Below are 57,671 nucleotides of genomic sequence, written 5' to 3'. Positions count from 1 at the left end.
GAGGGACGCATCATGAGGTCGCTTATCCAGGCAGTTGCGAAAACGATCGCTCACCTTTTGGTCGCATGCTCAGCATCGCTGGCCGCGCCTGCTTTCGCAGGCGCCAACGTACCTGCATCCGACTGTCGCTCCGACAACGGTGCGACGGCAATGCAAAGCGGTCAAACGATGCCGTCGGCCCACAGCAGCGTGGTTCACAAGAACCATGGCGGCGTCAGCGGCAGCATGTCGGCCCGGTCGCAGCCCTGCAAGCGTGCCCCGGGGGGTGACTCCATCGATCCCATGTATCGCGGAGGTTGATGTGCCCAAGGCAGTACGCGAGAAACCTGGCACGCTGATCAACCCTCTCGTCAAAGCACGTTATGGCCGGGGCGTGGCGCAGATACGGCAGGACGGATACGCCATGAACTTTTCGCAGGAAATGGTCGATCTTTTTCGGAGAGTGACAGGCAGCGCTCCTGGAGATTGTGCGGAGATATATCGCCTCGTCCGGCATCGCGTTCGAAATTTCGGCTAGCTTGCATCGCGCTGAACGGTTCTTCGTCCATAGCGCGATGCCGGGCCAGTCCCGGTAAAGGTGATCGTGCTTTCGTGAGGAGGTCGTATGCGCAAGTTCAAACCCGTAGTTGCGCTCGCACTCGCCGCCGTGCTGCTGGGAGTCGGTCTGGCGAATTACGTCAGTCCGGCACACGCCTGGCCGCCGGAACCGATTTTCGTCCGTAGCGCCGAGCCGGGGCCTGTCCTGATAAAGGACGTTCTTGATTTTTTGGACATCGTCTATGGGCACCCGTATCGCCGCAGTGCCGAATAGACAACTATGAGGAGGTGCATCATGAAGTCGCTTATCCACTCAGTTGCACTGGCGGCCGCGATCGCCGCGCCGATTGCGTCTTTTGCACAATCGGAACAGTCAGTCACGCGTGACCAGGTCAGGGCAGAATTGCAACAGCTCGAGCACGCAGGCTACAGGCCGGCCAATTCGAGCGATACACAGTATCCGGCGAACATTCAGGCGGCCGAGGCGACGATCGCGGCACAGGACAGCCAGCAGGTGGGCAACAGTGACGTTGGTGGCGCGGCGACCAACGCCACTGCACAGGACAGCCAGCAGGCGGGCAACAATGACGTTGGCGGCACGACCGTTGGCACTTCAGCAACCGGCAGTGTCCAGCATGTGTCGAAGCCCTCGCCATCTTCGTGCGTCGGCCCCTCAAGTTACTGCAACCTTTTCTTCGGTAATTGACCGCTGATGGCCACCCCGACACCGCCCCGACGATCCAGGTAACGTGCCTGGATCGTCGGGGGCGTCCTAAACGGCGTCCGAACCTTCGAACCCTCCGCACCGAATAGCCAGTGACAAGATGAACCCGCGGCCGATAGGCATTGCCCGCTACACCGTATTGAGCTCGTTGACACCTTACGTTGCCGACGTATTGCTGCGCACTGACAACAACGTTGCGGGCGCGATGCTACTGATTCTCGGGGGGCGTAATGGCTGTATAGAGTCCGACAGCGTCCAGTTCGATTCGGCCCTGAACGGTCCACCAAAAGAGGACAGCCCATGGACATGAGCACCAGAGAAACGAGCCCGGAGGCACCGACGCAAACCGCTGCTTCTGATGCGCCGAAAGCGTCGACGCCGGCTGGTCTCGTCGCGCGATCTTTTGCAATCCTCCTTGGGTTTCAGTGTCTCGGCGAGTTGATCGCCTTCATCACGCGAGTCCCTGTTCCCGGACCGGTGCTTGGAATGGTGCTATTGCTTTGCCTGCTCTCGGTCAAGCCCTCCGTCGTGCCCGCCGTCGAACAGGTTTCTCGCGGACTGTTGAATCACCTTTCGCTGTTTTTTGTACCTGCCGGCGTGGGCGTCATGGTCTTCGCGGAGCAGCTGCAAAGCCAGTTGTTCGCGATCGCACTTGCGATCATCGTCAGCACGATTCTTTCAATGGCGGTTGCTGCGCTAGTGACAGGCATGTTGCTGATCAGGCTCGACAGAAAGCAATCACACCAGAAGGCTGCAGCGGCGCCACGCGCATAGGCAGATTCTGCCGCCGAAAGGAGAAGGAGCCATGTCAATCGGTGAACTGTCAGCGCCTGTCAATGCGATCGTGGCCGCGTCGCCTCTGTCGGCGCTGACGGCGACCGTTGGCGTCTACATCGTTGCGTGCCGCCTTCACACGCTGGCACGAAAGAATCCCCTGGCCAATCCCGTGGCAATCTCCGTGTTGCTCATGATCGCGATCCTATATTTGACAGGCACCTCCTACAGCATATATTTCGCGGGCGCGAAACTGATTCACTTTCTCCTGGGCCCGTCGGTCATTGCATTGGCTGTTCCGCTACACCATCAGATGCCCAGGCTCAGGCGAGCGTTCGTGCCGCTGCTTGGCGGGCTGATCGCTGGCTCGGCCACGGCTGTTGCGTCTGCGATTGCGATATGCGTCTGGCTACATTGTCCGTTTGTGACGGTCGCGTCGATGGCGCCGAAGTCAGTGACGACGGCTGTCGCGATGCTGATCTCGGCAAAAATTGGTGGTTTGCCTTCGCTCACCGCGGCGATCGTCATCCTGACCGGCATTACCGGTGCGACCCTGAGCAGCGCGGTCCTGGATACCGTTGGTGTGCGGCGTGACGACGTGCGCGGCTTTGCGATGGGTGTTGCTTCCCACGGCATCGGTACCGCGAGGGCGTTTCAGATCAGTGAAGAAGCTGGCGCCTACTCGGGACTGGGAATGGCGATGAACGGCACTTTGTCGGCGTTTGTCCTCCCGGTGCTTCTGCCCATCCTGAGTGGCTGGTTGATTTGACCGTGCTCACGAGGACGCTGTGCCGTAGCGACCTATGTTTGACCATCCCTCTGCGATCGCGGCTAGCGCGAATCGTCGCTACTGCGATGCCAACTCCATGGATTGCAGCACACATCCAATCCACGCGAGAGACACCCGGTTGCTCGTATGCGCTGCATTATTCTCCGGCGGCACCGCCATTTGCTTCGTTCCGGTAGACGTGTCTGTCCGCGGCCTTATCGTCGAACTAAGCGCGCGTAGCCAGCGTCGCGAAAAAGGGGTGTCCGTATTCCGCGGTTGATTCGTCATGGTGCGGCCAGTGAAAGCAGCGGGATGCACACTGACATGCTCATGCACGACGGTCGGTTAACTGAGTGGATGGGACGTTCGAGCGTCCACATGAAAGTGCGGGCCACCGTCCGTAGTCGGGCCGCACTCGGACGGATGATGGGGGTGGGACTCTCAGCCGCTACCGATGCTGGAAGTGCGGACATCGAACCCCGGATGATGCTCCCGGTTCGCTGACCGGCCTCAGGGCGATCGCCATGGCGCGCATCCGCAATCAACGTAGGCCAGTCGCACAACCTCCGTCGCCCAGTCGCAAAACTGTGGCGCCAGTCGCACTTACTCTGGCGCCCTACGTATGCAGCAGATGCTCGTGCCTCGCGTCAGACGCTTCTTCGTCACGCTTGCGCTCGAGCAATTCGAGCAGATGCAAATGCTGCTTGAAGCGTATTCAAAAAATGAGATGTCTCAAAACGATCATTAAGCCTTGTCAAAACCGGCTCGTCTCAAATTAAAACAATTGACCTTGTATGGTTTAAATGGAAAATTGATCAGGCTAAAAAATCCAGCCAGGTCATACGGGATCAATTTGAGTTCAACCTTGGAGCGAGTGGGAAGCGGTCTGACCGGACGCCAGGCCGCGCACCTTAAATTCATACGGCGTGAGGCGCATAGAGACAGCGAAAGCGGCAAGCCGTTACCGGGGCCGGAAGTATCCGTCGTGTCCTGGGAGGTCCGCGAGGAAATCTGCGAGCCTTACCGCATCAAGGCCGTGATTTCGGCTCCGCTCGCTATCCCTCGAAAGGAGGTGCTTGGTCAGTTCGCGCGATTTTCGATCGAGCCCGAGGACGGTCGCGCGCGCCGGGAATTTCGTGGGTTCGTGGCGCAGTGCGATTCGGTTTCCGAGTCGCGCGACGGCCATACCTATCGCGTCGTGATCCGGCAGCATCTGGCTGTACTCGACGGTCCCAGCAATTGCGCGACGTATCAGGGGCTTGCGTCGTGGCAGATCATCAAGGAGGTTCTGGACCGGCACGATCTGCGTCCGTGGATGCAGGTCGATTTCAGGCTGCGCCGCGAGCACCCGAAGCATGCCTTCCGCTTCCAGTACAACCTTGGCGACTGGGCGTACATCAGGCTCGAAATGGAGCAGGCCGGCCTGTACTGCTATACGACGACAGGTGCGCATGGCGAGGTACTGGTCATCGCCGACGACATCGACGGCTACACGCGTCCGCCCATTCCGGTACTGGATCGTCCCACCGCCGGCCTGTCCACGTTCGAGGAATCGATCTATTCCCTCGAGGCGCACACACGCACCATACCCAGATCGTACGTGGTCGCGGACTACAACCCTGAGAGCGCGTGGGACCGCATTCGCGATGAAAGCGGCGTCGTCGCGGACGACGACACCATGCTCGGCACGCCTTATGTGTGGGGCACGCACCACCAGGACGAGGCCGGCGCGAAACGCGAAGCGCAGTTGCGACACGAGGCTGCTCGCGCGCGGCAGGTACGGTACAAGGTCGAGTCAACGGTGCTCGCGGTGCGGCCCGGCTGCATAGTCAAGTCGGACAAGGCGCATGAAGATGCGATCGCGGGCATGCTCGTGACGAGGGTCGTGCATCGTGGCTCGCGCGCCGAAAGCTACATGAACACCTTTCGGGCGATTCCCGCGAACCGGCCCTATCGCATCACGATCGATGAGAGCCGGTGGCCGAAGATTCACGGCACGCTAGGTGCGACGATATCTTCGCCCGGCAAGTACAAAATCGCGTACCTCACTGAGAAGGGCGAATACATCGCGCGATTGCACTGCGATTTCGGCAACTGGCCTAGAGGCGCTGAGAGCGTGCCATTGCGGCTTGCCAAGCCGTTCGCCGGCAAAAACCATACTGGCCTTCACATGCCGGCGCTCGACGGCGACGAAGCGCTGATCGGCTTCAGGGAAGGTAACCCGAACAAGCCAATCATCGTCGGGTTCCTCCATAACAGCGAGCGTGTCGACCTTGTCAATTCGTCGCGCCGTCGCATGTCGCGCAATGAAATCCGCACGCAGTCAGGTAACAAGCTGTGGATGGACGATTGGGACGACCAGCAAGGTATCGAGCTTGGTACGGAACACTCTGGCCGCTCGCAATTGAACCTCGGCTATCTGGCTGATGGCGAACTCAAATCACGCGGCGCGGGTGCGGAACTGCGCGCGTCCGGTCACGCTGTTACGCGGGGCGGCGCGGGTGCGATGCTGACCGCCTACGACCGCCCCGGCGGCAACGGCAAGCAACTCAGCATGACCGAGACGGTTGCGCAGCTCGAGCAGATGCTGGCACTCGCGGAATCGCTCGCGCGGTCCGCCAAGGAGTCGAAGGCATCGCCCGCCGACATCGAGGCGCAGAAGGCCATCAGCGACTATCTGGACGAACTCAAAAAGCCCGGTGCCGTTATCACCGCGCCTGGACCTGTCGGTGTCTTGTCGGGCCACGGTGTGCAGTTTGCCGCCGATGGTTCGATCATCGCGACGGCGAAAAAGGGCGTTCACTTCAGCACGCTCAAGCGCTTCACCGTGGCCGCTCGCGATGTGATTTCGCTCTTCACGCAGAAAGGCATGAGTCTGATTGCGGCGGCGGGCAATGTCGTCGTGCAGGCTCAACGTGGGTCGATGCAGCTTGCCTCGCAGCAGGACATGACTGTGGAGACCGTGGACGGCGTATTGCATGTGAAGTCGTCGAAGGAGATCGTGCTGAACGTTGGCGGATCGTATCTGCGTATGACGCCCGGTGGGATCGAGATGGGTACGCGCGGGGGCGTGCTGTTCAAGACGAGTAGCCTCAAGAAGACGGGGGCGGCGCAGATGGATTTGGGCGGGGCGGCGTTTGCGCCGAAGTTTGCTCCGTACACGACTGAGTGTGAGGTGTGGCGGACGAACCCGAATCTGGTTCGGCCACCAGCTCCTTTAGCGCCCGCTGACCCGTCGCAATGGTCGACGCTGGCTAATACGGGAGCGGTGCCGCCTGCGCCTTCGTCCGGTGCAGGCGCTGTGCCCCCGTCACCAGTGGGTGATTTGTTTTCGCGGGTGTCACACCGCAGCCCGTTGCAGACAAACGACCCGGGTAATGCTCCTACCGGAAGCAACTCGACCAATCGCAATGAATATCCAGAGCCGATGAAGCTGGAGCAGCCTGCGCCATGCAATTGGAAAATGGATGACTTCAAGCTTGGTGCGAGCCTGACTCGGGAGACACCGACCTATCATAGATATGGCGATAGCAATGCTGCTCCATTGAAAGATGTCAATGGTGATGAAATTGAATGTGCAGGAGTGGCTCGTACTACTTGCCAATTTGAATTCGATTCAAGTGCGAAGATTCTGACAGCAAGAGTGGTTATCGCTCTAGTTCCGCGATTGTTGGTCAAAGTCAATCCCGCAACAAAAGAGCCGTTGCGCGCGGCAGATGGCAGGTATGTCACTGTAAACTACGAGACCTTCAAGAATGGCGCCAATTCAAAACGGACCTTTGCGCAGCATGGACTGATGTTAATTGACCGGAACGTCAAAGAGGTTGACGCCTCGAGCTTTAAAAGTCAGATTGAAAGTGCGTTGAACAAGGGTGGGTATAAGTTGATTCTTGACGCCTGCCAGAAAGGGGCTGCATGCGGCTGTCGGGTTTCTGTCAAATTCTGCGCAGATGTCAAGGTCGTGGAGCCAGCAGATGCGGCGCGGCTAGATGCAAATATCACCATAAATCTGTTTCCAAAGACTGATCGGGCCGACGGAGCGAACTGGCCCGAGGCAGATTTGGGTGTCGATAACTCTGGCAAGCTGACACCGATCGTTACGCAAATCAAGGCACATGAGACAGGTCACCTCTTTGCTTTCCCCGATGAGTATTGGATGGGTGGTGGGTTCGTTCACAGGCAGTATGTGAAGAACGACATGACGCTTGATTTTGCGTTAGGTGATCAGAATGCGAAATCCAACAGGACTTGGCAAATCGACTCTCAAAAGAATCTTATGGGATTCGGTGCTAACAACGCCTCCGCCACTGTGCAGCCATACTATCTGGAGTATCTTCGACAATGGTTTTCAATGCACACAAATAAACATTGGCGGGTCGGCTATGACGGCAACCGATGATCTGTTGGTGCGTTCCAAAGCCGCTCGCAAAGATTGCGTGCCATTGCGAATATTCTCGACGGTAGTCCTGCTTATCGCACTTGTTTTTTCATGGAATACGACGGCTATGGCAGACGAAAAGGGAAGTAGTTCTCCTGGCGGTAGAAAGTTTTCGCTGTTCTGGAGTGGCGGGCATGAGTGGGGTTCAAGAGAAATCAGTTTCGATGGCAAGCGAAGGTTCTATTACGCGTTCGGCGACTCTCTTAATAGTGGCTCTGAAACCGGTGTCGGTGCTTTTGAACTCAGTCTGCAAAACTCCGATCTTGCAGAGATGGAAGACGCGGTAAAGGTACTTTGCGACAAAGATATTCAGAAGGTCGTCTCTGAGACAACCGACCCGCCCTCGATTTTCTCTGTGGAGTGCGCGGAAAGTGGTAGGAACGTCCTCAAGAGAGGCTTGCTTGGACGGATTCCAGAAGACCTGAAGAACAAGCTGTACGAGATCACCGCGAGATATTCCGATCGAGCCTATGCAGAAGGGAAAAGAGTCACCAAGCTGGATTTCTCTCCATATAAGATCGACCATCAGAACGGAAGCTATATCGTTTCAGTTAAATTCGTTAACTCCGGTAGTCGATGGATCAGATTCACAACGCCAGACCAGTGGCCCGGAACTGCGGTAGGCGGTCGATTAGGAATCGGGGCTGTCAGCAAGCTTGGGAACAACGGCGCACAAGATGTGGCGGACAGTTGGGCATTTGCTTTAGGCGGCAAGACCTTGCTCAACAAGGGTGAGTTTCAAGACGGGGTTGTGACCTTGAAGCCCGGCGAAACAAAAATTCTTACATTTCAGACGACGCCGGACAACAAGGCTGCCAAAGGGGAGTACGAGTTTTCCGGAGTGGCGTTCATGAGTATCGATGTCGAAGGACGTCCCGCTGCTCTGAGTGGTCACGTTATTCTTGGTCCGATCAAGACTCGCATCACTATCGACCGCGACTACCCCGCGACACCGCAGGAGCGCGAGCAATGGGAAGCAACGCACCGCGCGGATATGTCTTTGCTGCCGATCATGCCAGGCGGAACATTCGCCGAGAACGGCCTCTATCGCGCAGTCCGCGTGGCATCCGGCTCCCGCTATCGCAGCCTTACCCTGAAGCCCTTCAAGGCCGGGGACATCGCCACGTCCGACAACGTCAAGATGCCGATGGAGCAGGGCAACGGCGTCGAAATCAACGGGCCGGTGCAGTGGGTGTGGGAAGGCAGCGCACCAACGCCTACCAGCCCATCATCGTTCGACTGTGAGGACGGCACCCAGCACTACTGCGCGCCGGGCGCAGCATGTCCGCGATCCGGACGATGGATTGCGCGCCTGCGCACCGGTCCGCTGCACCAGCGCTCAACCTACCGCTATGACATGAGCCGAATCGTCGCCCTGCGTCGCGGACAGCCGATGCCAGCAACGCGGGCCGATGCCGGCGACACCGATTGGGAATGGATTGGAGCCTGACATGGCAGAGCGCGCCTGCATATTGCAGCATGACCGGACGACGGCTAACGGAATCGTGCTCGATGGTCTCGACGACATCGGTCTCGGTGACCGCAAACTGAGCTACGTAGGGGCACGGGTTCAATGTCCCGCCTGTCATTCGATCGGTCGTGTCGAAGCTCACGGCGAACGTTCAGATCACAACCTGAGCGGCAAACGGCATGCGCTCGAAAACGATCTTTGCCGATGTCGCTGCAATCCCCCGCCACGACTCATTGCCTCGCAATGCGAGTGGACCGACGAGGCCTGACCGATGACCGTGCGCCAATGAAATTTCGCTGGGATCAGCCCATACCCGCTGAGTGGACGGCGAGCAAACCGCCGCCTGTGTGGACCTACCTTTTGCTGTTCGTGGTCGTCGAGTGTGTCGCTGTCGGTCTGACCGTGGCCACGTGGCCTCAGGGCAAGTCCGTCGTTTCCGCTGATTTCGCGCGGTACGTCCTGCTGGTGCCGCTCGCCGTCTGGCTGGCGTTCTGTATTGCATTGCACCGCGCGCTGTACGGAGGTTTCGCGTTCGAGGCTGCCGTAAAGAACAGTGCGCGCCGTAATCTTCTGAACCGTTGGCACCAACTCTCCCGCAGAGGTGTTGCGGTGCTCGACAGCGTGATTCTGACGCCCGAAGCCGACCTGGGCGAACGGATGTTGAGCCTCGAGGGTAAGCCGCCAGAGAATCCCGGAAAGGTGATGGCGCTCGGTGGACTCGACTCGGCCAATGGCTTGTCGCGCGTTCACGCCATGCTCGAACAACTCCTTATCCCATTGACGGGCAAACTCACGCGCGCGACGCGCAGCGGTTCGTTCGAAATCGTGATCCAGTGCGAGCGCGCGGAGTCGTCGGTGGACGTTCGGACGGTGTGGGAATGTCTGGATCTACCGGGGCGGCCTCGCATCCGCTGGATGAACAACGACGCAGCCCCCGCATTCGCCGATGCTTGGTTCGAGGATGATAGCTACGCGCCGTACGCATCCGCATCGTTGGTGATCGACAGGACGCCTCGTTATCGGCTGCTACTGGCGTGGCATCTGAATGACGATGGACCGGACGGCTCGCCACAGGCGTCGGAGTCGGCAGTGGCGCTGTTGTTCGGCTCGGCCGCTCTTCTTGACGACAAGCCGGGTATCAAGCAGCAGGCGTGGCTGTTGCGCCAGCGCATCTCGGATGCCGTCGAGGTCGATGAGTCGCTTGCGCTGCTGCTGCGCGCGCAACAGGTGCCGCATGACCGCATCCGCCATTTCTGGCATAGCCGGCTCAAGGGACTGTCGCAGCATGCAACAGTGGGAGCCGTCAGAGATACCGGGCTGAAGGTTGAGGAACATGCGCTCGATCCGGCGATTGGCCCGCAAGCTCCTGTAGCCCGGTGGATCGTGCAGGCGCTCGCAGCAAAGATGGCGCACTTCGGGCAGGGAGCTCAGCTTGTCGCGCTTGCGCACGGAAGCGGCGTAGCGCTGAATCTTGTAGCGAAGCAACCCTCAACGCTCGACGTGCCCTGGAAAGCGGAATATGGCTATAGCCTGTTTCCCGGCGCGGAACTCGCGACGTGCTTTCTGCTCTGGGTCGCTATGCTCTTGCTGTGCGTTGACGAGCAGTGGGGTACTGCCCAAACCGTTGCGACGAGCGTATGCATCTTTCTCGCCATTCTGTTTGCAGGCGCCCGTTTCATGTCGTGCCGCTTCTATGCGGGTGAGATTTGGCGCAAGTATGGCTGACGATTTGCAACGAGGCGCTACGGTTACAAGCACCGTAGCGCCTCGTGCGCCCCACGCTTTTGTTGGCTCAGCGGAGGTACTTCAATCGCGCAACTTCACCGCCGTCATGCGCGGCATCAGCAGGTGGATGATGCCCAGTGCAACCAGATACGCCGACGCACCGACCGTAAACAGCGCCCAATACTGCCCGGTGCGCTGCAAGGTCTCGCCGATCACGCCGGAAAAGAAGAACGAACCGACCATCCCCGCCACGCCGCCGATACCGACCACCGTGCCGACCAGCCGCTTCGGAAACACGTCGCCGACCGTCGTGACGAGGTTCGCCGACCAGCCCTGGTGCGCCGCCGCCGCGAGACCCACGGCGAACACCGCCCACCACAGGCTCTGGAAGTACGACAGAGTAGCGATCGGCACCACACACACCGCACAAATGAGCATCGTCAGCTTGCGCGCGAAATTTGGCCTGTTGGTGCGCGCCATCAAACGCGACGACAGCCAGCCACCCGCCACACTGCCGACCGATGACATCGTATAGATCGCGATCAGCGGCAGGCCCATGTTGCCGATGTCGATATGACGCGACTCGTTGAGCCACTTGGGCAGCCAGAACAAATAGAACCACCACACCGGATCGGTCAGCAGCTTGCCGAAGACGAACGCCCACGTTTCGCGGTACTTGAGCACCGACAGCCAGCTGACTTTCTGCTCGACGACCTCTTCGCGATCCGCATTGATGTAGTCGAGTTCTTCCTTCGAAACCGACGGATGCTCCGACGGTTGCCGATAAACCAGCAGCCACACCGCCAGCCAGATGAAGCCGGTCGCGCCGCCCGCGATGAAGGTCGCACGCCAGCCCCACATCACCGCAGCGATCGGAACGAAGGCCGGTGCGACGATGCCGCCGATCGTCGCGCCCATGTTCCAGAAGCCCGTCGCTAGCGCGCGTTCTTTCTTCGGAAACCACGTCGCGGTGGTGCGGATCGCAACCGGAAAATTCGCCGCTTCGCCGAAGCCGAGCAGACCGCGCACGGCCGCGAAACCCGGCACGGTCGATGCCACCGCGTGCAGCATCGCCGCGAGACTCCACAGCGCCATCGCGCTGCCGTACACCTTCTTCGTGCTGACACGATCCGCGATGCGGCCGAAGATCGCCAGACCCACCGCATAGGCGACCGTAAACACCATCACGGTCTGCGCGTACTGCACCTGGTTCCAGCCGATGTCTTTTTGCAGCAGCGGCGCGAGCAGGCCGAGCATCTGACGATCCATGTAGTTGATCGTCGTCGCGGCGAAGATCATCGCGCAGATGGTCCACCGGTATCGTCCGACGGCCGTGCGTGCGACGGCCGTCGTGGCGTCTATCGTTTTCATCGAGTCTCCTGAAGGTTTTTAGAATTGGTGTCTATGCCGTTGTTCGATGCGGTCAATGCGCGGAGGCGGGCAATCCTTCGCGCGGGCTCATGCGGGAGAAGAACACGACCCCGGCGGCCACCACCGACATCACCGCGAGTCCAGTAAGGCCGCCTTCGATCGAGCCGGTCTTCTGTTCGAGGAAGCCGAAGGTCGCAGGCGCGACGAAGCCGCCGAGGTTGCCGATCGAGTTGATCAGGGCCAGCACCGCGGCGGAAATCCGCGCATCGAGATAGCCCTGCGGGATTACCCAGAACAGCGACGAGGCCGCCTTGAAGCCGATCGCGGCAAAGCAGATCGCGACGAAGGAGAACACGGGGCCGCCCTGGCCGGCCGCATACATGCCGAGCGCGGCGATCAGCAGCACGCAGGCGACCCACGCCTGCTGGAACTTGAAGCGCGCCGCGAGCATCGCGAACAGATACATTGCCGCGATCGAGATCAGCCACGGAATCGAGTTGAACAGGCCGACCTGGAAATCGTTGAAATGACCCATCTTGCGGATGATGCTGGGCAGCCAGAAGGTCGCGCCGTAAATGGTCAGCGACACCGCGAAATAGATCAGGCAAAAGATCAGGATTTGCGGATCGCGCAGCAGCGCTCCGAGCGACGGCTTGACCGGATGCGCGGCGGCTCGCTGGCGTTGCTCTTCGTCGACTGTATCGAGAATCGCGTCCTGCTCGGCGCGGGTGAGCCAGGCGGCGTCGCGAGGCTTCGAGTCGAGCCACAGCAGGATGAAGCCCGCGAGCACGACCGAGAACATGCCTTCGATGATGAACATCCACTGCCAGCCGCGCAGCCCGGCGCCTTCGATCAGCATCAGCCCGCCGGAGATCGGCCCGGACAGCACCGACGCAAGCGCCGAGCCGCTAAGGAAGATCGCCATCGCCTTGCCGCGCTCGTTGCTCGGCAGCCATTGCGTGAAGTAGTAGATGACGCCGGGAAAGAAGCCCGCCTCGGCCGCGCCGAGCACGAGCCGCATCGCGTAGAACGACGTCTCGCCGCGCACGAACGCCATGCCTGCCGCGGCGAGCCCCCACGTGAGCATGATGCGTGCGAGCCACAGCTTCGCGCCGTAGCGCTGCAGCAGGACGTTCGACGGCACTTCGAAGATCGCGTAGCTGATGAAGAAGAGCCCCGCGCCGAGCCCATAGGCCGCCGCGCCGATGCCGAGATCGGCGCTCAGATGCTGGCGCACGAAACCAATGTTCACGCGGTCGATGTAGTTGACGATGAACATCACGACGAACAGCGGCAGCACGCGCCACTTGATCTTGCGTACCGCGCTGGCCAACGCGCCGGCGCGCTCGGGCCGCACCGTGTCGGCGATCGGGCTACTCATGGGGGTGTCTCCTTCGATGGCGACGCGCATTGCGCGTCGCGGGCTCTGTAGGCGCGGATTGGGAGCGAGAACTAAAAGCGAGAATTAAAAGCGCGGATTCTTGCCGGTGAAGCCCGGCTCGTACTTGCGCATCTGCGACAGGTCATCGCGATTGCGCACGCCGCACGACAGATACTGCGCATGCAGTTCGGCGAGGCGCTCGCGGTCGAGCTCGACGCCGAGGCCCGGTGTGGTAGGCACGCGCACCGAGCCGTTGTCGAACTTCACGCGGCCGCCCTCGATGACTTCTTCTTCCTGCCACGGGTAATGCGTATCGCACGCATAGGTCAGGTTGGGGATGCTGGCCGCGACGTGCGTCATCGCCATCAGGCTGATGCCGAGGTGCGAGTTCGAGTGCATCGACATGCCGAGATCCCACAGCTTGCACATGCGCGCGAGCGTCTGGGTAGCGCGCAGGCCGCCCCAGTAGTGGTGGTCCGACAGCAGGACCTTGACCGAACCCATCTCGGCGCCGCGCCGGAAATCGTCCATTGTCGTGATGACCATGTTGGTCGCGAGCGGCAGGCGCGTGTGCTTCGCCAGTTCGGCCATTCCTTCGAGACCCGGACACGGGTCTTCGTAGTACTCGAGCAGCTCGTCGAGTTCAGGGGCGGCGGCAATGCTCGTTTCGAGCGTCCAGTTGGCGTTCGGGTCGAGGCGCAGCGGCATGCCGGGGAATGCCTGATGCAGCGCGCGCATGCAGGCGATTTCATGCGCCGGTTCGAACACGCCGCCCTTCAGCTTGATGCTCTGGAAGCCATACAGCTCGATCATCCGACGCGCTTGCGCGACGATCTGCTCGGGGCTCAGGCCTTCGCCCCAGGCATCGGGCGCATAGGGCTTGTCAATGTGCTCGGCGTATTTGAAGAACAGATAGGCGCTGTAGGGCACGGCGTCGCGCACCTTGCCGCCGAGCAGGTCGACGATCGGCGCGCCGACGATTTGCCCTTGCAGGTCGAGCATCGCCACTTCGAGCGTGCTGATGACTTTCGGTGCGTTCTTCGCCGAGTGCGAGCCGGGCGCGAGTTCGAATTCGACCGCGCCGGGGCTCGCCTTGACCGTGGCCCGCACGCGCTCTTCCATGCGATTGAGGTCGAACGGCGACAGGCCGATCACCAGCGACTTCGCCTGCTCGAGCACGCGCAGCATCGGTTCGTCGCCATAGGTCTCGGAGATGCCGACGCGGCCGTCGCTCGTCTCCAGCTCGACGATGGCGCGCAGCGCCCAGGGTTCGTGGATTCCGGCGGCGTTGAGCAGCGGGCCGTCGCGGAAGGCGATCGGGGTGATGCGCACCTGCGTGATGGTGATGTCGCGAGTCATGATGGCAATCGGCATAAGAGGAGTTTGATGGGACGGATAGTAAAGCACTAATGTATTAGTGCGTCAGTGGGGTAAATACTCATGTCCACTTTGTGGCGAATTCCGCTTGCAAGCCCGCTGGAAGGGGCGGGCGTCGGCTATAGTACTAGTGCCTCAGCGGGCCGCCACGTGGGTCCGCCTGCTTCCATGCTTCAGTTTCTGCCATGAAAAACCACGCACACTCGTCGGCGGTCACCCGGCTCGACCGCTCCCGCCACGCCGCGCCGCAAGTCTTCGAACGACTGCGCGAAATGATCCTTTCCCTCGAGCTGACGCCGGGCACGGTGCTGTCGCGCACCGAGCTGGCGAACCGGTACGGGCTCAGCCAGACGCCTGTGCGCGACGCGCTGATGAAGCTCGGCGAGGAAGGTCTCGTCGACATCTATCCGCAGCACGCGACCGTCGTCAGCCAGATCAACGTGACCTCCGCGCTGCAGGCGCACTTCCTGCGCCGCTCGATCGAACTCGAAGTGGTGCGCGCGCTCGCGGAGCAGCGAGACGCCGCGCTGATCGCGCAACTGCGCGTCACGATCGCGCGGCAAACGGAATTGCTCGACCTGAAGAACTACGAACAGTTTTCGCTGCTCGATCAGGCGTTTCATCGGCAGATGTACGAGGCGGCGGGCGTGCCGCAGCTGTGGGATCTGGTGCGCAGGCTGAGCGGCCATATCGACCGGCTGCGGCGGCTGAATCTGCCGGTGGAGGGCAAGACGATGGCGGTGGTGCGCGATCACACGGAGATCGTCGACGCGATCGACAACGGCGATGTCGCGGCCGCGCAGGCGGCGCTGCGCAAGCATCTGTCGGGGACGCTGAGTCAGATCGATCAGATTCGCACGAGTCATCCGACTTTTTTGGCGGACGAGTGAGGGCTCGCTGAATCGCTGCTATGGCGCGATCACCGTCGTCCTGAATGGACCGCCGGTGGCGGCCGCATGCGATACCGCTTCGTTGGTGTCCGGATACATCCACTTGCCGCGCACTGTGACGACGACCCGTCGTTGAAACTCTCGATCTACACACCCGCGCGATCTGCGTTCCGCAACGCTATGCGGTCGACGTCAGGCCAATGAATCGGCGCGCGCCAATCTGACCGGCTCCTCGCGACGGCCCTAGGACCTTGGTCCGATTGACTCGGCATTCGTACGTGGCAACCTTGCGCGAAGTTGAGCGTTTGCGTTCGCGGGCGCCCGCTGGGCACTGAACCAGCGACAGCACGGGAAGGCAGACACCACGTCCATCAGATCGAGGGGGAAAGCCGATGCGAGCCCGCCGATATGTAGCGCTTTGCACCTTGCCGTTCATGATCGTCGGCTGTAACACGCCACCGATCGCGCCGGGCAAGCCAGTCGATATCCCGACTGCCCTGGAGCAGGTCCTCCAGGGCCTGTGCAATTTCCGCAAAGATCAAGCCGGCCGGAAACAGGATCTCGGCGCTGCAATCGACTCGGTCACCGTGGAGCTCGACCTGACCGTCGACGGGGCGAGAAATCCGCCGGTGGCGGTCGCACCGGATATCCAGTTCATTCCCACGGTCAGCTATGGTCAGATCATGACGGCAAACAGAGGGAGCAGACTCGTGCTCACCCTGAAAAAAACGGGCGGCGGCTTCCAGGGCGGAGACTGCGATATCACTGCGCCGGCCAAGTAGGGACCGCTGTCGCTCGGCAATAGCATGGCCTATGGCTTTGCGATAGCGGTCTTTGCCAATCCAGACATCGCGAATCGAACAACCGGACGGACGCTGTGTCAGCGCTGCACTTCAACCTTCGGCGATGCTCTCCCAGGCGCCCGATTGAGCCGAGCGGAACACCGCATCGATCACCCGCATGTTCGCGCGCGCATCTTCTAGCGCAATAGCTTGCGGGCCTCCAGTCAAGATCGCCTCCGCGAACGTGGCCGCGGCTACGCCGTATTGATCGCACACCGGAATTTCCAGCCAGCGATCAGTCGCGACACCGTCGCTATTGTGTTCACTGATCAACAGGCGCGTCGGTCGATCGTTTGGTGCGTTGAATGGAATCTCGACTTCGATCCGCCCCTTGGTACCGTGAAATTGCATCCGTTGATAGGGGTATGTTTGAGTCGAGTAAAAGAAACTCGCCTGCACGCCGTCGAAGTCCATCAGCACCGAGCCGAGCCGGTCCACTTTGAATGCCGGATCCTGCTCCAGCAGTGCCACCACGCGCCGTGGCTCACGGCCGATAGTGAAGCGCGAGGTCGTGATCGGATAGCAACCGATATCGAGCAGACCGCCGCCGCCTAGCTCGCTCTTGTTGCGGATATTGTGTTCGTTCGTGTTGTGATAGGTGAAACCGCCTGTCACTGCCCGCAATTCGCCGATCGCACCTTCGTCGATCAAGGACCGCACTTTCAACCATTGCGGATGCGTGCGAACCATGAAGGCTTCCTGGATGTACCGGCCATTCGTGTCGCGAGCGGCGATCAGTCGTTCAACCTGGTGAGCGTCCAGGCTGATCGGTTTCTCACACAGCACGTGCTTGCCCGCCTCGACCGCTTTGATCGTCCATTCCACGTGGAGATGATTGGGTAATGGAATATAGACCGCGTCGATTTCCGGGTCCGCGAGGAGCGCCTCGTAGCTGTCGTATGCGACAGCCAGACCATATCTGGCCGCGGCTTCCCGCGCCTTCTCCAGGGAGCGTGACGCGATGCCTTTCACCCGACACTTCGGCGCGTTGTGGATAGGCACGACCACCTTGTCGTTGATTTTTGCGGCGCCCAAAATTCCCCAGACTATTTGATCCTTTGCCATGACATTCCTTTTTCCGATTGCGTATCCGATGAGTCGTGCAGGCTGACGCATTCGCGTGAGCCGGCATGTCTCGGGAGTCCGCGAACGATCAGAGGCTCGCGATCGTATCAGTTTAATCTTCGCCCGGCGTTGCTAGACCTCGGTCCGCCTGAGCAGATAGTCGAGGCCGCCCACCCGATACCACCGGTATCCGAACGGCTCGAGAACCACTGCGTGGCAGCCGTCATCGTGAGCGTCGCTGTGGTCGTCGGACAGAAGATTGATCAGCGACCCTCGGCCCGGTTCGTTGGAGCTTAGACGGAATTCGACGGTACACGCGTCGGTGCGGAAGTTGTGCAGAAACAGCACGGAGTTGTTGCGCCAGTGATAAATGAGCGCGAGCACGTCGTCTCGCGAAGTGGGCAGCACTTCGAAGTCGCCCCAGCTGACTTCGGGCACTTCCCGGCGCATGCGAATCATCCGCTCCGTCCAGTTGAGAAACGAATTGGGATCGCGTCGCTGCTTCGCCACGTTGACCCGCTCGAAGCCGTAGGCCCCGCCGGAGATCACCGGAACGGGCGGCTTTGGATGGCTGGTGAAGCCGCCTTGCGGCTCGCCCGACCATTGCATCGGCGTGCGCGCGCACTGACGCTCGGGTCTGCGCAGGTCGTCGCCCATGCCGATTTCATCGCCATACCGGAACACGGGCGTACCCGGCAAACTCAGCATCAGGCTGTAGGCAAGTTCCAGACGGCGTCTGTCGCCCGACAGCATCGGCGCAAGTCTGCGACGGATGCCGCGCCCATACAGCTGCATGTCGGGGTCCGGGGCGAACGCGGCGAACACGGCGGCGCGCTGGGCGGGCGTCAGACGGCCCAGATCGAGTTCGTCGTGATTGCGCAGAAATACACCCCATTGCGCACTCGGCGGCCGTGGCTTCGTCGCCAGCAGCGCGTCCTTCAACGGCTTCGTGTTGCCCGTCGCGAGTGTGTAGAACGTGTTTTGATTGACCCGGAAGTTGAACATCATCGGCAGCCGCTCACCCGCGTCGCCGAAGTAGTGAAGATCCGTCTTGGGCAGCACGTTGGCTTCGGCCAGGATGATCGCGTCGCCCTCGCGCCACTGCAGAAACTCGCGAAAGGTTCGCAACATGTCATATTGCTCGACCGGGCGGCGCACTTTCGGGCCCTTCGTCGCGATGACGAAAGGCACCGCGTCCATGCGGAATCCGGACACCCCCAGCTGGATCCAGAAGCCCATGATCTTCAGCAGCTCCGCCTGCACGTGCGGATTCGACGTATTCAGGTCCGGTTGAAAATCATAGAAGCGATGGAAGTACCAGCGTTTCGCCCGCTTGTCGAAACTCCACGTCGACTTCTGCACGCCAGGAAACGCCACGCCGCGTTGCGCATCGGGCGGTTTCGTATCTGACCAGACATACCAGTCGCGATATTTCGAAGCGGGGTCGCTGCGTGCTTCCAGAAACCACGGATGCTGGTCGGACGTATGATTGACCACCAGATCGATGATGACGCGCAAGCCACGCTCGGCGCACGCATGCGTGAACTCGGAGAAGTCGCCGAGCGTGCCGTACTTCGGATCGACGTTGTAGTAGTCGCAGACATCGTAACCATTGTCGCGCCCGGGCGAAGGATGGAAGGGCATCAACCAGATCGTGGTCATGCCCAGCCCTTGCAGGTAATCGAGCCTGCGCATCAGACCCTGGAAGTCGCCGACGCCGTCGCCGTTCGCGTCCATGAAGGTGCCCACCGAAAGGCAATAAATGATCGCGTTCTTGTACCAGAGGTCATTGAGCATAGATTCCGCGCGTAGCGCCAAACAATCGATCGTGAAGAGGAACTGCAATGTCGGAACTGGCGTGGTGGCAACGCGGCGTGATCTACCAGATCTATCCGCGCTCGTTTCAGGACAGTAACGGCGATGGCATCGGCGATCTGCCCGGCATCAGCGCGCGCCTGGAATATGTCGCGGCGCTGGGCGCCGATGCGGTTTGGATCTCCCCCATCTACCCGTCGCCGATGGCCGACTTCGGCTATGACGTTGCGGACTACTGCAACATCGATCCGATGTTCGGCACGCTGGACGGTTTCAAGCAATTGATGGGCCACGCGCATCGGCTCGGTCTCAAGGTGCTGCTCGATTTCGTGCCGAATCATTCGTCGAACCGGCATTCGTGGTTCGAGGAAAGCCGCTCGTCACGCGACAATCCGAAGCGGGACTGGTATCTGTGGCGAGATCCCGCGCCCGATGGCGGTCCGCCGAACAACTGGTTGAGCCGTATGGGCGGCTCGGCGTGGGAATGGGACGAGGCGACGGGGCAGTACTACTATCACGCGTTTCTGCGCGAGCAGCCTGACCTGAACTGGAGGAACCCGCAAGTACGCCGCGCGATGGATCAGGTGCTGCGCTTCTGGCTCGATCTCGGCGTGGACGGCTTTCGCGTGGACGTGCTGTGGCTGTTGATCAAGGACGCGCAGTTTCGCGACAATCCGCCGAATCCCGGATATCGGCCCGGCGAGCCGGATCATCATCGGCTCTTGCAAAGTTACACGGAGGATCAGCCGGAAGTGCATGAAATCGTCCGCTCGATGCGAGCCACACTGGACGAGTACGGAGACCGCGTGTTGATCGGCGAGATCTACCTCGGTGTCTCGCAACTGGTGAAGTACTACGGCGTGAACGGCGATGGCGCGCACATGCCGTTCAATTTCCAGTTGCTCAACGCGAGATGGAATGCGCAGGAAATTGCCCGCATGATCCGGGATTACGACAACGCGTTGCCCGCATACGCATGGCCGAACTGGGTGCTGGGAAACCACGACAATCCGCGTGTTGCGTCGCGCGTGGGCACGACGCAGGCACGCGTGGCCGCTGTGCTTTTGTTGACGCTCCGAGGGACGCCGACGCTGTACTACGGCGATGAAATCGGCATGACGGATGGCTATATCCCGTCGGATCAGATTCAGGACCCGGCGGAGCTTCGGCAACCGGGCATTTGCCAGGGGCGCGATCCCGAGCGCACGCCTATGCAGTGGGATGGTTCGCTGCCGAATGCGGGCTTCACGGACGGCAAACCGTGGTTGCCTATTGCGACGGCGACGAGTGTGCGCGAACAGGACGGCGACATGTCGAGCATGTTGTCGCTGCATCGGCGGCTGTTGGCCTTGCGGCGCAGCAACGTCGCTCTCGTGCAAGGGACGATAGAGAACGTCGTTGCTTACGGCGACGTGCTGACCTATGAGCGGCGATACGGCGATCAAAGCCTCTTCATCGCCCTGAACATGGGCGTCGCAGATGCCACCGTGCAATCACGCCCGGGCAGGGTGGCGCTATCGACGGTGAGCACGCGCATCGGTGAGAACTTTGTCCAGGGTGCCAATCTGCTTGCCGCTAACGAGGCGGTCATCGTGATCGTTTGAGCATGCTTCTGGCGGCTTCACGCGGCGCTCATAGGTGCGGCGCCGGCACGATCATCCATCGATGAAACGGCGCTGCGAATGCGACTGGCGATTTGCGCGTCGAGCGGTGTGTACACGAGCATGCTCAGGTCCGGCCGACCATCGACGGCGAACAGCGAGTACTCCATTTCGATGCTCCCGAACACAGGATGCAGCAGCCGCTTCACGTGCTGTACTTCGCTGTGGCCGAAAACCTGGTTTTCGCGCCACATGCGTTCGAAGTCCGGGCTGGCGCGGCATAGATCGTCGACCAGATCGCCCACCTCGGAAGCGAGCCCCGCGCGCGCCACGTCCGCGCGGAACGTCCCCACGACGAAGCGCGCGACGCTCTCCCAGTCGTGCTGTTTTGCGCGGACGTCAGGGTCGCCGAACAGGAAGCGCAGGATGTTGCGCTGACCCGGCGGCAACGCGCTGTAGTCGGTCAGCACGACCGCTGCCGCGCGATTCCACGCGACTACATCCCAAGTCGCGGTCTTGATGATCGACGGGCTGGGGTCGAGCGAATCGAGCACGCGCTGCAAGCGCGGATCCACTGCGTCGGTGGACCGGTAGCGCACTTCCGGCGGTCGCCCGAGGCCCAGCATGAAAAGGTGTTCGCGCTCGGTATTCGTCAGCATCAGCGCCGCGCAGATGCGCTCCAGCACCGCGGCGGAAGGCGCGCCGCCGCGGCCCTGCTCGAGCCACGTGTACCACGTCGAGCTGATGTTCGCGCGCTGCGCTACTTCTTCCCGGCGCAGTCCGGGCGTACGCCTGCGGCCCGAGAAGCCGAAGCTGGCCGGATCGAGCCGCGTGCGGCGGCTGCGCAGAAAGTCGCCGAGGGATTGAGCGGGGGTGTTCACTACGATGATTAACCTGTTAGTCGCTTTACCGGGATAAGCTCACTACTTCAATAGCATATTGAATGATCGCATAGTGCGGGCGTGGCTATCCTGGAGACTTGACCATGCGAATCTTTCTGACGGGCGCAACCGGGTTTATCGGCTCGGCTTTGGTGCCCGAACTTATCGATGCCGGACATCGGGTAATTGGCATGACCCGGTCCGATCAGGGCGCGCAAGCGCTCAGCGCAGCCGGTGCGGACGTCCATCGCGGCACGCTCGAAGACACCGACAGCCTGCGCAGCGGAGCCGCGAAGGCGGACGCCGTCATCCACCTCGCGTTCGATCACGATTTCTCGCACTTCGTGGAGAACTGCGAGAAGGACAAGCGTGCGATCGCGGCACTTGGCTCGGCGCTGGCAGGCTCGGATCGGCCGCTTCTGATCACGTCCGGCACGGGCGTCGGCAGCCGCGATAACGGGCAACCGGCCATCGAGGACGTGTTCAACACCAGTCACCCGAACCCGCGCATCGGCTCCGAGCTGGCTGGCAATGCGCTGCTGGAGGACGGTGTCAACGTGTCGGTGATGCGGCTGCCGCAAGTGCATAACCCGTTCAGGCAGGGCCTCATCTCGCCGCTCATCCAGATCGCGCGGGACAAAGGCGTGGTCGCCTACGTGGAGCAGGGACGAAACCGCTGGCCGGCGGGGCATCTGTCGGATGTCGTGCGGCTGTACCGGCTTGCGATCGAGAAGGGCGAACGCGGCGCGCGCTATCACGCGGTCGGTGAAGAAGGCGTTAGCGCCCGCGAGATCGCCGAGGCGCTGGGGCGCGGCCTGAAGTTGCCTGTGGCCTCGATACCGCACGAGGAAGCGCCGGCGTACTTCGGATGGATGGCGATGTTCGCCGCGCTCGATATGCCGGCATCGAGCGCGCAGACGCGGGCGCATTTGGGCTGGCAACCGAGCGGCCCGACGCTGCTGGCCGATCTGAACGAAGCGCGCTACGTCGAGATGTCGGCGTAGCCTTCGGTCACTGTCATGACGAGACGTTCGAGAAGTCGCTCAGTAGTTTGAGGACAACCGAAACGGATTGACGGCCCACATTTCGCCGGCACGCAGGTGCTGCCCTCTAACGGCGAGCCATTGCGCAAGCGGCGTGAGACTGATGCCTGGCGGGACCGAGCCGCCGAACGACTCGGAGACGAACGGCGCGTCATCTTCCGGGCGACGAACGACCTGAACGATGTGCGTGATGCGGCGTGGGCGGGGATGATTTATCGCCCACGCGGGTTCTCCCATTTTCAGACCGATGGTCGCGCAACGCGGGAGGCTGAGGGCGGTGATCTCTTGCCCTTCGAGAATGAACCCGGTTCGGGTCTCGATTTCCTGAATGATCCGGTCCGACCAAACCTGCAAGGCCTGCACCGCGTCAGCACTGAATACTGCGCGCTCAGCAGCTTCGTTCTCCGCTTGCATCGCGCTCGTGAGAAGCAGACGGGTCCATCCCGAGCAGTCGATGACCGGAGGGTCGGCCGAAAGTCCATCCGACTTTGCGCCGCGCCGATATCCGACTCGCCCCGTGTAGAGCTGCACCAACCGCCACATCGTCATCTCGCCCGCGCTCAATGTCATGGCCCAGACCTTCTCGTTGTCAGCGAAAGGATTCTATTCGTGAATCGAGCCACCCGCCGATGTCGGTTCGTGCATCCCAGCAGGCGCCCCTAACAGCACGCCCTCGCCATCATAGATGTCTCACTACACCGCTCGCCAGCTTGCGCAGCTCGTCGAACTGCGTAACGAGTTCGACACACAGAATGAAGGCCAGCATCGCCGAAGGTCCGGGGTGGCGTTCGATCCATCGCAGCAACGGCGTCGCGTAGCGCGTGCGGATCGCATCTCGCGTCATGATCAACGTGATCGCGATTCCCACCGCGGCGCCCACCAGCAAATCGGTCGGGTAGTGAAAGCCGAGCCAGGCGCGCGGAAGGCAAATGAACAGCGCGGTATAGAGAATCGCCAGCGCACCAATGCCTCGCCACACGAGGAAGATGCCGGTGGCGACCGCCATCCACAGCATCGCGTGATCACTCGGGAAGGAGCTCCAGTTGGTCAGCACTGCGTCCTTGAGATCGCCGCTGGCAAAGCGCAGATGCAGGTCGGTGTCATAGACGGGACGCACTCTGAACGGCAACCAGTGAGTCAGCAGTCTTCCGACGAAGAGCGCCACGAGGCCGCTGACGATCGTGGCGAGAACCATTTCTCGCCGCCATTCGCGGTGCTCGTCTTCGTCGAACCACATCCACCACAGCACCGGGATGAGTACGAGGCCTTTGAAGGTGTACAGGTCGGCGACGGATTGTATGGATAGGGTCGCGAAATGACCGAAGTGCAGGTGGGACAGATACGTTTCGATGGACGAATCGAAGCTATTCATTATTTTCTAAGAAGAATTGAGCCGGTCGCGATGAGGCTCAGCATAATTCATCGCATGCACCGCATTTTTGGGCGCTTACTTTCACTGACATTTTTTACTGCGGAATTTCATCGCTAACTTTCAGTGACTCGGTGACCGTCAGCGCGATGGGATTTGTCAGTGAAAAGCGCCCGGTATCAGAAGCTATTTCCGTTACGGCGCATGCGGAACGCCTCGATCCTTCGAAGTCGTCGTGCCGTACGCTGATTCACCGCGCATGGCGCGGCGATACACTGTAGCCGGCGCTTTCAAGGAGGCCGTCATGAAGCTGGTCGACTGGAACATTCAGTGGGGCTGCGGCGTCGACGGCCATGTCGACCTCGGCCGGATCGTACGGGAAGCACGCGCGTTATGCGACTTCGACGTCCTGTGTCTGCAGGAAGTCACGCGCGGCTTCAACGAAGAAGCGGCGGCCGGCGGACTGAAAGGCGCGCCATCGTCCGATCAGTTCGCCGAACTTGCCGCTCTGCTGCCGCAGATGACCGTGCTCGATGCGATCGGCTCCGATCTGCCCTCGCTGGGCGCGAGCCGTCATCGGCGGCAGTTCGGCAATGCCATCGTGACCCGCTTACCGGTTCGTCAGGTGCTTCGCCATTCTCTGCCGTGGCCCGCCGACCCAGCCAGCCCGTCGATGCTGCGCGTCGCGCTCGAAGCGGTGCTGGAAGCCGACATCGGTCCGCTTCGCGTCATCTGTACGCACCTCGAGTTCTATTCGGAGAAACAGCGGCTCGCACAAGTGGCAAGACTGCGCGAGCTGCATCGCGAAGCGTGCGATCACGCGCGCGCTCCCGCGCGTGGTGAAAAGCCGGACAGCCCGTTTGCCGATACGGCGCGCCCGCTCAGCGCCATTGTCTGCGGAGATTTCAACAGCGCATTCGAAGACACCGCCTATGGCCGGATGCTCGAACCGATCGCCGACGCTTCGTCGTTCGTCGACGCGTGGACCTGCGCGCATTCCGGCGAGCCGCGTGCCGCGACGGTTGGCCTATACGATCACGAGCAATGGCCCGATGGACCATTCGCATGCGATTTCGTTTTCGTCACGCAGGACCTGAGCACACGCATTGCATCGTGCGATGTCGATCCGCACAGCCGCTCGTCCGATCATCAGCCGATGTGGCTGGAACTGCGCTGAAAGCGCTTGGGAATTACCGCTCTCTGATCTGCGCAGGAAAATCTGACCGCCGCAACTCTGCGGGAATGCTTAAGGATCTGTTAAGAGTTGTTCTGCGATGGTTGAACCTATCTCCAAGCCATGAAGATAGAGAACATCGCACATGAATAGCAGCCAGTCGCAAATTCGCGCGCACGCAGTCAGCAAAGTCCCGCAGATCACGCTGGGCTTCTGGATCATCAAGATCGCCGCCACGACGCTTGGCGAAACGGGCGGCGATTGGGTAACCATGTCGCTCAAATTGGGTTATCTGATCGGCACCGGAATATTTGCGGTGATTTTCATCGGGCTGGTCGCCGGGCAGATCAGGGCCGAGCGGTTCAATGCCGCGCTCTATTGGGCGACGATCGTTGCAACGACCACGCTCGGTACCACGTTGGCCGACTTCTTCGATCGCTCAGTGGGAGTCGGCTATCCGGGCGGTGTAGCCATCGTCTTCGCGCTTCTGCTGGCGAGCTTGGGCGTCTGGTACAAATCGGAAGGGACGGTGGCGGTGCAGAGCGTGACCACGCCCAAAGCCGAGTGGTTTTACTGGGTGACGATCCTCTTTTCGCAGACCCTGGGTACCGCGTTGGGCGATTGGGTGGCGGGATCGGACGAAGGCGGTCTGGGGCTCGGCTATGAGTACGGCGCGTTGATTTTCGGTGCGGGCCTGCTGATCGTCGGCGCGCTCTATTACTGGTCGCGCCTGTCGCGGACCGCCATTTTCTGGGCGGCGTTCATCCTGACGCGTCCGCTCGGCGCAACCTTGGGGGACTTGCTCGACAAGCCCATTTCTCAAGGCGGGCTCGAGATCAGCCGGCTCTATGCGTCGGTGGTTCTGGTTTCGTTCATGGCACTTTGCGTGGTCTTGTTACCGCAGCGCCCTGCCGGGCGAGCGATACGGTAGCGGGCGGCAAGTGGCTACGGAGCTTCGGGTTTAGCCATTGCATGCCCGCTTTTGCGGCGACCACGACGCGCAGATCGAACGGTCAAGCAGCGCCAATGCCGTCGCTGATTCCGCGCGGGTACGAACACCATCGGCAGCCAAACGGGCGACCTCCGCATGCTGGAGCGCCGCCCTCACGCCACTGAAGCCGAAGAAAAGAATAAAAGGCACGCCGCTCTGCGTACTCGAGACCCTTCCCACGGTGGGGCTTAATCGCCCTTTGCTCGCCAAAGCCGGATAGGCCGGAGCCGCCTCGCACGTGGCGCCATCACCTCCGAAAGCCATTCGAATCCCAACGTAAAGCTTTCAAAAGGCAAAAGCCTTTGCTACCATCGCGCCTCATGAATGCGAATCACTCGCATTTACAACCGAAGGGCGCTTGCTCGCTGGTAGACATGAAGAATCAAAAAAACACACGCCCAACAGGGCTCACGCTCCATCGTCCCATGCAGATTGCGGTTTGGCTGGCCTTCGCCGGCGCCGCGCAATCGGCCTTCGCGCAGAGCGCCGCCAGCGGGGAAGCCGCGGCGCCGGCCGCTGGTTCAAGTGTCACCACGTCGGCTACGCCGCCGGCTGGCGGCGGCGAGCAGGCGCTACCGGCCGTCAACGTCAACGCGGCTGCCCAGACGGATTCGCCGATGCACTTGAGCATACCCGTGGCGGTCGGTGCGCTCGGCACGCGTTCGCAGCTCGACACGCCGTTTTCGACCACTGTCGTGACCGGCGAAGAACTCGCCGACCGCCAGGCGAACAAGCTCGGCGAGGTGTTCGCGGTCGACTCATCGGTCACCGACAACAGCAACGCATATAGCGCGTGGGCCACGTACATCTCGATTCGCGGCCTGCCGATCGACTGGCAGAACGGCTTTCGTATCGACGGCAATCCGTTCATCTCGTACGGCATCACGATGCCTTATGAAAACCTCGAACGCGTCGAATTGCTGAAGGGCCTTGGCGGTTTCATGTACGGCTTCGTGCAGCCGGGCGGCGTTGTCAACTACGTGACGAAGAAGCCGGCGTACCAGCCGGTGACGAGCGTGTCGGCCGGCTACCGGATGGACAGCGTGTTCAGCCAGCACGTCGACCTGAGCCGGCGTTTCGGTCCGGACGACATGTTCGGCGCGCGCATCAACTACACGCACGAGGCGGGCAAGACTTACAACGCGGGCGACATCAATCGCAATTCGCTGGCGGTGTCGCTCGACGGCCGCCTCACACGCGACCTCGACGTCTACTTCGACGCGATCTACCAGCAAAGCCGCTCGAGCGGCCAGACCCCGGCGATCTACACGGGCAGCTATACGGGCACGAGCCTGCCCGCGACGATCAGCGGCGGCACCAATCTGCTCGGCGGCACCGATCAGCATCTGAACACGAATTTGCAGTTGTACACGGCGGGCGTCAGGTATCAGATCACGCCGGACTGGTCGTTCAACACGTCGGCGAGCTACAGCAAATCGGCGCGCGACCGCAACGAAAGCACCCTGACGCTGCTGAACCAGGCGGGCGACTACACCGACAGCCGCTGGAACGGCGATGAAGGCCACCAGGACATCTACTGGCAGGGCGTATTCGAAGGCAAGGTGAAGACCGGCGTCTTCACGCATCAACTGGCGCTCGGCGCGTCGTGGCAATACCAGACGAACGACTACAGCGCCGTTTCGTACTACTTCACGCTGGGCGCCGGCAACCTGTATCAGCCGAACCCGTGGCGCTATTATTCCGGCGCCGGTCTCGACAAATATCGCGCGAACGAGATCACGCAGAAGGCGCTGTTCGCGAGCGACACGATCCAGCTGACGGATCGCTGGTCGCTGCTCGCGGGCCTGCGCTACACGAACTACGATCAGCAGTCGTTCAACGTCAACGGCTCGCTCGCGTCGTCGTACGGGCAGAACGGCGTGCTGACGCCGACCGCCGCGCTGATGTACAAGCTCGAGCCGCACACCACGCTTTACGCGAGCTACGTGGAGTCGCTCGAGCAAGGCGCGATGGTGGCCGACATCTACGCGAACGGCGGCGCGCTGCTGCGGCCGCTGCGCTCGCGTCAGTACGAGATCGGCATCAAGAGCGAGCATGAGCGCTGGAGCGCGACCACCGCGCTGTTCCGCATCGAACGCGGGGCCGCGTACGCGAACAGCCAGAATGTCTACGTGCAGGACGGCAACTCGATCTACCAGGGTCTCGAAGCGGGCGGCAGCGTGCGCCTCGGCCGCAACTGGCAGGTGACCGGCAACCTGATGCTGCTCGACACCTGGTACGCGAAGGGACAGGCCTATAACGGCAACCGCGTGGCCGGAGCGCCGCAGTTCGTCGCCGCCGGCCGCGTGACCTACGACGTGCCCGCCGTGCCGGGCCTGCAGGTCGGCGCGGACGCGAAGTACACGGGCAGCACGAAGGTGCGTCCTGCCGGCAACCTGGAGACGAGCGGCTACGTGATCGTGAACGTCGGAGCGAACTATATGACGCGCATCGGTGGGCACGACGTGACGCTGCGTGCGGCGATCGACAACGTCACGAATCGCCGCTACTGGATGTTTCAGTACTCGGACTACATCGCGCCGGGCGATCCGCGCATGGTCAGCCTGAACGCGAAGATCGATTTCTGATTCGAGTTGCGCGGTTGCGTGGTTTCGCGGGCCGTGGCGGGCTCACTGCGCACCGCTGGCGCGCATGGCCCGGTATTCCCGCTGCACGATATCCATCAGTTCCGCGACCGAAGTCAGCGCGCTCTGTTGCTCATAGGTCACGCGGCCTCGCTGCATCAACATGATGCGATCCGCGATACCGAGCGTCTGCGCATAGTTGTGCATGATCATGATGATCGACAGGCCGCCCTTTTCCTTCAAGCGCATCAGCAGGTCGATGATGAGCCCGGCCTCGCGCGCGCCCATCGCGGCGAGCGGCTCGTCGAGCAGCAGGATCTTCGCGTTCGAATGCACGGCGCGCGCCACGGCGATCGCCTGGCGCTGGCCGCCCGATAGACGCTCGACGGGCAAATCCACCGAAGGCACGTGTACGCCGATGTCGTCGAGGCATTGCGCCGCGCGCTCGCGCATCTGCTTGTGGTCGAGCAGCCTGAACGGTCCGCGCCGCACGATTTCGCGGTTCAGGAACATGTTGTGATAAATGCTCAGCGAATTCGCGAGCGCAAGATCCTGGTACACGCATTCGATGCCGAGCGAACGCGCATGATCGACCGAGCGCAACAGCGTCTCCTCGCCGTCGATGTGGAGCGTGCCGCTCGTTTGCTGATGAAAGCCCGTGAGGATCTTCACGAGCGTGGACTTGCCCGCGCCGTTGTCGCCGAGTATGCCGAGAATCTCGCCCTTGCCGAGCGTGAGGGAGACGCCGTCGAGCGCCGTCACCGCGCCGAAGCGTTTGACGAGGCTGTCGCCGCGCAGCGCGAGCGGGGCGTTTGCCGCGCTGCTCGCCGCGGCCGTGGCATTCACGCCGACGGAGGAGGTTTGCGATTGGTCCATCAGCTTCCACCCTTGCGGCGAATGCGCCCGACGTGGATGTTGAAGATCATCGCCGCCAGAATCGCGGCGCCAAGAATGATGTTGAACGTAAACGCGTTGATGCCGATCAGCGTAAAGCCGTCGTTCAGAATGCCGAGCACCGCCGCGCCGATGAGCCCACCCACGATGGTGCCCGAGCCGCCCGTCAGCGGCGTGCCGCCGATCACGGCGGCGGCCACCGCGAGGAACATGATCTGGTTGCCGCCCGCTTGCGGGTCGATCGAGGTAATGCGAAAGGCTTCGAGCATACCGGTGAAACCTGCGAGCACCGCGGCAAGAATGAAGTTGCCGAGGCGCAGCCGCCTCACGTGAATGCCGGCCTCGCTCGCGCCGAGTGGATTCGCTCCCGCGGCCTGCGTATGCAGGCCCCAGCGCGTATGACGCAACAGCACGTGCATCGCGAATGCGATCACCAGGGTCCAGATGATCTCGCTGTAGCCCCACGCGCCCATGAACCCGGCGAACGTGGGCGACCCCGGCGTGGGGGCGGGGGTGCCGCGCGAGATCGTGAGCGTGATGCCGTTGATCAGAAAGAGTGTGCCGAGCGTCGTGACGAACGAGGGCAGCCGCAGCCACACCGTCACCGCGCCGTTCACGAAGCCGACCACTCCCGCCGCCACGAGCCCCGCGATCACGGCGAGCCACATAGGCGCGCCCGCGTCATTCGCGAACACCATCATGAATGGCGCGAACGCGAACACCATGCCCGCCGACAGATCGATGTCGCCGCCGATCATCAGCATGATTTCGCCGAACGCGATGATCGCCACCGGCGCGATGAACTGCGACAGGTTAACGAGGCTCGCGTTGGTGAGCAGGAAGTCGTGGTTCGCGAATTCGAAGTAGGCGGCCAGCAATACGGCCACGAGCAGGATGCGCAGCTCGGCCGCCCATTGGGACGCGAATGAAACGCCCGCGCGCCGGGGCGCGCGGACCGTTTCGGTGTTGCTGGTCTGGTTCACTGTATTCATCAGGCTTTGATTGCACCGGACCTCGGCACGATTTGCTGCTTATCGGTTTTACCTTCGAAGCGCGTCGAGGTATTGAGGTACGGCTCGACGTTTTCCTTGGTCACGAATTTCAGGCCGGTGTTGATTTCGGCTGGTCCGACGAGGCCGCCCGAGCTGAGGAACACGAACGCCTGCATCACCGTATAGAAACCCTGGACGTAGGGCTGCTGATCGATGGTGAAGTCGAGGAAGCCTTCGTGGATCAGCTGGATGGTGGTGGGCAGCAGGTCGAAGCCGCCGCCATGCACGCCCTTCGACGGCAGGTTCGATTCCTTCATCACCTGCGCGACGCCTTGCGTGCTGCCAGCATCCACCGCGAACATGCCCTTCAGGTCCTGGTGGCCCAGGTAGAACGATTTGATCTTCGACAGCTCCTCGTTGACGGTCGCGCCGGTGGCCACGGTCTGGATGTCGATCTTCTTGCCGGACTTCTTGATGGCATCGCTCGCACCGTCGAGACGCGGCTGGATGTTGAGCTGCCCAGGCGTGGCAATGAACAGCGCGACCATGCCGCTGTCGATCAGGCTCACGATGCGCTCGCCCATCTGGTAGCCCGACTGGTACAGGTCCTGGCCGATATAGGCGAGGCGCGGATTCTTCTTGCCGCGCGGCGCGTCGGCGTTATAGGAGAACACCGGAATGCCGGCGTCGAGCGCGGCCTGGATCGGCTTGTCGAAAGCGCTCGGATCGACGATCGGCACCGCGATGGCGTCGGCCTTCGCGGCAATCGCCGAGTTCACCGCGCGGACCATTTCGCCGGCGTCGGAGGTCGCCGAGCCGGTCCATTGATAATCCATGTTGAGCAGGCCGCAGGCATCCTGAATGCCGTACTGCGTGGGCACGAAGAACGGGTTGGTGGTGACGTGATTGACGAACACGATCTTCCATTTCTTGTGCGACGGAAAAGCCGACTCCGCCGCCTGCGCGCTGCCGATCAACCCGCCTGCGCCGCCTAGCGCACCCATCAGCGAAAGCGCCGCGCCGAGTCCGGCGCCCTGCATCAGCCCCCGCCGCGTCGTGCTGATACCGCTACCGCCGTGTTCCTGATCGTCATCCCGTTGCTGTGCCATCTCATCCTCCGGTTCTTGTCTTCGTTGGTCGATGTGGTCGACGTTGCGTCGATCGTGTGCAGATGCTGGACGGCACCGGGAGTGCGCTGCGCAGCGCGAGACTTTGGCGTGGCGACGTGCAACCCCGATTCGGAGGCGCTCGATACGCGCCGTGCGGTACCGCAAAAATGTTAGTGCAGTGCGGTTGCACCGCCTAATCCATGTATACCCGTAACTATTCCGAAGATTGGGATTGCCGGCTAAGAACGCATGAATAGGGGCGGCCGGCGGCCGCGAATGACGGGGTCCGCTGCTTCCGATAGACCTGCGAAAGCGCGGCGTGGCAACGCGTGGCGCACTGCAGCAGAAAAGACCCGAACGGCACGGCGCCGGTCACGATGCGTGTTTACCACGAACGGTTGGTCGCTCGGATCGGCGCGGTTCAGCCAGACGAGATCAGGCAGGAGCCTGTAATGCGCGTGTTGGCGCAGCTTCACGATGCGCGGCGCTCAAAGCTCCCCGCCCGCCAACACCGTTGCCACATGCGCACGCAAGGTCGGCAACACTTCACATTCGAACCACGGATTGCGCTTGAACCACGCGATATTGCGCGGCGACGGATGCGGCAGCGGCATCAGATGCGGTCCAAACTCGGTCCATCTGACGAGCGTATCGGTCAAGGTCGGGCCAAACGCGTCGCCGAGGCCAAAGCGCTGCGCGTATTGCCCGATCAGCAGCGTCAATTTCACCGAGCGCATTTGCGCGAGCAACTCGCGATGCCAGCGGCCGGCGCACTCGGGGCGAGGCGGCAGGTCGCCGCTCGCGCCGCGACCCGGAAAACAGAAGCCCATCGGTACGAGAGCGAATTTCGAAGCGTCGTAGAAGGTCGTGTCGTCGACGCCGAGCCACGTGCGCAGACGCGCGCCGCTCGCGTCGCTCCACGGCACGCCCGACGCATGCACGCGCGCGCCTGGCGCCTGCCCGATGATCAGGATGCGCGCCCGCGCGGACGCGGCGAGCACGGGGCGGGGCGCGTGCGGCAGCACGGGTGCGCACAGCGTGCAGGAGCGGATATCTTGAAGCAGCGTGTCGAGCGACGTGTCGTGTTGCGACGGACGTTTGGTGGTAACAGCCATAAAGCGGTGCGGGGTGACTGACGTGCAGTCGTGTCGTGGGTCGGCTCAGTTCTGCGCCTGAGCCGGATAGATGAGCGTGCCGTCGGCCTGGGGCTCGGCGCCCGGTGTCATCGTGGCGGCGTTCGTGTGATGCGCGTCCATGATGTGCAGCACGGTTTCGTCGTGCATCAGCAGATAGTCGGTAATGATACGCCGGTGGCAACGCCACCAGACCGCTTCCGAGCACATGATCGCGCAGCGCTGCCGATGACCGAGCGTCAGCAGTTGCGCCAGTCCTTCGCGGAACGCGTCGCTCATTGCATAGTCGGCATAGTTGCGAAAGGCCGGATGGGTCCAGTAAGCGTTCGGCGATGGCGCATCGTCCTTGCGTTTGCCGCGGCGTCCGCCGAGTGCGGCGAGATGCACGTAGTCGATGTGTTCCGGCGCGAGCGAGGCGGGCAGCGTGTCGCGATTGAACTGCGGGTTGGTCCGCGAGCGCGGGATACTGCGCACGTCGACGAGCAGGGCAATCTGCTCGCCTTTCAGTAGATCGACGAATTCCTGCAACGGATGCGTCGAGTGGCCGATCGTGAAAAAAGGGCGTTTCGCTTTCATGCGTGCCTCGCCGACGCTGATAGCCGCGACGACAGATTTACAACGTGTGACGCGGTAACGTCAACCGCGGCTCGATTCAGATGCCGCATGTCCCATGCCTGACGAGCCGGGTAGCCATCATTCCGGTATCGAGTGCAACCTTGCTCCCGCGAGTCAGAGTTGCAACAATGCACCCGCGACGGCGCCCGCGCGGCCCGCAGTCGCCTCCGCATTTTCTTTCGACCAGCTTGCACCATGACCGACGGCCTGCCCAATCCCCAACGTGCGTTTGCGTACCTCGCGATCGCCATCGCGATGACGATGTCGGTGCTCGACACCTCGATCGTCAACGTCGCGCTGCCCACCATCAGCAACGACCTCGCGGTATCGCCCGCGAACGCGATCTGGGTCGTCAACGCGTATCAGCTGGCGATCACGGTGTCCTTGCTGCCGCTTGCCGTGCTCGGCGACAGCCGTGGCTACAAGCGGGTCTACTGCTACGGACTCGCGCTTTTCACGCTGGCGTCGTTCGCCTGCGCGAATGCGCACACGCTGCTGGTGCTGGCGGTCGCCCGCGTGTTTCAGGGCTTCGGCGCGGCCGGCATCATGAGCGTGAATATCGCGCTGGTGCGCTTCATCTTTCCGAAGGCGCGGCTGGGCGTCGGCGTCGGTTTGTCGTCGCTGGTGGTGGCCGTTTCGTCGGCGGCGGGGCCGAGTATCGCGTCGGCGATTCTGTCGGTCGCGCACTGGCAGTGGCTGTTCCTCGTCAACGTGCCGCTCGGCGTGCTGGCGCTGTCGATCGGTGCGCGCACGTTGCCCGCGACGCCGACCTCGGGCGCTCGCCTGAGCGGCCTGAGCGTCGTGCTCAACGCGCTCAGCTTCGGGCTGCTGATCTCCGGTCTGGCGGCTTTCAACCAGGCCGGCGCGACGCAGCGCGCCGCCGTGATGGTCGCGGTCGCACTGGTGGTCGGCGTGCTGTTCGTGCGACGCGAAAACCGGCTCGCGACGCCGATGCTGCCCATCGACCTGCTGCGCATGCCGGTGTTTTCATTGTCGATGGCGACGTCGATCTGCTCGTTCGCGGCGCAGACGATGGCGTACATCGTGCTGCCGTTCTACTTCGAGCAGACGCTGAAGCTGTCGGAAACACAGACCGGCTTGCTGATGACGCCGTGGCCGCTCGTGACCGCGTTGATCGCGCCGGTCGCGGGCCGGCTGTCCGACCGGATGCAGCCGGGACGCCTCAGCAGCATCGGGCTCGTCGTGTTCGGCTGCGGTCTCGCGATGCTGTGCCAACTCGGCGAGACGGCGACGCGTTTCGACATCGTGTGGCGGCTCGCGGTCTGCGGCCTCGGCTTCGGCATCTTTCAGTCGCCGAACAATCGCGTGATCATCGGCAGCGCGCCACGGCATCGCAGCGGCGGCGCGTCCGGCCTGCAATCGATGGGACGTCTGCTCGGCCAGTCGAGCGGCGCGGTGGTGGTGTCCGTCGTATTCGGGCTCGTGCATGGCCGGCATCTCACGCTGATTGCCGGCATCGCAGCGGCGCTGGCGTTGATCGCCGCCTGCGTGAGTTCGGTGCGGCGTATGACGGAGCACAGCGACGCGCCGCAGGAGCAACCGACCACGCCGACGCGGCCGGTCTCCGAGCGTTGACGCGAGTGCGGCGTCGTTGCGCCGCCCGTGCGTCTAGGCGAGATTCGACGGCGCCGCCTTCAGCACGTCGACGTGTTTCGGAATCAGGCCGAGATCGAGGAAGGTGTCGGCGATCTGTTGCTGCTCGCCGAGAATCGCGCGGGTGATCGGCTGCGTGCCGAACTGCTGACGCCGCACCGCCACGTCCACGACCTGCTTCGGCAGACCCCATAGCTGCGCGAGTTCGCTCGCGAGTTGATCCTTGTTCCGCTGGCCCCACTGATCGACCTTGTCGAGTTCTTCGATCAGGATCCGGATCACCTCGGGATTGTTCGCCGCATAACTCTGCGACGAAAAATAGAAGGCGCGATTGCCGACCACGCCGCTTGCATCGGCAAGCACGCGAGCGCCGAGCGATTGCTCCGCCGCGGCGAAGAACGGATCCCAGATGACCCACGCGTCGATCGACGCGCGCTCGAACGCGGCGCGTGCATCGGCCGGCGCGAGGAACACCAGTTTCACATCGCCGTATTGCAGGCCATGCTGACGCAGCAGCTTGACGAGAAAATAGTGGACGTTGCTGCCTTTGTTGAGCGCGATCCGTTTGCCCTTCAGGTCCGCGACCGAACGGATCGTCGATTGCGGCGGCACCAGCACGGCTTCCGACTGCGGCCGCTTGACGGTCGACGCCACATAGACCAACGGGGCGCCGGCGGCCTGCGCGAAGATCGGCGGCGCTTCGCCGACGTCGCCGAAATCGATCGAGCCGACGTTCAGTGCTTCCAGTTGCACGGGGCCCGCCGCGAACTCGGTCCACGTCACCGATACGTTCAGCGGAGCGAGCCGCTTTTCGAGCGTACCGCGGCCCTTCAACAGATTCAGATAGCCCTTCTGGTTGCCGATGCGAAGTGTGCGCGCGTTGCCTTGCGCGAACGAAAGCGGTGCCGCCGCGGCCGCTGCGGCGCCGAGAGAAAGTTTCAGGAAGGTACGGCGATCGTGAAGCGTGCGGGTATTGGACATGACGGGCGATACGATCAGGAGGGCAATGAAGAAGGCGGGATGCGCGGCGGCCGAAGCGCCGCCGCTCGTGTCGTGCGTTGCGCGTGCGTTTCGTGCGTCGCGCGTGCGTCGGCTCAGTGCTGGGGCGCGCCATCCCATGCCGGCAGCGTGGCGCCGTGATAGACGGTCAGGATCGCCGAAGCGACGTTGGCCTGCTGGTAGCTGTCGACGATCGTCTTTACCCACGCCGCGTTCGCGTCTTTCGCGTTGACCGCGATGAAGTTGCGATACGGGTTGCCCGGCACCTTCTCCTGCGCGATGCGTTCCTGCGGAATCTTGATGCCCGCTTTGATCGCCCAGTCGGTATTGACGACGGCCGCGTCGAGGTCGCCGATCGCACGGCCGACGATGCCCGCGTCGAGTTCCTTGATCTGGATGTGCTTCGGATTGTCCGCGATGTCGCGCGCGGTCGGCAGCAGACCGACGTCCGGGCGCAGCCTGATCAGTCCGTTCGCCTGCAGCAGAAGCAGCGCGCGGCCTTCGTTGCTGGGATCGTTCGGCACGCCGATCGTCGCGTTCTGCGGCAGCGCCGCGACTGACGTTACTTTGCGCGAGTAGAGACCGATCGGCTGCACGTAGGTATAGCCGACGGGCACGATCTGATAGTGGCGCGCCGCAATTTGCGCGTCGAGATAAGGCTTGTGCTGGAACGAGTTCGCATCGAGGTCGTGTTCCGCGAGCGCTTCGTTAGGCTGCGTATAGTCGGAGAACGTCGTGATCTTGACGGTGATGCCCTGCCTGGCGGCATTAGCCGCGACCGCGCGCCACACGTCTTCGTCCTCGCCGGACATGATGCCGACGCGCACTGTTTGTCCCGCCGCGAGCGCCGGTTGCGCGCTGACGATGCCGCATGCAACGAGAACAGAGAAGAGTGCGGTCCTGAGTGCTTGGGTCGTAGTCATGTTTTGAAAGCGATCGAAGTGAAGGTCCGGAGATCGTAGAGAGGCCTTCGTTAGCGCACAAATAATATCGAGCACTATCGTTATCGCGATTGAGTGCAAGCGGCGGGATGAGGTGCAAAGCGCTTCCGGGAATAAGCTAAGTGCAATTCGACGCCATTCCTGAGGGCGTACAAATATTGCGGATAGGGATATGCGCGGCCGAGCTTTGCGGACCGCGTGAACAGACTCTTGCCGCGGTTCAGTTCGCCGCGCTGGAATGAAGCGAGCCGCAGTGAGGTTTGCGGACGCTGGATCGTGCGAATACCCGCTGGCGCGGGTTTCGTTTCAAGGGGTGTGCTGGAACAAAGGTGCGGTCTCGAGCGCGTCGTCCATCAATTGGCGCATCAAGCCTGCGGCGGCAACAGCGCCGCAAGCAGCCGGCGCAACTGCGCCAATTCGCTCGCCGACAGTCGTTCAGTGAGAATGCGCTCGACCTGCTCGACGCGCGGCCGCAACGCAGAGAGCTGCTTCTTACCGGCAGCGGTGAGAAACAGCACATAACTGCGCTTGTCGACAGGATCGTCGGCGCGCTCGATCAGGCCGTTGCGCACCATGCGCGCAACGAGATCGGCAATCGTCGAACGATCCACATCGAGTTTGTCTCCAAGTTGCCGCTGACTGACGCCGGGAGTCTCGTGCAAGACCTCGAGCGCGGCGTACTGCACGCTCGTGATCTCCGTGGAAACCTCGCTCAGCCAGACCGCTGCATGGCGCTGTTGGGCACGGCGCACCAGGCTGCCAGTAAATTTGGGGAGCGCGCCGGCGTCTTCAGGTTTGATCGGCAATTTCGGAGTGTCGGATTTCGTGGTGGTTTAACGCACGCGAAAGATGGGCCGGAAGAAGGCGTTCAACTCCGCGTACGCATTCAAGGGGAGAACATGGGCCACGTATTGATCGGGACGCACCACGACGAGTGCGCCTTGTTCGCGATCGATGCCGCGCTCGTCGAAGATATCAGTCGTTGCGTCGCTCGTAAATGCCTTTTCGTAGTCGATCAGGCCGTGCCGACCCTTGCGCGGCAGCAGCAGCGTGGGCAGCGAGTCGAGCCGGACTTCGCGATGCGGTTGCTGCAGCACTGCGCGCAGATCGAGAACGCTGTCCACGTCGGCGTCGTTCGGCGTGAAGAGTCGCAAAACGGAATCGGGCGACTGGTTGAGATGCTCGCAGAGCGCATCCAGCGCACGGCGCGACGAGTCGGCGAAAGCGTACAGGCGCCAGCGGCCGTCAGCTTGGGCGGCATGCCCGAGATGGAACGGCTTTGCATCGGCGAGGCGAACCACCGGCGACGAGTGAAAGCGCGTGCCGATCGCGAAGCCTTTGGCGAGCGCCTGATGCGTCGCTTCACCGGTCAGGGTGGCCGGGCGGTAGCGCGTTGCGACGCCAGCCGTGTAGCGGCCCGCACGAACGAAGTACGCCTGAAGCTCGGCGGGATCGACGCCGCCCGCCTCGGGCCGGTGGGGGTCCTTCGGCGGAGCGGCCATCATCGCCGACCATTCCTTGTCGAAATCGATCAGTTCCTGCGCGATGGGTTGGCGCTCGTCCGAATAGGTGCGGAGCAGATCGGCGTCGCTACGTCCCTCCAGCACGGCGCCGAGCTTCCAGCCGAGATTGAAGCCGTCCTGCATCGACACGTTCATGCCCTGGCCGGCTTTCGCGCTATGCGTATGGCACGCATCGCCCGCGATGAACACGCGAGGTTCGCGCGAAGTGCCGTCGGCGGCGATGGCGTCGTCGAAGCGGTCGGTGAGGCGCTGCCCGACCTCGTAGACCGAGAACCACGCCACTTCTTTCACGTCGAGCGTATAGGGGTGGAGGATGCGCTGCGCCGTCTCGATGATGCGCTCGACCGTGATCTGCTTGATGCTGTCGCGGTTCTCCGGGGTGACATCGCCGAGGTCGACGTAGAAGCGCACGAGATATCCGCCCTCACGCGGAATGATCAGCAGGTTGCCCTTGCTCGCGGACTGGATCGCCGCTTTGAGCCGGATGTCCGGAAAGTCGCTAACGGCCAGCGCATCCATCACGCCCCACGCATGATTGGCCGCGTCGCCGCGCAGCGTTTGTCCGATAGCGGTGCGCACCCGGCTGCGAGCACCGTCGCAACCGACGACATAGCGCGCACGCACGGTCACGGTCTCGTCGAGCCGCTCGGGGTCGGTACGCCGCAGCGTGACCAGCACCGGGTATTCGTTCGTATCGTCGCGCTGAAGGTCGACGATTTCGAGGCCGTAGTCAGGTTCGATCCGGCGCGCGGAGCGGCGCATCACGTCTAGCAGATATTCCTGGATGCGCGCCTGATTGACGATGACGTGCGGAAATTCGGAAAGACCTGTTTCGGTGTCCTGAACTCGACCGGTACGACTGATCGCGCCGCGGTCGTTTGCATCGGGTCGCCAGAATACCGTTTCGTTGACCCAGTAGGCTTCTTGCAGCAGGCGATCACTGAGGCCGAACGCATTGAACATTTCGACGGTACGGCACGCGACGCCATCGGCTTGTCCCATCTGCAGCGGTCCGTCGCGACGCTCGACGATGCGCGTGTTGATCCCCGGGAATTTCGACAGTTGCGCCGCCAGCACGAGTCCCGCGGGGCCGCTGCCGACGATGAGCACGTCGACGGTTTCGGGCATTTGCGCAGCATGCGGGTTGCTGATGGCGGGTTCGATTGTGGGATCGCCGACCCGGAAACCGTTGAGATGGAATTGCATGACGTCGTCCTCCGTTCAGTAGATATCCTGCTGAACGGAAATATACTCCGTACACCAACCATTTTAAAGCGCTTTGTGCGTGGATGGATGTTTACCCTGGTTTGGGAGTGCTCTGGTGGACTTGTGGGAATGGCGGTCGAAGCCTGGTCAACGTATGTCGTCGTTTCCGTCGAGAGCGAATGATCTAGCGACCGTGCCAACCACCCCCATGGCCGCCCCAGTAGCCGCCAACGCCGATGCCGAGGCTCACGGACGGCGCGACGTAATACCCGGGAGCATAGCCATAGGTGGGCGCTGGCTCATAACCGTAGCCATAGCTGGGCGGCGGGGCGACGACGCAGCCCGCCATGCTCACCGATACGATGATTGCAAGAAGTAGTCTGGACATGATCGTTTTCCTCCGATCACCGAAGATCCGCAAGATTCGGTCCAGACGCCTTCCGTCACCACGTAGACAGCACTCATTCGTTGGCGGCGAATTGATGGAAAGCGGGAGCTTCGCCGGAAAGCCGATGCTGTTCCGGTACGCGATCCGATAAACCGCTACTCGCGCCCATTCCGATTGCGTGTCACCGTCGCGCGGCGTCGCCTTTAACGCCCACCATCAACGCAACCCCACTAACCACAAGCAGACCCGCAAGCAGATAGATGGCGAGATCCATACTCCCCGTCATCGTACGAATTTGCCCGATCACCCACGGACTAACGATCCCGCTCGTAATGCCGATGCTGCTAATAAACGCAATCCCCGAAGCAGCCGCTTTCCCCGACAGATAGCTGGTAGGAACCGCCCAGAAAATCGGCAGCGCCGCAAAGATCAACACTGCGGCAAGAGACAAAATAGCCAGAATCGCAGGAAAGCTGCTCAGATGCAGCGTAAGCGCCGCAAGCGCGAGACCACCACCCACCGTACAGAACGCGAAATGCTTGCGCCGTTCCCCGGTCCGATCCGAGCGGCGCGCAATCAGAATCAGACCGACCGCGCCGATCGCATTCGGCACCACCGTATAGAGACTCACCGCCACGACATCCTGAACGCCGAAATCACGGATCATCAACGGCATCCAGAAGTTGAGCGTCAGCGATGCACAGGTCAGCGAAAAATAAATGAACGCGAACAGATAAACACGCGGATTGAGCAACGCGGCAGCAAAGCTGCGACTATCATGCCCGCTTGCTTTCGCCTGACCTTGCGCGCAAAGCGCGACGACCCGGTCCTTTTCCGCTTGCGTGAGCCAGCTTGCATCGTGCGGCTTGTCGACCAGATAACGCCACGAGAGCAAACCCAGGATCACAGCGGGCGCGCCTTCGATCGCAAACATCCACTGCCAGCCGAACAGGCTCAGCACGCCGCTCATGTCGCGCATGATCCACCCGGAGAACAGTCCGCCGAGCACGCCCGCGACCGCCACGCCCGCGAAAAACACCGAGATCACGGCGGCGCGCCGGCTGTCGGGAAACCAGTACGTCAGATACAGCACGATGCCGGGGAAAAAGCCCGCCTCGAACACGCCCAGCATGAAGCGCAGGATGTAAAAGTGCGCGGGCTTCGACACGAACATCATGCACATCGACGCAATGCCCCACAGCAGCATGATCCGCATGAAGGTTTTGCGCGCGCCGTATTTGGCCAGCAGAATATTGCTCGGCACTTCGCACAAAACATAGCCGACGTAGAACACCGCCGCGCCGAGTCCATACATCGCATCGCTGAAGCCGAGATCGTGCTTCATCTGCAACTGCGCGAAGCCGATGTTGATCCGATCCAGAAACGACACGACGTAGCAAAGAAACAGAAACGGCACGATACGCCACGCGACTTTCCTGAACATCGAATCGTCGCTCGCGACGGGCGTGGTATGGCCTACGGCGTTGCCATCGAGGGAATGCTGCATGTCTCGCTCCAGGTGCGGAGCGCGCCTGTGCGAAGACGAGCGCGCCCGAGGCGTCTAGCGCGCCTTCATGGTTTGAACGGGAAGAAGGAAAGACCGGACGGTCTTTCCTGAGAGTGCGGGGTCGATCAGATCAGTTCTGCAGCGCGTCCCACATTTCCTTGTCGCGCTGCGCGGTCCAGATGCGCGGATGGCTGATACCGCTTGCTTCGTCGTACGCTCGCGACACGTCGAACGGCAGGCAATGCTCATAAATGAAGACCTGGCCGAACTTCGGGTCCATGGTCTTGCGCGTGAGCGCCATCGCGCCTTTCAGATCGAGCTTGTCCTTGAATGCGTCGCGACCCGCCTGCAACAGCGTGGTGACGAAGTCTTTCGTGTAGTCGAGGCCCTTGTTCACTTCCGCGGGCGACAGCAGCGCGGGACCGCGCCCAGGCACCAGCTTCTCCGCGTTCAGCGCGCGCAATGCTTCGAGCGTTGCCGGCCATTGTTCGAGTTGCGCGTCGCCGCAGTAGCAGGCCGCGTCGTACTCGACCAGGTCGCCGGAGAACAACACCTTCTGCGACGGCAGCCAGACGACCGTGTCGCCCTTCGTGTGGCCGGAGCCGAGATGCGCGATGCGCACTTCGAGCTTGCCGAGAAACAGCGTCATTTCCTTTTCGAACACCAGCGTCGGCCAGGTCAAACCGGGCACCGTTTCGACGCCTGCAAAAAGGCGCGGGAAGCGTTCGATCTCCGACTTCATATCGGCTTCGCCACGCTCGACGATCATTTCGTAGGTGCCGCGGCTCGCGATCACCTGCTGCGCGCCTTCCTTGAAGTACGCCGACGCGCCCAGCACGCGCACCGCGTGATAGTGCGACAGCACGACGTATTTGATCGGCTTGTCGGTGACGCTGCGGATCTTCGCGATCAGGTCTTGCGCCATGGCCGGCGTGGCGGTGGTGTCGACGATCAGCACGCCGTCGTCGCCGATGATCACGCCCGAGTTAGGGTCGCCCTCGGCCGTGTACGCATACGCGTTTTCCGACAATTGGGTCCACGTGATCTTCTTTTCTTCCAGGTCGGCCTGGGATGCGAAAGCCTTCGCCATGTCTGTCTCCGTCTCACGACTCGTTGGGGGATGACTAATAGTCGTCGTCATGCGAATATTTGTCAATGACAAAATACCTTGTCATTCACTAAGCTAGGGTAAACTCCGCTGGTTGGTCGGCACGGTCCGATCGGATACCATTTAGGCCTTCCACGGGCGACACCGAACGGGGCGAATCTCGGCCGGGTCAAGGTTGCACAACACGATGGCTGATACGACAAGCGAAAAGAAACAGCGGGGCATTCAAAGCGTCGAGGTCGGCGGACGTCTGCTGCAGGCACTGGCGCGACAGCGCGAGCCGCTCGGGCTGACCGAACTGGCCGGCGCGGCGCAACTGTCGTCGGCGCAGGCGCATACGTATCTGGTGAGCCTGACACGCCTCGGCCTCGTCAAGCGCGACGCGCTAACCGGAAACTACGAGCCGGGGCCGCTGTCGTTGCGACTTGGCCTGATGCATATCGAACAGCAGGCGGTCTATCGCATCGCGGCACCCCATGCGGCCGCGCTCGCGGAGCAAATCGGTCTTTGCGTGGCGATCTGCGTGGCGGGCGTGCAGGGACCGACCATCGTGCGATACGAGCGCAGCGGTGCACCGCTGCATGTGAATCTGCACATCGGCACCGTGATGTCGCTCGAAGCAACCTCGACTGGCCGGGTCTTCTGCGCGTTCTGCGCGCCCGAGCAGGTTGCGGAAATGGCGCGCAGCCAGGCGCAGTCGGCCGAGTCGACGCCGGCCCGCGGCCGCGCTGCAAAAGGGCTGGCCAGCACGGAGTGGCGCAAACGCTTCGATGAGATCCGTGCTCGCGGCATCGAGCGAGGAATCGATGCGCCGAGCCCGGGCATCAGCAGTCTGAGCGTGCCGGTGTTCGATGGCGACCAACGAATGCAACTCGCGTTGACGGCGATCGGCTCGTCGGGCTCGATCGACGTCGCGTGGGATGGCGCGGTTGCACGTCAGTTGCTCGAAACGTCCCGACGTATCACCGAAGCGCTGGTCACCCCCACCTGAGAATCATGCAGATCGAAACCCCGGACGCCCCCGACGCGAACCCGCCTCAACTCAACGACACGAAAGCCCAGCGCGGGATCAGCGCGCTCGACAACACCGGCGAACTCCTGCTGGCACTCGTTGCCGCGGGCCGTCCGCTGTCGCTGCGTGATCTGGCCGCCGCCGCCGATATGCCCGCCGCCAAGGCGTTTCCGCATCTGGTGAGTCTGCTCAAGGTGGGCTTGCTGAGCCGCGACGACGCGGGTCTTTTCAGCGCCGGACCGCTCGGCATGGAACTCGGCCTGATCGCGTTGCAGCGCATGTCGCCGATTCGCGATGCCGAACCGGAGATCGTCACGCTCGCGGCGGAGTCCGGCATGAGCGTCGCGGTGGCGATTCTTGGACCGTTGGGTCCTACCGTGATCCGCTTCGAGGAATCGGCGCGACCGCAGCACGTGAGCCTGCGCGTGGGCACCGTGATGTCGCTCGTCAACACGGCGATAGGGCGCGTGTTCGCCGCGCATCTCGCAGACGACGTCCTGGTCGGGCTGTTGTCGCAGGAATCGATCCGGCTCGCGGGCGCGTCTGCTGTGGAAATGCTCGCGGCGCCGAAAAAAGGCGTGCCGTCGTTGGCGCCGGCCTATCAGGCACGCCGCGCGAAGGTGGTGAGCGACGGCATCGATGACGCACTCGATGCGCCGGTGCCGGGCATCGGCGCATTGGCGGCGCCCGTGTTCGATCACACGGGCAGCGTCAGTCTGGTGGTGGCGGTGATCGGCCCGTCGGGCGGGTTTGATTTCAGCACGCACGGCACGACCGCGCAGAGGCTGCTCGCCACGACACGACGGCTGTCGTGGCGGTTCGGCTGGATCGGGCGCTGATACCTTCGCTGGGCTCGAGTCACGCGGCGCGCGGTGGCTTGATCACGCAGGCTGCGGCGTCACACCCGCACGCGCCAGCGCGAGCGCTTCGAGCAGCACCTCGGCATCGCCGATGTGGTTCGCGAGCAGCAGCACGAGCTTCGCGTTCATGAAATGGCTTTGCTCGTCGGTCAGTCCGTTGTGCGCGTCGATGAGCTTTTCATAGAACGCGTCCGGATCGGCCATGTTCGTTTCGATGTTCAGCTTGGTCATGATGGTTATCCGTTGCAGGTTGCACGATCGACGGCCTTGGCGACCGATACGGTGTCGAGGACGCGCCAGCGCGCGCAGACGTGCTGGTCCGGACGCAGCAGATAAAACGTGCCGGGCCGCGCGTCGAAACGATGCGTGACGATGCCTTCGACGTCCTCGATCACCGTGACATGAGGCATGTCGGGCAGGGCGGTCGCGGCCGCGCCACGCGGCACGACGATCAACGAGTGAACCGGAACCGCGAGGCCTGCGAGCGCGCGGAGTTCATCGGCGCATTTCGTCAGGTCGTCTCCCTGGCCGCAGAAGTGCACACCCGTGAAGCCGCCATGTCCGATCTGATTCAGGAACCAGGCGTCTGCGCCATCGAGCTTGACCGGCGCGTCGGTGCTTGCCGCGCCGGGCACCATCGCGCCGCAGAACGCGTCGGCGTCGGGCGTGTTCAGCGGCGAGTCGCGCAGAACCGCCGGCACCGATAGCCGGCCGCTGTTGACGAGGCGCCGCGCGAACGGACATTCCTTCGCGAGCTTCAGCGTGGCATCGCGGAACATCCGCGACACCGCGCTTTTCGGCGTGATGAAGTCGGTGGCGCGCGATGAGTTCAGGATGTTTTCGTCCGCCGCATATTCGCGCTCGGAGGCATAGGTATCGAGCAGCGCAGGCGGCGCGTCGCCGTTGACGACGAGGCGCAGCTTCCAGGCGAGGTTGTCGGCGTCCTGCACGCCGCTATTCGCGCCGCGCGCGCCGAACGGCGATACGCCATGCGCCGAATCGCCCGCGAACAGCACGCGGCCATGCCGGAAACTGTCCATCCGCAAACACGAAAACGTGTAGACGCTGACCCATTCAAGCTCGAATTCGGCATCGTCGCCGAGCAGCGCTTTCACGCGCGGAATCACTTTTTCAGGCTGTTTTTCCGCGACCGGATCGGCGTCCCAGCCGAGCTGGAAATCGATGCGCCAGACGTTGTCGGGTTGCCTGTGCAGCAATACCGATTGATTGCGATGGAAGGGCGGATCGAACCAGAACCAGCGTTCGGTCGGAAACGGCGCCTTCATTTTCACGTCCGCGATCAGGAATCGGTCCTTGAAGGTGCGACCGTGGCTGTCGAGACCGAGTGCCTTGCGCACCGCGCTGCGCGCGCCGTCGGCGGCGACCACGTATTGCGCGCGCAGCGAATAAATGCCGTCCGGCGTTTCGACCTGCAACTCGACATGGTCGTCTTGCTGGGTCACACCGATCACATTGCTTTTCCAGCGCATCTGCAGATTCGCGGTTCGCTGCGCCTCGTCCGCCAGATAGCCTTCGACGTAGTACTGCTGCAGGTTGATGAACGCAGGCCGCGCGTGGCCCGTTTCGGGGAGCAGGTTGAAGGTATAGATCAGTTCATCCTGCAGGAACACCTTGCCGACGTTCCAGCTCACGCCTTTGTCGACCATCTGCTTGCCGCAGCCGAGCCGGTCGAAAATTTCCAGCGTTCGCTTCGCGAAACAGATCGCGCGCGAACCGCTCGACAGCGTGTCGTCGTTGTCGAGCAGCACGGTGCGAACGCCCTGCTGGGCCAGATCGATGGCCGCGGACAACCCTACCGGGCCGGCGCCGATCACGACGACCGGGTAGGTGACCGGTGCAACGGCATCGTGGTCGGCGGCTCGCTCGTAGTCGAACCGCATCGTTTGGTAGTCGATCTGCATGGCGTCTCCGGGTTCTGCGGGGTGTCTTAGATTAATCTATAGCAAGCATTGTTGCTCCTTGCTAATGTTTGCCATTCTATAAAGGTTTTTGGGCGATCGAATCTGTGTTTACCCTAGTGCCGACGTGTGCCGGCACCCTAAGAAGCGGGCCTGAGCGTTTAGCGCTGGTGATCAGTGAATGTGAGCAAAGACTATGAGAATCGATGTCGTCTGCAATTCACGGGGATGTCGCGACAGTAGTCGTCGGGTTGATCGAGGCCCGTAGCGTCTTAACGAAAGACTCAAACCTGCTGCGTCTTTATTCAATAGCCTAAGTACTTACCCTAGTGTGAAATGCTAACTCGTTGCCACGGGCACTCGCGGCACAATCTACGTTAGAAGGGTAAGAAATGAACTTGTCGATCAGAGCCGCTTTCGTCACCGCACTCGTCCTCGTACCGGCACTTGCGCTCGCCCAGTCGAGTGAGCCTCTCACGCGCGCGCAGGTTCGCGCGCAACTCATAGAACTCGAAAAGGCCGGCTACAACCCGTTCGCTGATTGTCCGGGGAATTGTCCGGGTAGTCTGCAACGTGCCCAAGCTGTCTTGGCGCATCAACAGGCCAACGCAAACGGCGCCTACGGCCCAGCGCTGGGCGGTACGGTACAGTCCGGCAAATGAGCTGTGATTGGCGTCGTCACGGCTGGACGCGCGTATCGACGAATCGATCGTTGCTGGCTGCGAGGCTGTTTCGAAAGCGTCGTTCGAAACGCGGCGGGAAGGGTTGATTCAGGCACTGACGGAGAAACGCTCGCGCAAAGCGGGCGTTCTGTTTTGCGGTTTTGCGACGGCGCTCTTAACCATCCGCTCAAGCGGAACGCCGAATTTCTCAATGGACCGGCGCGCGACGCGCTGGCAAAAATCCCGCTGCATTAAAAACACGCGAGACAACGCAACCCACCATCGGTGGCGTGAGTCGTGCACGACCACCGTCTCAACGCTCACCCGCCCGGCCCGCACGACGGCACGTCATCAAGAAAAATTGAAGTGGAGATGACCCGCGGTAGACGGGCACTTCGCAAGGTAATCAATGAAACTCGTGCATCAAATTCCGCTGGCGCTAGGCACGGCTTTGCTAGTCGCGGCGGGGGCGGGGCTCTTCGGCGTTTTCCAGATGAACGACGCCGCCAACACTTACGAGAATCTGATCGAAGTCGACGATGCGCAGGCACGCGAGGTCGACGATGCACTCGTTGCATTCAAGAACGAGGTGCAGAACGGCAAGGACATTCTGATTCGAGGCAAGGATCCTCGGCAATTCTCCAGATACTGGAGTGCATACCAGAAGTATGGGGAAGCGGCGCAGGCCATTACGGAAAGGCTCGCCCGCGATTTGCCGCCCGGTGAAGCCCGTTCGAAGATCGAGCGCTTCAACGTGCTTCACAAGTCGATGGAACAGGCGTTTCGCAAGGGACTCGAGCAGTTCGAGGCGGCGGGTTTCGACGTCGTCGTCGGCGATCGGGCGACCGACGGCATCGACCGCGACTCGGCGATCGTTCTGCGCGAATCAGGCGCCGCAATCGTCGCGCACACATCCGCGGCTATCGCACTCGCCAAAGCGAAGCAGAGGCGCGCGGTGATCGCGAGCATCAGCGTCATGGCGATCATCATCGTCGCAGGCCTCGCGATCGCCCTGAGCTTTTCGCGCGCGATTACCCGCAAGCTCGGCGGCGAACCCGACGATGCACGCGAAGCGGCCCGTCAGATTGCGCAGGGCAATCTCAATGTCGATCTGCGTTTGCGACCGGGGGACTCCGATAGCCTGATGGCCGCCATGCTGGAGATGACGACGGCGCTCACGCGGATCGTCAGACAGGTGCGTGCGAGCAGCGATGCGATTGCGACGGGGGCGACGCAGATCGCGTCGGGCAATGCCTATTTGAGCGAGCGCACCGAGGAGCAGGCGAGCGCACTCCAGCAAACGGCATCGTCGATGGAGCAGCTCAGCGCCACGGTCAGGCAGAACGCCGGGAATGCACTCGAAGCGAGTGAACTCGCGCTCGGCGCGTCGTCGATTGCCGCACAGGGCGGCAATGCGGTAGGCGCGGTCGTCGAAACCATGAAGGGCATCAACGCGAGCTCGCGCAAGATCGGCGACATCATCGGCATCGTCAACGAGATTGCCGCGCAGACCAATATCCTCGCGCTGAACGCCGCGGTCGAAGCGGCGCGCGCGGGCGAGCAGGGTCGCGGCTTCGCCGTCGTCGCAACAGCCGTGCGCGGCCTCGCGCAACGCAGTGCGCAAGCTGCTCGCGAGATACGGATGTTGATTGCGGCGAGTGTCGAGCGTGTTGATCAAGGCAGTGCATTCGTCCGCGAGGCCGGCGCGACGATGACGAACGTCGTCGAGGCGATCGGGCAGCTGCGCGGCATCGTCGATGAGATCAGCCTGGCGAGCGCGGAGCAAAGCACCGGCGTCGAGCAGGTGGGCGCCGCGGTCAGCCAGATGGATCAGGTCACGCAGCGCAATGCGGCGCTCGTCGAGGAAAGCGCCGCGGCGGCCGAGACGTTGAGGCAACAGGCCGCGCAGCTCGTCGACTGCGTCTCGCAGTTTCGGCTCTGAGCGGCTCCGACATGGAGTCGGTCTCGGAGGCCGTCCCGATCGATGACGCTGCACTTAACCGTTCGCTCAAGCACGAAGCCGTTTTTCTCAATAGACCTGTGGTGTGGCGCTGGCAAAATTTCATTGCGTTACAAACAAACCTAAAGACGTGGCCCTCGCTGCGGCGGTGACTGATTCCAGTTTGCCGCCGACGCGAATCGTGGCCCAATAGACGGAGACAGCAACGATCATGAAGTACAGGAGCGCGATATGTGCCTGCGCGGCGTTGATGAGCCTTGCGCCGAGATGGGCACACGCTGGAGACGGGAGCGGGGCCGCGAGTCAATCAGGGGGTGGCAGCCTGGTCACGATCTACGGGTTGATCGATCAAGGGGTGGAGTACGTCAACAACGTGGCCAACGGCAAGAAGGGCACCACCAACGCCTTTCGCATGGGCGATGGTACCGCGACATCCTATTTCGGAATCCGCGGTAGTGAGGATCTGGGCGGCGGCACGAGAGCCATATTCGATTTGCAAGGCGGCTTCATGCCGAGCAATGGAACCTCGAGGCAAGGGGGGCGTCTGTTCGGGCGGCAATCCTACCTCGGTCTCGACGACACCACGTACGGGCGTTTGACGTTCGGTCGGCAATACACGATGCGGTTCTTTGCCACCTCGTTTATCAATCCGTTCGGCACAGGCGCGCAAGGCCTCACCACGCTCGACAACGGAATCGCCAATGCCCGGGCTGACAACTCCGTGAGCTACCGGTATTTTCGCGGCGGTCTCGAAGCCGGGGTGAACTATAGTTTCGGTCGCGATGCCGTCAACGGTGACCCGGCGAGCGCTGCCGCCGCCAATTGTCCGGGACAGACGACGCCCTCGAACGAATGCCGGGAATATTCGGCAATGGTCAAGTACGACGCGCATACCTGGGGCGTGGCCACCTCCTACGAGCGTGACTATGGCGGCACGTCGGGCACGTTTGGCGGCCTCACTTCGCCGCAGCTTACGGACAGCCGCTTCACGTTGGGCGGCTACTTCAAGATCAAGGACGCCAAGATCGGGGTGGGCTGGATCAGGCGCGATGATGAGGGCATCAAGACTCCGAAGAGCAATCTGGTGTGGGTGACGGGCACCGTGCCGGTGACGCCGTTCTTTTATGTCGACGCCATGGTGGCGGGGATCAAATACGACGATTCGCCCAACAAGGCGCTGGTGCTCGTGTTGCGTGGAGAGTACTTGCTGTCAAAGCGTACGTTTCTCTACGTGACGGCCGATCACATCCACAACTACGGCACTCTCGCGGATGCGGCGACCACCATTACACCGGTTCCCACGCCGCCGCCGGGCAGTTCGCAGCTCTCCGTGATCGCGGGTATCCGGCACACGTTCTGACGTCGAGCAAGGCGCGCGCAAAAGCGGTTGGATGGAAAGCACCCCAAAGGTCGGATGTCGATCCGACTTTGGGGTGTTGGTTCAGGTGAAGCCCGCGCGGTGGGAGGTTGGCCCGAACGATTCAGCTAAGGGATTCAGCTAAGGGATTTAACCCGACAGTTTCGCCGCGTCCTGTGCCGCCGACATATCGGCCACCGCGGCGAAGGGCTGCTTGCGCTGCAGCGTGCCGAGGCCGATATACATGTCCTGCAAGTAGCCGATGTCGTCACGAGTCAGCGACAGATCTTTCGAGTAGGGGCGCTGCGTCTCGTTGAACTCCCAGATGGCCTGAGCCGATGCCTTGTCGAACTTCTTCTGCGCGTGCTTGCGCGCTTCGAAAAAGGCATCACGCGATGCCGGCGACATCAGGTATTCGTAGAGCGATCCATAGGCGGCCATGACGGCGACCATGCCTTCATGCTTGTCACGCAGTGCGGCATCGGACGCATAGGCGGTCTGGAAAATGCATCTGGGCAGTGCTTGCCACATGTTGGCGTCGTTGATCACCACGAGCCCATCCTGATCGTTCAGGTGCGAGATGCTCGAACAGCAGGCGTCCACTTCTGCGTCGACGACTGCCTGATGGCACTGATCGTTGCTGCCTTTATCGACGAAATTGATCCGCGAAGCGTCGATCCTTCTTTCTTTCATCAACTGCAGCATCAGCGAATGCAACAGCCCCCTGGTCGGACCGACCGCGACCGTCTTGCCCTCCAGATCGGCCAGCGTCTTCGCCCCGCCGGGCCTCGCAAAGACCGTCAGTGCGCATTTCTTCATACCGGCGCCGACGATCTTGACGTTGGCGCCTTGCGCGATTCGCGACAGGACGAGGTTGTAGCCCGAGACCATGCAAACATCGCCCGCGCCGGCGGCGATCGCATCGAAAGGTCCGGTCGAGCCGGCAATCTCAACGATCCTTGCGTTGACGCCGAATTGCCTGAAGTAACCCATCTCGTCCATCAGCGCGTTAAGCGTAGCGTTCTCCAGTCCCGGGTTACTGACGATCCGGATCTGGGAGGCGGCGCCGCGCGCGAGATAGGGCGTGGCAAGTCCGCTCGCGGCTACGCTCAGGCCGAGAAGGCCAGCGCTGCGCAAGAAGCGGCGGCGACTGAAGGTCTGCGTCATCGGGTGTCTCCGTGCGCCGGTCGAGCCGGCGGATCTGGTCGTGATTCGGCGAGTCGAACGTGCGTCTCGCGGCTGCTGTCTTGATTCGTCGCGAGGAGGATTTTCTCGGGCACGTGGATTGCTAGCATGTACCAATGCCCATTGCGCCAGCATGCGCAGCGTAAGCGTGCCAGCGAACGACACCTCGGGGCAATTGAGTAAAATGGCCTTAGGCTTAACTAAACCGTAAAACCGGTAGAGGTGCGCGACGTGTCGGAGCTTGACTGGTATCTGCAGATCAACCTGAAGGCGCGGCACTTGCACCTTCTCGTGGCGATCGATACGTACCGCAATCTGACCCAGGTGGCGGACGTTACGCATGTGACGGTGCCAGCCGTGTCGAAGGCGCTGGCCGAACTCGAACGGGGACTCGGCCTGACGCTCTTTTCCCGCACGGCGCAGGGTCTGGTGCCCACGCAGTACGGCGAATGCATGATCCGGCATGCGCGAGACATGCTGACCATCCTGCATCAGGCTCGCGACGAGTTGAAAGCCCTGAGTTCGGGGGCCGAGGGCAAGATCCACATCGGCATGCTGCCCGCGTCGGCCTCCGTGCTGTTGCCGCAGGCGTTGAGCTTGCTCAAACAGCGCTCACCGGGCACCAACGTGGTGGTGATCGAAGGTACGACTGCCTCGCTGTTGCCTGAACTCTGGCAAGGGCGCCTCGACCTCGTGGTGGGGCGCCTGCCGCCGCCCGATACGCTCGGCAGCTTCGAGGAGAAGGAGCTTCTGGAGGACCCGGTGACGCTGGTGACGGGCCGTCATCATCCGTTGGCGCGCCGGAAGAATCTGCAATGGTCGGACCTGCATCCCTATCCGTGGATCTTGCCGCCGCCGGGTTCGATACTGCGTGATCCGCTCGAACGTGCACTCGAGGTGCACGGCGTGCCATTGACCAACAACTACATCGAAACGCTGTCGATTCACGTCGTGCGCGCGCACTTGCAGGTTTCGGATTTCATCGCCGTGATGGCCGACACTCCCGCTAACGATCCCACACAGCCGCTCCATACGCTTCCGTTAAGCCTGCCCCGGCTGCTGCGCCCGTCGGGTGTGCTGTGGAACCGCAATCGCGGCCTCAATCCAAGCGCGCAGCTGATGGTGTCATGCCTCGAGGAGGCTGCTCAACAACTCGCGGAGAAGACCACGCAGCGCGCGAAACGCGCTTAGGCCAGCGAATCGCAGCCTGTTTCACGTCGCCCCGCGCACGGCGTTTGTGCTCGCGCGTCCCCAGCCTTGACCCCGGCCGCGCCTTAACCATTTGCTCAAGCCTGGAGCCGATTTTCTCAATTGACCCATATCGGAGGGCTGGCAGAATTTCAGTGCGTTCACTGATTAATGAACGGAGACAACGCGATCGATGCCTGGGACTGCAACCGTCTCGGGCTTGCCACCGAGCCGAATCGCGGACCACTACCGGAGACAGCTACCACCATGAAGTTCACGACTGCATTTCGCGCTTGCGCGGCGCTGTTAGGTATTGCCGCGATGGCGATTGCCGGACCCGCTTTCGGTCAGTCGGTCGAGGACTTTTACCACGGCAAGATTCTGACGATCGTCGTCAGCGCCGACGCAGGCACGCCGACCGACATCATTGCCCGCCAGTTCGCACGCTTCTTCGTCAACTACATTCCGGGAAAACCCCGCGCGGTGGTGATGAATGTAGTCGGCGCGGGTGGCATGGTCGCGGCGGCTTCGCTGCAGACCAGACAGCCGAATGACGGATCGGTCATCGGCTTCCTGCAACGCAATAACCTCTATATTCCGTTGCTCGATCCGCGGCAGAACCGTTTCGATCCCCGCAAAGTCAGGTGGCTTGGCAGTCTCAACAAGGTCCAGTACACCATCGTTTCGATGACGCGCTCCGGTGTCACCACGGCGGACGATCTCACCAAAAAGAAGATGTACATCGGCGCGACGGGCTTCGCCAATGAAGACCGGACGCTGCCTGCTTTGCTCGATGAGTATGTTGGCGCAAAGATGAGTATCGTGCCCGGCTACACGGGACGCGGCGAGGTCTATCTGGCCATGCAGCGCGGTGAGGTCGACGGCTGGGCCTCGACCATCGACGGACTGCAGCAGGGCGAGCCGGTGCGCATGCTCGCCAACGGCAAGATGAAGGTCTTGCTGCATCTGGGCTGGCAAAGTCCGGCTCCGTTTTCCGACGTTCCCAATCTGAGCGCCTATATCACCGATCCCGATGTCAAGGCGCTGTTCAACCTGTTCCTGCTGCCGTTCGATGCGGGACGCCCGATAGCCGTGCCGCAAGGTGTTCCTGAGGATCGCCTCGATGCGCTGCGCGCAGCCTTTGCGAAAACAATTGTGGACCCCGCGTTCATCGACGCAATGAAACGCTCAGGGTTCCCGATCGATCCGATCGACGGAAGCGCGGTGGAACGGATCGTCAGCAAGCTATACGCGACGCCCGCGCCGCAGATCGAGGCCGCCCGCAAGCTCATTTTCAGTTCTCACTGATCGCGGTAGTTGATCGCGGCAGTGGTCGCGCGGTTCGGTATCGCCGGCCCGGCCCGGATTCCGTCAGAGACAGCAACGTCATGAACCTGTCGTGGGTGAATGACAGCCAATCAACAAGAGGTTAAAGCACATGACTCCCGAAATCATCGACATTCATCCGCATATCATCTCGACCGATACGGAGCGTTACCCGATCGCTCCGCAGCACGGACATCGCTCGACGTGGTCCGCCACGCGTCCGATCACGTTCGAACAGTTGATCGCCGAGATGGACGAAGCGGGCGTCGCGAAAGCGGCGATCGTGCATTCGTCGACGACCTACGGCACCAACAACTCGTACGTTGCCGACAGCGTGGCGCGCGAGCCGAAGCGCTTCACCGGCGTCTATTCGTTCGACCTGCTCGCGCCCGATGCGCTGAAGACTTTCGATTACTGGCTGGCCAACGGCATGGGCGGGATCCGGCTCTTCACGGGCGGCGCGACCCATCAGACCGATGGCAGCTGGCTCGTCAATCCGGCGACCTTCCCGATCTGGGAACGCTGCGCGGAAATCGGCATGACCATGGTCGTGCAGACCACGCCGGAAGGCCTGTCGATGGTGGCTGAACTGGCCGAGCGTTTCCCGACGGTGAAGATCGCGCTCGATCATTGCGGGCGCCCCGATCTCGAAGACGGCCCCCCCTACGCGCGCTGCGCGGCGCTGTTCGATTTGGCGAAGTACAGCAATGTGTATCTCAAGATCACGCCGAAGACGTTCGATCTCGCGCAGGCTGCGCCGGGCGGCGCGGAAGCGTTTTTCCCGCAACTGGTGAAGATATTCGGCGCGGATCACCTGGCTTTCGGTTCGAACTACCCGGCCTCCGCGGGGCCGTTGAAGAAGCTGATCGACCAGGGCAATGCATGTTTCGCGGCACTGAGCGAAGAAGAGCGTGCATGGGTTTGGGGCCGCACGGCAAAGCGCCTTTACCCGTCGCTTGCTGACTGAACTAGTAACGAGGTCGAGGATCCAGGCGGCTTCATCTGCTTCGATGCTCCCGATCGTCGAAGCTCGTTGGTTCACGCAGTGAGTCGACGAGCTTGCCCTTTCATCAGGATGACGCATGGAATTTTTCAACGACGCGACGTTAATGGCAGCGGGCCATGCGCTGACGACGCTTTTGCAATTCAACCGGCTCATCTTCCTCGTGTTCGGCGTCACGGTCGGACTGGCGATCGGATTGCTGCCGGGCATCGGCGGGCTGACCGGCTTTGCGTTGCTGGTGCCGTTCACCTACACGATGGACCCCTATGCGGCCTTCGCGATGCTGCTCGGCATGGCCTCGGTCATTACCACGTCGGACGTGATTCCCGCCGTGCTGTTCGGCGTGCCGGGTCATGCGGCGTCACAGGCTACCGTGCTCGACGGCCTGCCGATGACGAAGCGCGGTGAAGCGTCGCGCGCGTTGAGCGCGTGCTATACGTCTTCGTTGCTAGGCGGTCTGATCGGCGCGGTCATCCTGGCGATTTCGCTGCCGCTGGTGCGTCCCTTCGTGCTGTCGATCGGCACGCCCGAAATGCTCGGGCTCACGATATTCGGCGTTTCGATGGTGTCGGCGCTATCGGGCAATGCACCGCTGAGGGGAGTGGTCGCAGCCTGTTTCGGCATTCTGGTCGGCATGATCGGCACCAATGTCGAAACCGGGCAAATGCGCTGGACGGGGGACATCCTGTACCTGCAGGACGGTATTCCGCTGGTGCCGATCATCCTTGGCATCTTCGCGCTGCCGGAGTTGTGTGAGCTCGCCATCCGACGCACGGCAATCGCCGAAAACGTCCAGTTCAGTTCGCGCGAGGGCATGCAGCAGGGCGTCATCGACAGTCTGCGCAACTGGTTTCTCGTGCTTCGCTGCGGTGGACTGGGTGCGCTGCTTGGGGTCGTGCCGGGAATCACCGGCGCGGTGACGGACTGGATCGCCTACGGTCATGCGATGCAGACCTCGAAGGGCGCGAAGGAGACCTTCACTAAGGGCGATGTACGCGGCGTGATTGCGCCCGAAGCGGCCAACAACGCGCGCGAAGGCGGCAGCCTCGTGCCGATGCTGTCTTTCGGCGTGCCGGGCGGCGCGGCACAGGCCATCCTGCTTGGAGCAATGATGGTCCACGGGTTCATTCCCGGTCCTGACATGCTGACCAAGCATCTGGACTTTACCTATTCGATGGTGTGGTCCATCGCGCTGGCCAACATCTTCGGGGCGGGTCTGTGCTTTCTGCTGAGCGGGCAATTCGCCAAGATCTCGACGCTGCGCTACACGTTGATCCTTCCGGTCATCATGCCGATCATCTACGTCGGCGCGTTCCAGGGCTCGCGTAGCTGGGGCGATCTGATCGTGTTGCTGATCGCCGCGCTGATCGGTTGGACCATGAAGCGGATGAAATGGGCGCGGCCGCCTCTGATCCTCGGTCTCGTGCTCGGCGTGCTGATGGAGCGCTACATGACGATCTCGTTCGTGCGCTATGGCACGGAATGGGTGACCCGCCCGGTCGTCATGGTGCTGTTGATTCTTGCGGCGCTGGTCTTTTTCAAGCCGCTGTTCAACGCGCTGCGTACTGGCGGCCTCGCGCGGATGCGCCCGAGCGGAAAGATCGTGCTCAAGCTCGAAGACCTGGTCTATGTGTTCTTCATCGGCATCGGCCTCTACATGCTGGTGACTTCGCAGAGCTGGCTCCTGATGGCGAGAATCGGGCCGACGGTCGTCGCGAGCATTCTCGTCATTGCCGGGACGACCAGTCTTGCTTACAAGGTCTTCGTCATTCCGGCGCACGCCGGCCACGCGCAAGCGGGCGGCGGTATCCATATGGACGTCTCGAGCGAGCACGGCGAAAAGCTGTCGAACAAGGTGGTGCTGCTGCGGGCCGCGAGGTTCTTCGGCTGGTTCGTCGCGTTTCTCGTCTGCATGTCGTTGATCGGCATGATCCCGACCGTGCCGATCATCATCGTGGCTTTCATGCGCATCGAAGGGCGCGAGTCGTGGAAGCTCAGTCTGATCCTCGCGGCCTGCGTGACGGCTCTCATCTATGGTGTTTTCGACCAGATCATTCATATCCCCTGGCCGAGCAGCCTTCTTTAGCGGCTTTACTGAATCAACATTGGAAGGAACTGGAATGTCGAACAACCGACTCGAACGTATCGACCCGGACAAGGCCTCGGACGCGCAAAAGAAGGTCATTGCCCGGCTGGGCGAAGGACGCGGACGCATCCCCACGCCGTTCAACATCTGGCTGCACAATCCGAACCTGGCCGCCGGCATGGAGATCATCGGCACGCACGTCGACCGTTCGCCCGTGCTCAGCGAGGCGGAGAGCGAAGTCGCGATTCTTTCGACGGCTGT

At 62.0% G+C, this 57,671-nt stretch carries 50 protein-coding genes (1 of these 50 only partly in view); 27 read left to right on the top strand and 23 right to left on the bottom strand.

The genetic code is table 11. The features are described 5' to 3' along the window. Window positions 1-604: 604 nt before the first annotated feature. From L0U84_RS35395 to L0U84_RS35365, 8 genes are all read left to right on the top strand, one after another. Window positions 605-811 carry a hypothetical protein gene (locus L0U84_RS35395; RefSeq protein WP_233857314.1) on the top strand — a complete coding sequence of 69 codons (207 nt, stop codon included), beginning with the start codon at window positions 605-607 and terminating at the stop codon, window positions 809-811. A gap of 21 nt (window positions 812-832) precedes the next feature. Beyond that, window positions 833-1,243 carry a DUF4148 domain-containing protein gene (locus tag L0U84_RS35390; protein ID WP_233857312.1) on the top strand — a complete coding sequence of 137 codons (411 nt, stop codon included), beginning with the start codon at window positions 833-835 and terminating at the stop codon, window positions 1,241-1,243. Between the two features lie 318 nt (window positions 1,244-1,561). Beyond that, complete coding sequence (locus tag L0U84_RS35385; protein WP_233857310.1) at window positions 1,562-2,035, top strand: CidA/LrgA family protein; 474 nt, start codon at window positions 1,562-1,564, stop codon at window positions 2,033-2,035. A 31-nt stretch (window positions 2,036-2,066) separates the two neighbouring features. Further along, window positions 2,067-2,804: an LrgB family protein gene (locus tag L0U84_RS35380; RefSeq protein WP_233857308.1), complete on the top strand. Its 738-nt coding sequence runs from the start codon at window positions 2,067-2,069 to the stop codon at window positions 2,802-2,804. A gap of 622 nt (window positions 2,805-3,426) precedes the next feature. Further along, on the top strand, window positions 3,427-3,552 hold the full coding sequence (locus L0U84_RS43905) for a hypothetical protein (protein WP_267940124.1): 126 nt from the start codon (window positions 3,427-3,429) through the stop codon (window positions 3,550-3,552). Window positions 3,553-3,555: 3 nt separating this feature from the next. Further along, window positions 3,556-7,203: a type VI secretion system Vgr family protein gene (locus tag L0U84_RS35375; RefSeq protein WP_233857306.1), complete on the top strand. Its 3,648-nt coding sequence runs from the start codon at window positions 3,556-3,558 to the stop codon at window positions 7,201-7,203. Beyond that, window positions 7,187-8,692: a hypothetical protein gene (locus L0U84_RS35370; RefSeq protein WP_233857304.1), complete on the top strand. Its 1,506-nt coding sequence runs from the start codon at window positions 7,187-7,189 to the stop codon at window positions 8,690-8,692. Before L0U84_RS35375 ends, L0U84_RS35370 begins: the two co-directional genes overlap by 17 nt. Before the next feature lie 225 nt (window positions 8,693-8,917). Then, complete coding sequence (locus tag L0U84_RS35365; RefSeq protein WP_442794124.1) at window positions 8,918-10,438, top strand: hypothetical protein; 1,521 nt, start codon at window positions 8,918-8,920, stop codon at window positions 10,436-10,438. 81 nt (window positions 10,439-10,519) lie between these two features. Here L0U84_RS35365 and L0U84_RS35360 read toward each other — a convergent pair whose 3' ends face one another. The 3 genes from L0U84_RS35360 to L0U84_RS35350 form a co-directional block, all read right to left on the bottom strand. Then, window positions 10,520-11,809 (bottom strand): MFS transporter, encoded by a 1,290-nt coding sequence (locus L0U84_RS35360; RefSeq protein WP_233857300.1) that lies wholly within the window; start codon window positions 11,807-11,809, stop codon window positions 10,520-10,522. A 52-nt stretch (window positions 11,810-11,861) separates the two neighbouring features. Next, window positions 11,862-13,190: an MFS transporter gene (locus L0U84_RS35355; RefSeq protein WP_233857298.1), complete on the bottom strand. Its 1,329-nt coding sequence runs from the start codon at window positions 13,188-13,190 to the stop codon at window positions 11,862-11,864. A gap of 84 nt (window positions 13,191-13,274) precedes the next feature. After that, entirely contained in the window at window positions 13,275-14,549 is a 1,275-nt protein-coding gene (locus tag L0U84_RS35350; protein ID WP_233857289.1) for a glucarate dehydratase family protein, read from the bottom strand. A gap of 203 nt (window positions 14,550-14,752) precedes the next feature. Here L0U84_RS35350 and L0U84_RS35345 point away from each other — a divergent pair, with 203 nt between their 5' ends. Next, complete coding sequence (locus L0U84_RS35345) at window positions 14,753-15,457, top strand: GntR family transcriptional regulator (RefSeq protein WP_233857287.1); 705 nt, start codon at window positions 14,753-14,755, stop codon at window positions 15,455-15,457. A gap of 434 nt (window positions 15,458-15,891) precedes the next feature. Next, window positions 15,892-16,239 carry a hypothetical protein gene (locus tag L0U84_RS35340; protein ID WP_233859781.1) on the top strand — a complete coding sequence of 116 codons (348 nt, stop codon included), beginning with the start codon at window positions 15,892-15,894 and terminating at the stop codon, window positions 16,237-16,239. 111 nt (window positions 16,240-16,350) lie between these two features. On the opposite strand, the gene L0U84_RS35335 is transcribed toward L0U84_RS35340, so the two are convergent. Both L0U84_RS35335 and L0U84_RS35330 read right to left on the bottom strand, forming a co-directional pair. Next, on the bottom strand, window positions 16,351-17,364 hold the full coding sequence (locus tag L0U84_RS35335) for a Gfo/Idh/MocA family protein (protein ID WP_233857286.1): 1,014 nt from the start codon (window positions 17,362-17,364) through the stop codon (window positions 16,351-16,353). Between the two features lie 132 nt (window positions 17,365-17,496). Further along, window positions 17,497-19,161: an alpha-amylase family protein gene (locus tag L0U84_RS35330; protein ID WP_233857284.1), complete on the bottom strand. Its 1,665-nt coding sequence runs from the start codon at window positions 19,159-19,161 to the stop codon at window positions 17,497-17,499. A gap of 47 nt (window positions 19,162-19,208) precedes the next feature. Between L0U84_RS35330 and L0U84_RS35325 the strand changes: the two genes are divergently transcribed. After that, complete coding sequence (locus tag L0U84_RS35325; protein WP_233857282.1) at window positions 19,209-20,783, top strand: alpha-amylase family glycosyl hydrolase; 1,575 nt, start codon at window positions 19,209-19,211, stop codon at window positions 20,781-20,783. A gap of 17 nt (window positions 20,784-20,800) precedes the next feature. On the opposite strand, the gene L0U84_RS35320 is transcribed toward L0U84_RS35325, so the two are convergent. Continuing rightward, window positions 20,801-21,661 (bottom strand): helix-turn-helix transcriptional regulator, encoded by an 861-nt coding sequence (locus L0U84_RS35320; RefSeq protein WP_233857280.1) that lies wholly within the window; start codon window positions 21,659-21,661, stop codon window positions 20,801-20,803. 104 nt (window positions 21,662-21,765) lie between these two features. On the opposite strand from L0U84_RS35320, the gene L0U84_RS35315 reads away from it, so the two are divergent. After that, the gene (locus L0U84_RS35315) at window positions 21,766-22,665 is read left to right on the top strand and encodes an SDR family oxidoreductase (RefSeq protein ID WP_233857278.1); all 900 of its coding nucleotides are present in this window, start codon (window positions 21,766-21,768) and stop codon (window positions 22,663-22,665) included. Between the two features lie 39 nt (window positions 22,666-22,704). Here L0U84_RS35315 and L0U84_RS35310 read toward each other — a convergent pair whose 3' ends face one another. Further along, the gene (locus tag L0U84_RS35310; protein ID WP_233857276.1) at window positions 22,705-23,118 is read right to left on the bottom strand and encodes a hypothetical protein; all 414 of its coding nucleotides are present in this window, start codon (window positions 23,116-23,118) and stop codon (window positions 22,705-22,707) included. Window positions 23,119-23,383: 265 nt separating this feature from the next. Further along, a complete protein-coding gene (locus tag L0U84_RS35305; protein WP_233857274.1) occupies window positions 23,384-24,076 on the bottom strand; it encodes a phosphatase PAP2 family protein in 693 nt (230 codons plus the stop codon). A gap of 301 nt (window positions 24,077-24,377) precedes the next feature. On the opposite strand from L0U84_RS35305, the gene L0U84_RS35300 reads away from it, so the two are divergent. From L0U84_RS35300 to L0U84_RS35290, 3 genes are all read left to right on the top strand, one after another. After that, the gene (locus L0U84_RS35300; protein ID WP_233857272.1) at window positions 24,378-25,250 is read left to right on the top strand and encodes an endonuclease/exonuclease/phosphatase family protein; all 873 of its coding nucleotides are present in this window, start codon (window positions 24,378-24,380) and stop codon (window positions 25,248-25,250) included. Between the two features lie 142 nt (window positions 25,251-25,392). Beyond that, entirely contained in the window at window positions 25,393-26,178 is a 786-nt protein-coding gene (locus L0U84_RS35295; RefSeq protein ID WP_233857270.1) for a COG4705 family protein, read from the top strand. A gap of 485 nt (window positions 26,179-26,663) precedes the next feature. Then, window positions 26,664-28,826 (top strand): TonB-dependent siderophore receptor, encoded by a 2,163-nt coding sequence (locus L0U84_RS35290; RefSeq protein WP_233857268.1) that lies wholly within the window; start codon window positions 26,664-26,666, stop codon window positions 28,824-28,826. Window positions 28,827-28,868: 42 nt separating this feature from the next. On the opposite strand, the gene L0U84_RS35285 is transcribed toward L0U84_RS35290, so the two are convergent. From L0U84_RS35285 to L0U84_RS35265, 5 genes are all read right to left on the bottom strand, one after another. After that, window positions 28,869-29,699 (bottom strand): ATP-binding cassette domain-containing protein, encoded by an 831-nt coding sequence (locus L0U84_RS35285; RefSeq protein ID WP_233857266.1) that lies wholly within the window; start codon window positions 29,697-29,699, stop codon window positions 28,869-28,871. After that, complete coding sequence (locus tag L0U84_RS35280; protein WP_233857264.1) at window positions 29,699-30,709, bottom strand: ABC transporter permease; 1,011 nt, start codon at window positions 30,707-30,709, stop codon at window positions 29,699-29,701. The genes L0U84_RS35285 and L0U84_RS35280 overlap by 1 nt, the downstream gene beginning before the upstream one ends. Continuing rightward, window positions 30,709-31,818, bottom strand: a complete 1,110-nt coding sequence (locus tag L0U84_RS35275; RefSeq protein ID WP_233857262.1) for a sugar ABC transporter substrate-binding protein — start codon at window positions 31,816-31,818, stop codon at window positions 30,709-30,711. Before L0U84_RS35275 ends, L0U84_RS35280 begins: the two co-directional genes overlap by 1 nt. A gap of 488 nt (window positions 31,819-32,306) precedes the next feature. Further along, window positions 32,307-32,933 carry a uracil-DNA glycosylase family protein gene (locus L0U84_RS35270; protein WP_233857260.1) on the bottom strand — a complete coding sequence of 209 codons (627 nt, stop codon included), beginning with the start codon at window positions 32,931-32,933 and terminating at the stop codon, window positions 32,307-32,309. 45 nt (window positions 32,934-32,978) lie between these two features. Continuing rightward, complete coding sequence (locus tag L0U84_RS35265; protein WP_233857258.1) at window positions 32,979-33,527, bottom strand: DUF488 domain-containing protein; 549 nt, start codon at window positions 33,525-33,527, stop codon at window positions 32,979-32,981. 234 nt (window positions 33,528-33,761) lie between these two features. Between L0U84_RS35265 and L0U84_RS35260 the strand changes: the two genes are divergently transcribed. After that, window positions 33,762-35,162, top strand: coding sequence for an MFS transporter (locus tag L0U84_RS35260; protein ID WP_233857256.1), 1,401 nt, complete (start codon window positions 33,762-33,764; stop codon window positions 35,160-35,162). Between the two features lie 33 nt (window positions 35,163-35,195). On the opposite strand, the gene L0U84_RS35255 is transcribed toward L0U84_RS35260, so the two are convergent. The 7 genes from L0U84_RS35255 to L0U84_RS35225 form a co-directional block, all read right to left on the bottom strand. Continuing rightward, window positions 35,196-36,161 carry a sulfonate ABC transporter substrate-binding protein gene (locus L0U84_RS35255; RefSeq protein WP_233857254.1) on the bottom strand — a complete coding sequence of 322 codons (966 nt, stop codon included), beginning with the start codon at window positions 36,159-36,161 and terminating at the stop codon, window positions 35,196-35,198. A 113-nt stretch (window positions 36,162-36,274) separates the two neighbouring features. Further along, a complete protein-coding gene (locus L0U84_RS35250) occupies window positions 36,275-37,102 on the bottom strand; it encodes a MetQ/NlpA family ABC transporter substrate-binding protein (RefSeq protein ID WP_233857252.1) in 828 nt (275 codons plus the stop codon). 383 nt (window positions 37,103-37,485) lie between these two features. Next, window positions 37,486-37,926, bottom strand: a complete 441-nt coding sequence (locus tag L0U84_RS35245) for a MarR family winged helix-turn-helix transcriptional regulator (protein WP_233857250.1) — start codon at window positions 37,924-37,926, stop codon at window positions 37,486-37,488. Window positions 37,927-37,953: 27 nt separating this feature from the next. Next, a complete protein-coding gene (locus L0U84_RS35240) occupies window positions 37,954-39,849 on the bottom strand; it encodes an FAD-binding monooxygenase (RefSeq protein ID WP_233857248.1) in 1,896 nt (631 codons plus the stop codon). A 184-nt stretch (window positions 39,850-40,033) separates the two neighbouring features. Then, window positions 40,034-40,237, bottom strand: a complete 204-nt coding sequence (locus L0U84_RS35235; protein ID WP_233857246.1) for a hypothetical protein — start codon at window positions 40,235-40,237, stop codon at window positions 40,034-40,036. 181 nt (window positions 40,238-40,418) lie between these two features. Further along, window positions 40,419-41,744, bottom strand: coding sequence for an MFS transporter (locus L0U84_RS35230; protein ID WP_233857244.1), 1,326 nt, complete (start codon window positions 41,742-41,744; stop codon window positions 40,419-40,421). A 130-nt stretch (window positions 41,745-41,874) separates the two neighbouring features. Beyond that, window positions 41,875-42,834: an MBL fold metallo-hydrolase gene (locus tag L0U84_RS35225; RefSeq protein WP_233857242.1), complete on the bottom strand. Its 960-nt coding sequence runs from the start codon at window positions 42,832-42,834 to the stop codon at window positions 41,875-41,877. Between the two features lie 205 nt (window positions 42,835-43,039). Between L0U84_RS35225 and L0U84_RS35220 the strand changes: the two genes are divergently transcribed. Both L0U84_RS35220 and L0U84_RS35215 read left to right on the top strand, forming a co-directional pair. Continuing rightward, the gene (locus L0U84_RS35220) at window positions 43,040-43,843 is read left to right on the top strand and encodes an IclR family transcriptional regulator (protein WP_233857241.1); all 804 of its coding nucleotides are present in this window, start codon (window positions 43,040-43,042) and stop codon (window positions 43,841-43,843) included. Window positions 43,844-43,848: 5 nt separating this feature from the next. Continuing rightward, window positions 43,849-44,703, top strand: coding sequence for an IclR family transcriptional regulator (locus tag L0U84_RS35215; protein ID WP_233857239.1), 855 nt, complete (start codon window positions 43,849-43,851; stop codon window positions 44,701-44,703). 42 nt (window positions 44,704-44,745) lie between these two features. Here L0U84_RS35215 and L0U84_RS35210 read toward each other — a convergent pair whose 3' ends face one another. Next, complete coding sequence (locus L0U84_RS35210) at window positions 44,746-44,955, bottom strand: DUF2783 domain-containing protein (protein ID WP_233857237.1); 210 nt, start codon at window positions 44,953-44,955, stop codon at window positions 44,746-44,748. A 5-nt stretch (window positions 44,956-44,960) separates the two neighbouring features. Beyond that, a complete protein-coding gene (locus tag L0U84_RS35205) occupies window positions 44,961-46,646 on the bottom strand; it encodes an FAD-dependent oxidoreductase (protein ID WP_233857235.1) in 1,686 nt (561 codons plus the stop codon). Between the two features lie 389 nt (window positions 46,647-47,035). Between L0U84_RS35205 and L0U84_RS35200 the strand changes: the two genes are divergently transcribed. The 4 genes from L0U84_RS35200 (at window position 47,036) to L0U84_RS35185 (ending at window position 50,625) form a co-directional block, all read left to right on the top strand. Next, on the top strand, window positions 47,036-47,305 hold the full coding sequence (locus L0U84_RS35200) for a DUF4148 domain-containing protein (protein WP_233857233.1): 270 nt from the start codon (window positions 47,036-47,038) through the stop codon (window positions 47,303-47,305). A gap of 7 nt (window positions 47,306-47,312) precedes the next feature. Then, entirely contained in the window at window positions 47,313-47,681 is a 369-nt protein-coding gene (locus tag L0U84_RS35195; protein WP_233857231.1) for a hypothetical protein, read from the top strand. Window positions 47,682-47,714: 33 nt separating this feature from the next. Next, window positions 47,715-49,247, top strand: a complete 1,533-nt coding sequence (locus tag L0U84_RS44090) for a methyl-accepting chemotaxis protein (protein WP_326491228.1) — start codon at window positions 47,715-47,717, stop codon at window positions 49,245-49,247. A 229-nt stretch (window positions 49,248-49,476) separates the two neighbouring features. Then, window positions 49,477-50,625: a porin gene (locus tag L0U84_RS35185; protein ID WP_267940123.1), complete on the top strand. Its 1,149-nt coding sequence runs from the start codon at window positions 49,477-49,479 to the stop codon at window positions 50,623-50,625. A gap of 147 nt (window positions 50,626-50,772) precedes the next feature. On the opposite strand, the gene L0U84_RS44085 is transcribed toward L0U84_RS35185, so the two are convergent. Further along, window positions 50,773-52,086, bottom strand: coding sequence for an ABC transporter substrate-binding protein (locus L0U84_RS44085; protein ID WP_233857227.1), 1,314 nt, complete (start codon window positions 52,084-52,086; stop codon window positions 50,773-50,775). Here L0U84_RS44085 and L0U84_RS35175 point away from each other — a divergent pair. The 5 genes from L0U84_RS35175 to L0U84_RS35155 form a co-directional block, all read left to right on the top strand. After that, window positions 52,039-52,998, top strand: a complete 960-nt coding sequence (locus L0U84_RS35175) for a LysR substrate-binding domain-containing protein (RefSeq protein ID WP_233857225.1) — start codon at window positions 52,039-52,041, stop codon at window positions 52,996-52,998. The genes L0U84_RS44085 and L0U84_RS35175 overlap by 48 nt on opposite strands. A 264-nt stretch (window positions 52,999-53,262) precedes the next feature. Continuing rightward, on the top strand, window positions 53,263-54,303 hold the full coding sequence (locus L0U84_RS35170) for a Bug family tripartite tricarboxylate transporter substrate binding protein (RefSeq protein WP_233857217.1): 1,041 nt from the start codon (window positions 53,263-53,265) through the stop codon (window positions 54,301-54,303). 130 nt (window positions 54,304-54,433) lie between these two features. Next, window positions 54,434-55,288 (top strand): amidohydrolase family protein, encoded by an 855-nt coding sequence (locus tag L0U84_RS35165; RefSeq protein ID WP_233857215.1) that lies wholly within the window; start codon window positions 54,434-54,436, stop codon window positions 55,286-55,288. A 115-nt stretch (window positions 55,289-55,403) separates the two neighbouring features. After that, window positions 55,404-57,410 (top strand): tripartite tricarboxylate transporter permease, encoded by a 2,007-nt coding sequence (locus tag L0U84_RS35160; RefSeq protein WP_233857213.1) that lies wholly within the window; start codon window positions 55,404-55,406, stop codon window positions 57,408-57,410. Window positions 57,411-57,444: 34 nt separating this feature from the next. Beyond that, window positions 57,445-57,671 carry the beginning of a carboxymuconolactone decarboxylase family protein gene (locus L0U84_RS35155; RefSeq protein WP_233857211.1) on the top strand. 304 nt of this gene lie beyond the right edge of the window, so 227 of the gene's 531 nt are visible here — the first part of the coding sequence; it begins with the start codon at window positions 57,445-57,447; the stop codon falls past the right edge of the window.

The organism is Paraburkholderia sp. HD33-4, assembly GCF_021390635.1.
GTDB lineage: Bacteria > Pseudomonadota > Gammaproteobacteria > Burkholderiales > Burkholderiaceae > Paraburkholderia.
Note: the sequence above shows the minus strand (reverse complement) of the source record. Positions and strands in the feature narration are given on the sequence as shown.

Excerpts from the sequence above, each read along its gene's own strand:
- L0U84_RS35380 (WP_233857308.1), top strand. The coding sequence starts at position 2,067 with ATGTCAATCGGTGAACTGTCAGCGCCTGTCAATGCGATCGTGGCCGCG.
- L0U84_RS35270 (WP_233857260.1), bottom strand. The coding sequence starts at position 32,933 with ATGGCTGTTACCACCAAACGTCCGTCGCAACACGACACGTCGCTCGAC.
- L0U84_RS35215 (WP_233857239.1), top strand. The coding sequence starts at position 43,849 with ATGCAGATCGAAACCCCGGACGCCCCCGACGCGAACCCGCCTCAACTC.
- L0U84_RS35305 (WP_233857274.1), bottom strand. The coding sequence starts at position 24,076 with ATGAATAGCTTCGATTCGTCCATCGAAACGTATCTGTCCCACCTGCAC.
- L0U84_RS35200 (WP_233857233.1), top strand. The coding sequence starts at position 47,036 with ATGAACTTGTCGATCAGAGCCGCTTTCGTCACCGCACTCGTCCTCGTA.
- L0U84_RS35335 (WP_233857286.1), bottom strand. The coding sequence starts at position 17,364 with ATGGCAAAGGATCAAATAGTCTGGGGAATTTTGGGCGCCGCAAAAATC.
- L0U84_RS44090 (WP_326491228.1), top strand. The coding sequence starts at position 47,715 with ATGAAACTCGTGCATCAAATTCCGCTGGCGCTAGGCACGGCTTTGCTA.
- L0U84_RS35295 (WP_233857270.1), top strand. The coding sequence starts at position 25,393 with ATGAATAGCAGCCAGTCGCAAATTCGCGCGCACGCAGTCAGCAAAGTC.
- L0U84_RS35325 (WP_233857282.1), top strand. The coding sequence starts at position 19,209 with ATGTCGGAACTGGCGTGGTGGCAACGCGGCGTGATCTACCAGATCTAT.
- L0U84_RS35395 (WP_233857314.1), top strand. The coding sequence starts at position 605 with ATGCGCAAGTTCAAACCCGTAGTTGCGCTCGCACTCGCCGCCGTGCTG.
- L0U84_RS35205 (WP_233857235.1), bottom strand. The coding sequence starts at position 46,646 with ATGCAGATCGACTACCAAACGATGCGGTTCGACTACGAGCGAGCCGCC.
- L0U84_RS35225 (WP_233857242.1), bottom strand. The coding sequence starts at position 42,834 with ATGGCGAAGGCTTTCGCATCCCAGGCCGACCTGGAAGAAAAGAAGATC.
- L0U84_RS35340 (WP_233859781.1), top strand. The coding sequence starts at position 15,892 with ATGATCGTCGGCTGTAACACGCCACCGATCGCGCCGGGCAAGCCAGTC.
- L0U84_RS35360 (WP_233857300.1), bottom strand. The coding sequence starts at position 11,809 with ATGAAAACGATAGACGCCACGACGGCCGTCGCACGCACGGCCGTCGGA.
- L0U84_RS35300 (WP_233857272.1), top strand. The coding sequence starts at position 24,378 with ATGAAGCTGGTCGACTGGAACATTCAGTGGGGCTGCGGCGTCGACGGC.
- L0U84_RS35290 (WP_233857268.1), top strand. The coding sequence starts at position 26,664 with ATGCAGATTGCGGTTTGGCTGGCCTTCGCCGGCGCCGCGCAATCGGCC.
- L0U84_RS35345 (WP_233857287.1), top strand. The coding sequence starts at position 14,753 with ATGAAAAACCACGCACACTCGTCGGCGGTCACCCGGCTCGACCGCTCC.
- L0U84_RS35235 (WP_233857246.1), bottom strand. The coding sequence starts at position 40,237 with ATGTCCAGACTACTTCTTGCAATCATCGTATCGGTGAGCATGGCGGGC.
- L0U84_RS35260 (WP_233857256.1), top strand. The coding sequence starts at position 33,762 with ATGACCGACGGCCTGCCCAATCCCCAACGTGCGTTTGCGTACCTCGCG.
- L0U84_RS35390 (WP_233857312.1), top strand. The coding sequence starts at position 833 with ATGAAGTCGCTTATCCACTCAGTTGCACTGGCGGCCGCGATCGCCGCG.
- L0U84_RS35315 (WP_233857278.1), top strand. The coding sequence starts at position 21,766 with ATGCGAATCTTTCTGACGGGCGCAACCGGGTTTATCGGCTCGGCTTTG.
- L0U84_RS35365 (WP_442794124.1), top strand. The coding sequence starts at position 8,918 with ATGTCGCTGCAATCCCCCGCCACGACTCATTGCCTCGCAATGCGAGTG.
- L0U84_RS35310 (WP_233857276.1), bottom strand. The coding sequence starts at position 23,118 with ATGCAAGCGGAGAACGAAGCTGCTGAGCGCGCAGTATTCAGTGCTGAC.
- L0U84_RS35385 (WP_233857310.1), top strand. The coding sequence starts at position 1,562 with ATGGACATGAGCACCAGAGAAACGAGCCCGGAGGCACCGACGCAAACC.
- L0U84_RS35285 (WP_233857266.1), bottom strand. The coding sequence starts at position 29,699 with ATGGACCAATCGCAAACCTCCTCCGTCGGCGTGAATGCCACGGCCGCG.
- L0U84_RS35275 (WP_233857262.1), bottom strand. The coding sequence starts at position 31,818 with ATGGCACAGCAACGGGATGACGATCAGGAACACGGCGGTAGCGGTATC.
- L0U84_RS35265 (WP_233857258.1), bottom strand. The coding sequence starts at position 33,527 with ATGAAAGCGAAACGCCCTTTTTTCACGATCGGCCACTCGACGCATCCG.
- L0U84_RS35165 (WP_233857215.1), top strand. The coding sequence starts at position 54,434 with ATGACTCCCGAAATCATCGACATTCATCCGCATATCATCTCGACCGAT.
- L0U84_RS35230 (WP_233857244.1), bottom strand. The coding sequence starts at position 41,744 with ATGCAGCATTCCCTCGATGGCAACGCCGTAGGCCATACCACGCCCGTC.
- L0U84_RS35250 (WP_233857252.1), bottom strand. The coding sequence starts at position 37,102 with ATGACTACGACCCAAGCACTCAGGACCGCACTCTTCTCTGTTCTCGTT.
- L0U84_RS35160 (WP_233857213.1), top strand. The coding sequence starts at position 55,404 with ATGGAATTTTTCAACGACGCGACGTTAATGGCAGCGGGCCATGCGCTG.
- L0U84_RS35330 (WP_233857284.1), bottom strand. The coding sequence starts at position 19,161 with ATGCTCAATGACCTCTGGTACAAGAACGCGATCATTTATTGCCTTTCG.
- L0U84_RS43905 (WP_267940124.1), top strand. The coding sequence starts at position 3,427 with ATGCAGCAGATGCTCGTGCCTCGCGTCAGACGCTTCTTCGTCACGCTT.
- L0U84_RS35280 (WP_233857264.1), bottom strand. The coding sequence starts at position 30,709 with ATGAATACAGTGAACCAGACCAGCAACACCGAAACGGTCCGCGCGCCC.
- L0U84_RS35210 (WP_233857237.1), bottom strand. The coding sequence starts at position 44,955 with ATGACCAAGCTGAACATCGAAACGAACATGGCCGATCCGGACGCGTTC.
- L0U84_RS35240 (WP_233857248.1), bottom strand. The coding sequence starts at position 39,849 with ATGCAATTCCATCTCAACGGTTTCCGGGTCGGCGATCCCACAATCGAA.
- L0U84_RS35350 (WP_233857289.1), bottom strand. The coding sequence starts at position 14,549 with ATGACTCGCGACATCACCATCACGCAGGTGCGCATCACCCCGATCGCC.
- L0U84_RS35220 (WP_233857241.1), top strand. The coding sequence starts at position 43,040 with ATGGCTGATACGACAAGCGAAAAGAAACAGCGGGGCATTCAAAGCGTC.
- L0U84_RS35255 (WP_233857254.1), bottom strand. The coding sequence starts at position 36,161 with ATGTCCAATACCCGCACGCTTCACGATCGCCGTACCTTCCTGAAACTT.
- L0U84_RS35370 (WP_233857304.1), top strand. The coding sequence starts at position 7,187 with ATGACGGCAACCGATGATCTGTTGGTGCGTTCCAAAGCCGCTCGCAAA.
- L0U84_RS35355 (WP_233857298.1), bottom strand. The coding sequence starts at position 13,190 with ATGAGTAGCCCGATCGCCGACACGGTGCGGCCCGAGCGCGCCGGCGCG.
- L0U84_RS35185 (WP_267940123.1), top strand. The coding sequence starts at position 49,477 with ATGAAGTACAGGAGCGCGATATGTGCCTGCGCGGCGTTGATGAGCCTT.
- L0U84_RS35170 (WP_233857217.1), top strand. The coding sequence starts at position 53,263 with ATGAAGTTCACGACTGCATTTCGCGCTTGCGCGGCGCTGTTAGGTATT.